Source organism: Thermus scotoductus DSM 8553, from assembly GCF_000381045.1.
Taxonomy (GTDB): Bacteria; Deinococcota; Deinococci; order Deinococcales; family Thermaceae; genus Thermus; species Thermus scotoductus.
In genome coordinates, this window is record NZ_KB905736.1 from 1 (window position 1) to 56,440 (window position 56,440).

Annotated in this window: 48 protein-coding genes, 4 tRNA genes and 1 pseudogene (1 of these 53 cut by a window edge); 24 read left to right on the top strand and 29 right to left on the bottom strand. The window is 64.9% G+C overall.

Annotated elements, in window-relative coordinates:
• From F604_RS12575 to F604_RS0104340, 4 genes are all read right to left on the bottom strand, one after another.
• Positions 1-241: DUF4277 domain-containing protein (locus tag F604_RS12575; protein ID WP_026328966.1), on the bottom strand; the 241-nt coding region annotated here is incomplete at its 3' end.
• A 138-nt stretch (positions 242-379) separates the two neighbouring features.
• Positions 380-1,186 (bottom strand): universal stress protein, encoded by an 807-nt coding sequence (locus F604_RS0104330; RefSeq protein WP_019550563.1) that lies wholly within the window; start codon positions 1,184-1,186, stop codon positions 380-382.
• A gap of 9 nt (positions 1,187-1,195) precedes the next feature.
• A complete protein-coding gene (locus tag F604_RS0104335; protein ID WP_019550564.1) occupies positions 1,196-2,338 on the bottom strand; it encodes an MFS transporter in 1,143 nt (380 codons plus the stop codon).
• An 89-nt stretch (positions 2,339-2,427) separates the two neighbouring features.
• Positions 2,428-2,504: transfer RNA gene (locus F604_RS0104340), tRNA-Arg, on the bottom strand.
• 44 nt (positions 2,505-2,548) lie between these two features.
• Here F604_RS0104340 and F604_RS0104345 point away from each other — a divergent pair.
• Both F604_RS0104345 and pgm read left to right on the top strand, forming a co-directional pair.
• On the top strand, positions 2,549-4,366 hold the full coding sequence (locus F604_RS0104345; RefSeq protein WP_019550565.1) for a peptidylprolyl isomerase: 1,818 nt from the start codon (positions 2,549-2,551) through the stop codon (positions 4,364-4,366).
• Between the two features lie 111 nt (positions 4,367-4,477).
• On the top strand, positions 4,478-6,055 hold the full coding sequence (gene pgm, locus F604_RS11900; RefSeq protein WP_019550566.1) for a phosphoglucomutase (alpha-D-glucose-1,6-bisphosphate-dependent): 1,578 nt from the start codon (positions 4,478-4,480) through the stop codon (positions 6,053-6,055).
• Here pgm and F604_RS0104355 read toward each other — a convergent pair.
• The 6 genes from F604_RS0104355 to F604_RS0104380 form a co-directional block, all read right to left on the bottom strand.
• Positions 6,052-6,894: a carbohydrate ABC transporter permease gene (locus F604_RS0104355; protein ID WP_019550567.1), complete on the bottom strand. Its 843-nt coding sequence runs from the start codon at positions 6,892-6,894 to the stop codon at positions 6,052-6,054. The genes pgm and F604_RS0104355 overlap by 4 nt on opposite strands.
• Positions 6,891-7,766, bottom strand: coding sequence for a carbohydrate ABC transporter permease (locus tag F604_RS0104360; RefSeq protein ID WP_019550568.1), 876 nt, complete (start codon positions 7,764-7,766; stop codon positions 6,891-6,893). The genes F604_RS0104355 and F604_RS0104360 overlap by 4 nt, the downstream gene beginning before the upstream one ends.
• Positions 7,767-7,801: 35 nt before the next feature.
• The gene (locus tag F604_RS0104365; protein ID WP_019550569.1) at positions 7,802-9,091 is read right to left on the bottom strand and encodes an ABC transporter substrate-binding protein; all 1,290 of its coding nucleotides are present in this window, start codon (positions 9,089-9,091) and stop codon (positions 7,802-7,804) included.
• A 132-nt stretch (positions 9,092-9,223) separates the two neighbouring features.
• Entirely contained in the window at positions 9,224-10,303 is a 1,080-nt protein-coding gene (locus F604_RS0104370) for a TRAP transporter substrate-binding protein (RefSeq protein ID WP_019550570.1), read from the bottom strand.
• 80 nt (positions 10,304-10,383) lie between these two features.
• Positions 10,384-10,854, bottom strand: a complete 471-nt coding sequence (locus F604_RS0104375; protein ID WP_019550571.1) for a DUF4384 domain-containing protein — start codon at positions 10,852-10,854, stop codon at positions 10,384-10,386.
• 38 nt (positions 10,855-10,892) lie between these two features.
• Complete coding sequence (locus F604_RS0104380) at positions 10,893-11,495, bottom strand: ribonuclease HII (protein ID WP_026328967.1); 603 nt, start codon at positions 11,493-11,495, stop codon at positions 10,893-10,895.
• 155 nt (positions 11,496-11,650) lie between these two features.
• Between F604_RS0104380 and F604_RS0104385 the strand changes: the two genes are divergently transcribed.
• From F604_RS0104385 to F604_RS0104405, 5 genes are read left to right on the top strand one after another with little or no spacing between them, the layout of a single operon-like run.
• On the top strand, positions 11,651-13,198 hold the full coding sequence (locus F604_RS0104385; protein WP_019550573.1) for a carboxylesterase/lipase family protein: 1,548 nt from the start codon (positions 11,651-11,653) through the stop codon (positions 13,196-13,198).
• A gap of 4 nt (positions 13,199-13,202) precedes the next feature.
• Positions 13,203-15,212 carry a molybdopterin oxidoreductase family protein gene (locus F604_RS0104390; RefSeq protein WP_019550574.1) on the top strand — a complete coding sequence of 670 codons (2,010 nt, stop codon included), beginning with the start codon at positions 13,203-13,205 and terminating at the stop codon, positions 15,210-15,212.
• Between the two features lie 36 nt (positions 15,213-15,248).
• Positions 15,249-15,677 carry an NUDIX hydrolase gene (locus tag F604_RS0104395; RefSeq protein WP_019550575.1) on the top strand — a complete coding sequence of 143 codons (429 nt, stop codon included), beginning with the start codon at positions 15,249-15,251 and terminating at the stop codon, positions 15,675-15,677.
• A 2-nt stretch (positions 15,678-15,679) separates the two neighbouring features.
• A complete protein-coding gene (gene thiI / locus F604_RS0104400) occupies positions 15,680-16,909 on the top strand; it encodes a tRNA uracil 4-sulfurtransferase ThiI (protein ID WP_026328975.1) in 1,230 nt (409 codons plus the stop codon).
• A complete protein-coding gene (locus F604_RS0104405) occupies positions 16,890-18,194 on the top strand; it encodes an amidase (protein ID WP_026328968.1) in 1,305 nt (434 codons plus the stop codon). The genes thiI and F604_RS0104405 overlap by 20 nt, the downstream gene beginning before the upstream one ends.
• On the opposite strand, the pseudogene F604_RS12870 reads toward F604_RS0104405, so the two are convergent.
• Positions 18,186-18,353 (bottom strand): annotated as a pseudogene (locus F604_RS12870) (anion transporter); the annotation flags it as partial. The gene F604_RS0104405 and the pseudogene F604_RS12870 sit on opposite strands and share 9 nt — an antisense overlap.
• A gap of 38 nt (positions 18,354-18,391) precedes the next feature.
• On the opposite strand from F604_RS12870, the gene F604_RS0104415 reads away from it, so the two are divergent.
• Together F604_RS0104415 and F604_RS0104420 are read left to right on the top strand one after the other, a co-directional pair.
• Positions 18,392-18,886, top strand: coding sequence for a MogA/MoaB family molybdenum cofactor biosynthesis protein (locus F604_RS0104415; RefSeq protein ID WP_019550579.1), 495 nt, complete (start codon positions 18,392-18,394; stop codon positions 18,884-18,886).
• Positions 18,879-20,009, top strand: a complete 1,131-nt coding sequence (locus F604_RS0104420) for an aminotransferase class I/II-fold pyridoxal phosphate-dependent enzyme (RefSeq protein WP_019550580.1) — start codon at positions 18,879-18,881, stop codon at positions 20,007-20,009. The genes F604_RS0104415 and F604_RS0104420 overlap by 8 nt, the downstream gene beginning before the upstream one ends.
• Before the next feature lie 27 nt (positions 20,010-20,036).
• Here the strand turns inward: F604_RS0104420 and F604_RS0104425 are convergent, their stop codons facing one another.
• From F604_RS0104425 to aceE, 5 genes are read right to left on the bottom strand one after another with little or no spacing between them, the layout of a single operon-like run.
• On the bottom strand, positions 20,037-21,278 hold the full coding sequence (locus F604_RS0104425; RefSeq protein ID WP_019550581.1) for a bifunctional folylpolyglutamate synthase/dihydrofolate synthase: 1,242 nt from the start codon (positions 21,276-21,278) through the stop codon (positions 20,037-20,039).
• Positions 21,279-21,674, bottom strand: coding sequence for a manganese-dependent transcriptional regulator PerR (gene perR / locus F604_RS0104430; RefSeq protein WP_019550582.1), 396 nt, complete (start codon positions 21,672-21,674; stop codon positions 21,279-21,281). It abuts the gene before it with no gap.
• Between the two features lie 42 nt (positions 21,675-21,716).
• A complete protein-coding gene (gene hemC / locus F604_RS0104435; RefSeq protein WP_019550583.1) occupies positions 21,717-22,622 on the bottom strand; it encodes a hydroxymethylbilane synthase in 906 nt (301 codons plus the stop codon).
• Between the two features lie 40 nt (positions 22,623-22,662).
• Positions 22,663-23,919, bottom strand: coding sequence for a 2-oxo acid dehydrogenase subunit E2 (locus F604_RS0104440; RefSeq protein ID WP_019550584.1), 1,257 nt, complete (start codon positions 23,917-23,919; stop codon positions 22,663-22,665).
• Positions 23,920-23,940: 21 nt separating this feature from the next.
• Positions 23,941-26,664, bottom strand: a complete 2,724-nt coding sequence (aceE, locus tag F604_RS0104445; RefSeq protein ID WP_026328969.1) for a pyruvate dehydrogenase (acetyl-transferring), homodimeric type — start codon at positions 26,662-26,664, stop codon at positions 23,941-23,943.
• A 114-nt stretch (positions 26,665-26,778) separates the two neighbouring features.
• On the opposite strand from aceE, the gene F604_RS0104450 reads away from it, so the two are divergent.
• Positions 26,779-27,636: a LysR family transcriptional regulator gene (locus tag F604_RS0104450; RefSeq protein ID WP_019550586.1), complete on the top strand. Its 858-nt coding sequence runs from the start codon at positions 26,779-26,781 to the stop codon at positions 27,634-27,636.
• Here F604_RS0104450 and F604_RS0104455 read toward each other — a convergent pair.
• The gene (locus F604_RS0104455) at positions 27,633-27,890 is read right to left on the bottom strand and encodes a hypothetical protein (RefSeq protein WP_019550587.1); all 258 of its coding nucleotides are present in this window, start codon (positions 27,888-27,890) and stop codon (positions 27,633-27,635) included. The genes F604_RS0104450 and F604_RS0104455 overlap by 4 nt on opposite strands.
• Entirely contained in the window at positions 27,887-28,201 is a 315-nt protein-coding gene (locus tag F604_RS0104460) for an FtsB family cell division protein (protein ID WP_015716055.1), read from the bottom strand. Before F604_RS0104460 ends, F604_RS0104455 begins: the two co-directional genes overlap by 4 nt.
• A 157-nt stretch (positions 28,202-28,358) precedes the next feature.
• Here F604_RS0104460 and F604_RS0104465 point away from each other — a divergent pair, with 157 nt between their 5' ends.
• Positions 28,359-28,802 (top strand): Fur family transcriptional regulator, encoded by a 444-nt coding sequence (locus F604_RS0104465; RefSeq protein WP_015716054.1) that lies wholly within the window; start codon positions 28,359-28,361, stop codon positions 28,800-28,802.
• A 143-nt stretch (positions 28,803-28,945) separates the two neighbouring features.
• On the opposite strand, the gene F604_RS0104470 is transcribed toward F604_RS0104465, so the two are convergent.
• A complete protein-coding gene (locus tag F604_RS0104470; protein ID WP_019550588.1) occupies positions 28,946-30,376 on the bottom strand; it encodes a leucyl aminopeptidase family protein in 1,431 nt (476 codons plus the stop codon).
• A gap of 6 nt (positions 30,377-30,382) precedes the next feature.
• On the opposite strand from F604_RS0104470, the gene F604_RS0104475 reads away from it, so the two are divergent.
• From F604_RS0104475 to F604_RS0104515, 9 genes are all read left to right on the top strand, one after another.
• On the top strand, positions 30,383-31,279 hold the full coding sequence (locus tag F604_RS0104475; RefSeq protein WP_155984152.1) for a DUF1385 domain-containing protein: 897 nt from the start codon (positions 30,383-30,385) through the stop codon (positions 31,277-31,279).
• Positions 31,276-32,397, top strand: a complete 1,122-nt coding sequence (mnmA, locus tag F604_RS0104480; protein ID WP_019550590.1) for a tRNA 2-thiouridine(34) synthase MnmA — start codon at positions 31,276-31,278, stop codon at positions 32,395-32,397. Before F604_RS0104475 ends, mnmA begins: the two co-directional genes overlap by 4 nt.
• Before the next feature lie 35 nt (positions 32,398-32,432).
• The gene (gene pstS / locus F604_RS0104485) at positions 32,433-33,512 is read left to right on the top strand and encodes a phosphate ABC transporter substrate-binding protein PstS (RefSeq protein ID WP_019550591.1); all 1,080 of its coding nucleotides are present in this window, start codon (positions 32,433-32,435) and stop codon (positions 33,510-33,512) included.
• Positions 33,513-33,576: 64 nt separating this feature from the next.
• A complete protein-coding gene (gene pstC / locus F604_RS0104490) occupies positions 33,577-34,524 on the top strand; it encodes a phosphate ABC transporter permease subunit PstC (protein ID WP_248644122.1) in 948 nt (315 codons plus the stop codon).
• On the top strand, positions 34,524-35,393 hold the full coding sequence (pstA, locus tag F604_RS0104495; RefSeq protein ID WP_015716046.1) for a phosphate ABC transporter permease PstA: 870 nt from the start codon (positions 34,524-34,526) through the stop codon (positions 35,391-35,393). Before pstC ends, pstA begins: the two co-directional genes overlap by 1 nt.
• A complete protein-coding gene (gene pstB, locus F604_RS0104500) occupies positions 35,394-36,185 on the top strand; it encodes a phosphate ABC transporter ATP-binding protein PstB (protein WP_015716045.1) in 792 nt (263 codons plus the stop codon). It abuts the gene before it with no gap.
• 10 nt (positions 36,186-36,195) lie between these two features.
• Complete coding sequence (locus tag F604_RS0104505) at positions 36,196-37,368, top strand: MFS transporter (RefSeq protein WP_019550593.1); 1,173 nt, start codon at positions 36,196-36,198, stop codon at positions 37,366-37,368.
• Complete coding sequence (gene recF / locus F604_RS0104510) at positions 37,369-38,391, top strand: DNA replication/repair protein RecF (RefSeq protein WP_019550594.1); 1,023 nt, start codon at positions 37,369-37,371, stop codon at positions 38,389-38,391.
• Between the two features lie 19 nt (positions 38,392-38,410).
• A complete protein-coding gene (locus F604_RS0104515; protein WP_019550595.1) occupies positions 38,411-39,172 on the top strand; it encodes a DciA family protein in 762 nt (253 codons plus the stop codon).
• 57 nt (positions 39,173-39,229) lie between these two features.
• On the opposite strand, the gene F604_RS0104520 is transcribed toward F604_RS0104515, so the two are convergent.
• The 9 genes from F604_RS0104520 to pgi form a co-directional block, all read right to left on the bottom strand.
• Positions 39,230-39,306, bottom strand: a tRNA-Val gene (locus F604_RS0104520).
• A 1-nt stretch (position 39,307) separates the two neighbouring features.
• Positions 39,308-39,382 (bottom strand) — tRNA-Glu (locus tag F604_RS0104525).
• A 6-nt stretch (positions 39,383-39,388) separates the two neighbouring features.
• Positions 39,389-39,464 (bottom strand) — tRNA-Lys (locus F604_RS0104530).
• Positions 39,465-39,515: 51 nt separating this feature from the next.
• The gene (locus F604_RS0104535; protein WP_019550596.1) at positions 39,516-40,217 is read right to left on the bottom strand and encodes a hypothetical protein; all 702 of its coding nucleotides are present in this window, start codon (positions 40,215-40,217) and stop codon (positions 39,516-39,518) included.
• A 58-nt stretch (positions 40,218-40,275) separates the two neighbouring features.
• The gene (gene ctaD, locus F604_RS0104540) at positions 40,276-42,651 is read right to left on the bottom strand and encodes a cytochrome c oxidase subunit I (RefSeq protein WP_019550597.1); all 2,376 of its coding nucleotides are present in this window, start codon (positions 42,649-42,651) and stop codon (positions 40,276-40,278) included.
• A 10-nt stretch (positions 42,652-42,661) separates the two neighbouring features.
• Positions 42,662-43,675, bottom strand: a complete 1,014-nt coding sequence (gene coxB / locus F604_RS0104545; protein WP_019550598.1) for a cytochrome c oxidase subunit II — start codon at positions 43,673-43,675, stop codon at positions 42,662-42,664.
• A gap of 12 nt (positions 43,676-43,687) precedes the next feature.
• A complete protein-coding gene (locus tag F604_RS0104550) occupies positions 43,688-45,511 on the bottom strand; it encodes a heme o synthase (protein ID WP_019550599.1) in 1,824 nt (607 codons plus the stop codon).
• 167 nt (positions 45,512-45,678) lie between these two features.
• A complete protein-coding gene (gene pckA, locus F604_RS0104555) occupies positions 45,679-47,268 on the bottom strand; it encodes a phosphoenolpyruvate carboxykinase (ATP) (RefSeq protein WP_019550600.1) in 1,590 nt (529 codons plus the stop codon).
• Positions 47,269-47,320: 52 nt separating this feature from the next.
• Positions 47,321-48,586, bottom strand: coding sequence for a glucose-6-phosphate isomerase (gene pgi / locus F604_RS0104560; protein WP_019550601.1), 1,266 nt, complete (start codon positions 48,584-48,586; stop codon positions 47,321-47,323).
• 32 nt (positions 48,587-48,618) lie between these two features.
• Here pgi and F604_RS0104565 point away from each other — a divergent pair, with 32 nt between their 5' ends.
• From F604_RS0104565 to groL, 4 genes are all read left to right on the top strand, one after another.
• Positions 48,619-50,916: a GNAT family N-acetyltransferase gene (locus tag F604_RS0104565; protein WP_019550602.1), complete on the top strand. Its 2,298-nt coding sequence runs from the start codon at positions 48,619-48,621 to the stop codon at positions 50,914-50,916.
• Entirely contained in the window at positions 50,894-51,685 is a 792-nt protein-coding gene (locus F604_RS0104570; RefSeq protein ID WP_019550603.1) for a TrmH family RNA methyltransferase, read from the top strand. The genes F604_RS0104565 and F604_RS0104570 overlap by 23 nt, the downstream gene beginning before the upstream one ends.
• Positions 51,686-51,761: 76 nt before the next feature.
• Positions 51,762-52,067, top strand: a complete 306-nt coding sequence (gene groES, locus F604_RS0104575) for a co-chaperone GroES (RefSeq protein ID WP_015716023.1) — start codon at positions 51,762-51,764, stop codon at positions 52,065-52,067.
• A 14-nt stretch (positions 52,068-52,081) separates the two neighbouring features.
• A complete protein-coding gene (gene groL / locus F604_RS0104580) occupies positions 52,082-53,710 on the top strand; it encodes a chaperonin GroEL (RefSeq protein WP_019550604.1) in 1,629 nt (542 codons plus the stop codon).
• Positions 53,711-53,791: 81 nt separating this feature from the next.
• Here the strand turns inward: groL and dnaE are convergent, their stop codons facing one another.
• Positions 53,792-56,440, bottom strand: the 3' portion of a protein-coding gene (gene dnaE, locus F604_RS0104585; RefSeq protein WP_019550605.1) for a DNA polymerase III subunit alpha. 2,292 nt of this gene lie beyond the right edge of the window; 2,649 of the gene's 4,941 nt are visible here — the last part of the coding sequence; the start codon falls outside the window, past its right edge; the stop codon is at positions 53,792-53,794.

Here is a 56,440-nt window from a genome sequence, read left to right on the forward strand (position 1 = left end):
CCAGGAGCCACTCCGTGGGCTTGCCCTCCCAGTAGTGGCCGAAGAGGTAGAGGGGGGAGGTCACGAAGCCCAGGGCGTTCAGAATGGCCGCTTTCAGGGCCACCCCCGTGCTCACCTTTTCCCCCGGGCGGGGGCCCACCCGTTCGTCCACCAGGGGGACCAGCCCGATACGGTCCACGATGCTGGCCACCAGGCCCAGGTGGCCGAGGTCGTACACCTGTAGGTCGGGTGTGGCTGCCATCCCAAAATCCTAACGCGGAGGGAGGAGGGGTGCGGAATGTGGGCTATAGACCCCTCCCCCCTTGCGCAACAGGACCTGCCGAACGGTCATAGAACCCCCTTTCCTTTAGGGGTTCATTATACCAGACCGGGCAAGCGCTTATCGCACGGTGAGGACCGGCCCCACCGCATGGCGCACCACGTATTCGGCGGTGCTCCCCAGGACCAGGCGGCGCACCGGCGCTCCCAGGGCCAGAAGATCCGAGGGGGTTTGCAAGGACAGAAGATGCTCTGCGGGATCGCCCGAGAAGGCCAGGGACTCCACCCGGATCCCCTGGTCCTGCAGGTAGGTCTGCGCCTCGAGGGCCCAGGTCCCTGCCTGCACTGGATCCTCGTGCACGCTCACCACCCGCACCAAAAGCCTCAGGGGTTTGGCCAAACTGGCTAAGGTGTGCAAGGCCCGCACCGCGCTTTCCGAAGCGTTGTAGCCCAGGATGGCCCCTTGTATCTCCACGTAGTCGGTGGGGGCCACCAGAACCGGGGTAGGCGAGGTTCTTAAAACCCTATCCACGGTGCTTCCCAACCCCACGAAACTACCCCCATGGGCTTCCCCGCTTCGGCCCATGACCAGGAGGTCTGCGGTGCGGGCATGGCGCAGGATCACCTCGTGGGGTAACCCGGTTTCCATGAAGACCTCCACCTGAAGCCCCGCCTCCTCGGCGCTCTTGCGAATGCGCTCCAATAAGGCCTCGCCATGGGCGGAAAGGGCCTTTTCCAGCTCTTCCCGGTAGGCGGGCACGGGCACGGTAAGGGCCCCGAAGTCCATGAGCTCCAGCACCCGGATGAGGCGGGAATCCCGGACGTAGAGGGCCACCAACTTGGCGGAAAGCTTGTAGCAAAGCCACTCCGCCAGCACCTCCGCCCCCCGGGCCTGGGGCGAGCCATCCGTGGCCAGAAGGATCCTCATGGAACCATCTTAACGCCCCTGGCCGTGCGCCAGGCCCGGCTCCCTTACCCCTTGGGCCAAGCTCCAGGCGGGAAGGATCAAAGCACCCAGGGCTAAAAGCACCGGCATCACGCCAAAGACCTCGATCCAGTGGCCTATGGGGGCGTAGAAGAGCCCGGCGAAACCCCAGGTGAAGCCCATGAGAAGCCCAGAAACCGTGGCCGTTTGGCCCGGTTCCAGCTCCTGGGCCAAGGCCACGGCCACCGGAATCCCTGCGTTCATCAGGGCCCCCGTAAGGGCCAAAAGGACCAGATAGGACGCCCCCCCCGGTGGCAGGAAAAGGAGGCCCAGATACAAGGGAAGACCGAAGGTCAACGTCCCCACCAGAACCCTCTTTCGCCCCAGGCGGTCGGAAAGGGTGCCCCCAAGGAAGGCGCCCAAGGTGGCGGAGAAACTATAGATGGAAAGGCTCAGGGCAATATAGGCATCGGAGAGACCCCTTTGGGTGAACCAGTAGGGCAGGGTGGTGGAAAAGCTCATAAACACCAGGCTCCTTAAGGTGGCCATCCCCCAAAGCCGGGCCACATCCCCGCGAAAAACCCGCACGAAGTCCCTAAAGCCCGCAGGCTTCCCTTGCCGCCGCACCGGGGGCATGCGGAGAAGCAGTAAGGCCGGCAGCCAGGCCAAAGGCGTAAGCCAGAAGAGGCCTTTAAGCCCAAAGGTGCTCACGGTGAACAAGGCCACCACCGGTCCCAGGGAAAGGCCCAGATACCCCGCCGACCCGAAAAAGGAAAGCCAAAAACCCCTTCGCTCCCTGGGGGCAAACTCCCCCACCAGACTGGCCCCGGAGGCGTGGAAGAGGGCCGAACCCAGGCCCGCAAGCCCCAACACCAAAAGCAAGACTTCGAAACGGGGCCATAGGCCCAAGGAACCCATGCCCAAGGCCACCAAGACCGGCCCAAAAGCCGCAAGAAGCCTGCGGTCCAGGCGGTCGGCAATGAGGCCCGCAAAGGGCTGGAGAAGGCTCCCCGTGAGGGAGTACACGGACACCAGAAGCCCCACCGTACCCAACCCCACCCCAAAGTGGGCCATCAGCTTGGGCAAAAGGGGGGTGAGGAAGTTGGAGAAGAGGTCGTTGACCGTGTGGAGCCAGGCCAGAAGGAGAGGCAGCACCCTCCCATGCTAAACCCGTTTCTCATGGGGAGTGTGTTACAATCCCTTCGTGCTTGTGGGCTTTCCGGTTGGCGGGGGGAAAAGAAAAATGGCGCGCCCGAGAGGACTCGAACCTCTGACCTTCGGCTCCGGAGGCCGACGCTCTATCCAGCTGAGCTACGGGCGCACTCAGCGAGAAGCATCCTAGCACGCTAAGGAGGAGGCGGTCAAGTGTTCGGTATCAGCAAGAAAGCCATCACCATCCTATTCGGTCTTCTGGCCTTGGCCTTCGCCGTGGGGGCCATCCTCCTCTTCACCCCGCAGGCAGGGCAGCAGGCACGGGGCAAACCCGTGCTGTGGGTGAACGGGAAGGCGGTTTACGAGTTGGATCTGCTCCGGCTTCAGGGGAATGACCCCCTCTACGCCGCAAACCCCCAAGGGTTACTAAAGACCCTGGTGGACACCCACTTCCTGGAGCAGGTGATCCTCACCGAGGCCCTCAAACAGGACGCCGCCCGGATACGGGTGGGTAGCGCCGAGGTGCGCAAGGAAGTGGACCGCATCCGGGAGCAGCTTGGCCTAAAGGACAAGAAGGCCTACGAGCAGTTCCTGAACCAGGTGGGGTACACGGATGCCCAGCTCAGGAGTGAGATAAAAACCCAGCTCCAGATCCAGAAGCGCCTCGAGCAGATCCGCTCCGCGGCCAAGCCCACCCCGGAAGAAGTGCGGTTCTACTTTGAGGTGCACCAGGAGAACTACAAGGGTGAGCCCCGGGTGAAGGCCCGCCAGATCGTGGTGGACGATGCCAAACTGGCGGCGGAGCTTCTGGCCAAGGCCAAGGCCGGGGAGGACTTTGCCGCCTTGGCCAAGCAGCACTCCAAGGTGGGTGCCGAGCAAGGTGGGGCCTTGGGGGCAGCTCCCGGAGAAAGCGAGCCCAAACCCGTGACCAAGGTGGTCTTCCCCGAGAAGGTGGCGGAGGCAGTCTTCGCCAAGAAGGGGCCTGGCCTGGTGGGGCCCATAGAGGCTGGGGGCCGGTACTACCTGGTGAAGGTGGAGGAGTACCTGCCCCCCAAGGTGCCCACCTTTGAGGAGGTGAAGGAGCAGGTGGAGAAGGATGCCCAGGAGGCCAAGGGGAACGGGGCCCTCGAGGCCTACCTGGAGAACCTCCGCCAGAAAGCCCAGGTCCGTTTCGCCGAGGACAGCCCCTTTAGCTACAAAAACCTTCCCGTGGCCAAGGTCAATGAGCAGGAGATCCTCCTGGCCCAGGTCCTCCAGCCGGTCTTCTCCAACCAGCAGACCGCAGCCCTCATCCAGCAGGGCCTGGGGGAGCTGGCGGTCCAGTTCTTCCTGCCCCAGACCCTGGAAAGCCTGATCGACCGCGAGCTCCTGGTGGAGGCCGCCAAGAAGAGCGGCAAGCCCTTCATCGGCTCCAAGGACCAGATCGCCCAGGCCTACCTCCTCTACGAAACCCGGGGCCTCACCGCCACCGAGGAGGAAGCCCGCAGGTTCTATGCGGAAAACCCCGCCCTCTTCACCATCCCCGCCAGCGCCGAGGTCACGGGGGTGGTCTTCAAGGCGGAGGCCAAGGCCAAGGCCTTCCGGGAGGCGGCCCTGAGGGGTGGGGACCTGCAGGCCCTGGCCAAAGCCCAAGAAGGCACCGTCACCGAGTACGGCACCGTGAGCCCCAACCAGCTCCCCGCCGTCTTGGACCGCCTGGTCTTCAAGGTGAAGGAAACCTTCCCCAAGGGTCCTTTGGGGGAGGTGAGCGAGGTGGTGAAGCTGGAAGACGGCACCTTCGCCGTGCTCCTCGTAAAAAACCGCAAGCCCGAGGTGCTCAAGCCCTTCAACGAGGTGGTGGAGGAAGCCAAGGAGCGGGTCATTCTGAGCAAGCGCCAGCAAAAGGGGCAGGCCCTGGTTCAGGAACTGCGTAAGGCCGCCAAGATAGAAAACCGCCTAAGCCAGGTGCTGGCGGAACTTACGCCTAAAACCCAGGAGCCCGCAAAACCCCCCACCCAGGAAGCCCCCAAGGAAGCTCCAGCCAAGCCCTAACGGGAAAGCAGATAGGGGTAAGGGGCTCTGAAGGGTATAAGGGGTGAAAGGAGGAGGGCTCTGGAGGAGGTCCCGGAAGCCGGGACCTCCTGGGCTTTTTAAAATGGGGACATGGACCTCCTCAGGCTCCTCACCCTTTACTACGAGGAACGCCCTGACCCCCAAAACCCTCTCCAACGGGTAGCCTTCGGCACCAGCGGCCACCGGGGCACCAGCCTCAAGGGCACCTTCACCGAGGCCCATGTGCTGGCCATCACCCAGGCCATCGCCGAGCTTCGGGCCTCCTTCGGAGCCACGGGGCCTCTCTTCCTAGCCAAGGACACCCACGCCCTTTCCGAGCCCGCCTGGGCCACGGCCCTTTCCGTCCTGGTGGCCAACGGTATAGAGGTGCGCCTCGAGGAGGGCTACACCCCCACCCCCCTGGTGTCCCTGGCCATCCTGGAGCACAACGCCCACCACCCCGCCAAGGCGGATGGCATCCTCCTCACCCCCAGCCACAACCCCCCCGAGGACGGGGGGCTCAAGTACAACCCCCCCACCGGAGGACCCGCCGACACCCGCATCACCAAGGCCATAGAGGAAAGGGCCGACACCCTGCTTGCGGAAGGGCTAAAAGGGGTAAAGCGCCTTCCTTTCCGGGAAGCTTTGCGGCAGGCAAAGCCCTTTGACTACGTGGGCCTTTACGTGGCAAAGGTCAAGGAGGCCGTGGACCTCGAGGCCATAAAGGTAGCTGGCTTGCGCCTCGGGGTGGATCCTTTGGGCGGCGCCAGCCTAAGGGTGTGGGAGCGGCTTGCCGAGGCCTACCATCTCAATTTGGAGGTGGTGAACCCCACCGTAGACCCCACCTTCCGCTTCATGCCCCCTGACCACGACGGCAAGATCCGCATGGACTGCTCAAGCCCCTACGCCATGGCGGGCCTTCTGGCGCTGAAGGACCGCTTTGACCTGGCCATCGGCAACGATCCCGACGCCGACCGCCACGGGATCGTCACCCCAAGGGGCCTCATGAACCCCAACCACTACCTGGCGGCCGCCGTCTTCCACCTCTACACCACCCGCACCTGGCCGGGGGCCAAGGTGGGCAAGACCGCGGTGACCAGCGCCCTTCTGGACCGGGTGGCCAGGGCCTTGGGGCGGGAGGTTTACGAGACCCCGGTGGGCTTCAAGTACTTCGTGGACGGGCTTCTTCAGGGCTGGTTGGGATTCGGCGGGGAGGAAAGCGCCGGGGCCAGCTTCTTGCGCTTTGACGGAAGACCCTTCTCCACCGATAAGGATGGCATCCTCCTGGGGCTTTTGGCGGCGGAGATCCTGGCCAAGCGGGAAAAGGGGCCCGACGAGCTCTACGAGGAGCTGGCCGAGCGCCTGGGCCGGCCCCATTACGCCCGCAAGGACCTTCCCGTCACCCCCGAGGCCAAGGCCAGGCTGGCCCGCCTTTCCCCCGAGGATGTTAAGGAGAAGGAGCTTGCCGGGGAGCCCATCCTGGCCATCCTCACCCGGGCCCCCGGCAACGGGGAGCCCCTGGGGGGCCTCAAGGTGGTGACGGAAAACGCCTGGTTCGCTGCCCGCCCCAGCGGCACCGAGGACGTGGCCAAGGTGTATGCGGAAAGCTTCAAGGGGGAGGAGCACCTAAAGGAGGTCCTCGAGGCCGCCCTGGCCCTGGTGGCAAAGACCTTGGGATTGAGTACCTAGCCCTTTACCGCCCCGGCGGTAAGCCCTGCCACGATCCGCTGCTGGAAGATGAGCACCAGCACCACCAGGGGCACGGTCACCACCACGCTGGCCGCCATGATGGAACCCCACGGGATCTCAAAGGGCGTGGCTCCCCCAAAGCTGGCGATGGCTGGGGGAACCGTCTTCACCTTATCCCCCACGGTAAAGGTGAGGGCGAAGAGGTACTCGTTCCAGGCGGCGATGAAAGCCAGCAGCCCCGTGGTCACCAGGCCAGGACCCGTAAGGGGAAGCATGATGCGCACCAGGGTCTGCAAGGGCGTGGCCCCGTCCACATAGGCTGCCTCCTCCAACTCCCTGGGTAGACCCTTGAAATAACCCACCAGCACCCAGACGGTAAAGGGCAGGGTGAAGAGAAGGTAGCTGAGGATGAGACCCAGGTGGGTGTTGAATAACCCCGCTTGGCGTAGCAGCATGAAAAGCCCCCCCAAGACCGCGATCTGGGGAAACATGGTCATGGCTAAGACCAAGTAGAGCACGGCATTCTTGGGAGGGAAAGGGAGCCTGCCCAAGGCGTAGGCCGCCAAAACCCCCAGGGTCAGGGAAAGCAGGGTCGCCCCCCCGGCCACCATCAGGGAGTTCAGGAGGTTTCGGCCAAAGTTGGCCTGGATGAAAACATTCCGGTAGTGGTCCAGGGTAAAGGGAAGAGGCAAGAGGCTGGGATTACTGGCGAAAAGGGCATCGGAAGGCTTAAAGCTGGAGATCACCGCCCAGTAAAACGGAAACACGCTATACACCACCACGAAGACCACCAGCAGGTAAAAGAGCAAGCGATTCCCCATGCGCAGAAAAGCCCTCATCGCAAGGCCTCCCTCCCCAGGGTGCGCATGTAGACCACCACGAAGAGGAAGATAAGGAGCAGAATGGCCACGCTTATGGCCGACCCATACCCCAGGTCCTGGAAGTCGATCAGGGTCTGGCGATTGTAAACGGCCAGGGTACGGGTGGCGGGGTTCACCCCGCTCATGACGAAGATGACGTCGAACACCCTCAAGGCATCCAGGGTGCGGAAGATGAGGGCCACCACCAAGGCAGGGGTAAGAAGGGGGAGGGTGATGGCCCAAAACTGCTGCCAACGGTTAGCCCCGTCGATGCTGGCCGCCTCGTAAAGCTCCTCGGGAATCAACTGCAGACCAGCCAGAAGCAGGAGGGCCATAAAAGGCGTGGTCTTCCACACATCCACGGCGATGATGGCGGGCAGGACCAGCTCGGGCCGGGCAAGGAAGGCCACCTTTTGCGAGAGGATACCCAGCTTTACCCCCAGGATGTTGATGATTCCATAGACGTCGTGGAGCATCCACTGCCACATCTTGGCGGAAACCACTGTGGGAATAGCCCAGGGAATGAGGATGGCGGTGCGTACCAGGCCCCGACCCTTGAAGTTGGAGTGAATAATCAAGGCGATGGCCAAACCCAAAAGGGTCTCTAGGCTAACGGAGACCACCGTAAACTTCACCGTGTTCCAAAGGGCCTGGCGAAAATCGGGGTCCTGAAGAAGGTACAGGTAGTTTTTGAAGCCCACAAACTCCGGGGGTTCCACAAAGGCGATGTCCGCCCGAAAGAAGGACCAGTAGAAAACCTGGGCCAGAGGATACCCCGCCACCAGCACCACCACCAAGAGGGTGGGGAGGACCAATAGCCAGGCCAGGCGTACCTGCCGTTGCGTCAACATGGTTTGCGGATAAGCCCCCGGGGACGGGAGGAAGGTTAGCGGAGGATGCGGCGGAGGCGCCCCTCGAGGTCCCGAACCGCCATCTCCCCGGTCTTCTTCCCGGTGAGGACGCTATGGACCTCGGTCCAGATGGCCTCGGACACCTGGTTGTACTTGGCCCCGGCCACATCGGAGGGCCGGGAAACCGCATTCTGGAAGACGGGAAGGAGGTCGCGGAACCAGGGGTTCCTGGCCAGGACACCCCGGTCGGTGTAGAGGGCCGGACGGGTGGGCAAACGGGAAAGCCGGATGGCGTTGTCCTTCTGCACCTCGTAGGAGGCCAGGTACCGCACCAGGTCGGCGGACTCCTTGGGATAACGGCTGTAGGCGGAAACCATGAGCTGCCAACCTCCCAAGGTGGCGGCGTTTGGGGCATCGGCTCCGCCCTTGGGAAGCACCGTGACCCCGAACTTGCCGCGGATGGCGCTTCCCTCCGCCTGGCCAAGGGCGTAGGCGTAGGGCCAGTTGCGCATGAAGAGGCTATTGCCCTGCTGCCAGACGTTCCTCGCCTCCTCCTCGGCATAGCTGGTGACCCCCGAGGGGGCAATGGTGCCCACAAAGCGGCGCACGGTGTTCAGGGCCAGGGCCGCACGACCGTTGTTGATGCTGATGGTGCCATCGGGCTCTATGATGCGCCCGCCCCTATGGGAGTAGATCCACTCCAAGGCGTCGCAGGTAAGGCCCTCATAAGCCTTGCCCTGGAACACGAAACCCCAAAAGTCACGGTTGCCTGCCTTGCGCTCGCCCTCCATCACCTTCTGGGCCATCTGCTCCAGCTCGGCCCAGGTGCGGGGTGGGTTCTTGAAGCCGTATTTGGCCAGAAGGTCTTTGCGGTAGTAGAGGATGCCCGCGTCGGTAAAGAAGGGGATGGAGGTGAGCTTTCCCCGGATGGTGTTGTTCTGGACAATGCGGGGGAAGAACTCCTTGAGCTCATTATCCGAGAAGTACTGCTTAAGGTCAGCGGCATGGGGGGTCACGATGCCCGGCCAGATGACGTCGATCATGTACACGTCCACATCCGGGCTCTTGGCCGCCCAGTACTGCTGGTAGAGGGCCAGGCGGTCGTTGGTGTCCGCAGGGGAGTCGATGTACTCCACCCGGGTGCCCGTCTTCTTGCCCCAGGCCTCCACCATCTCCTTCATCCAACGGCCGCCCTCCCCCACCGCGGTGGAGTCCCCGGCCACCCGGATGACCGGGCCCGCCTGGGCCCGCACCAGAGCTGATCCCCAGAGAGCGCTGGCCGCCAACCCGACCCCTGCCTTCTTGAGAAACTCCCTACGCCTCATACAAACCTCCTGTGGAAGCTTTTCCAGGAGGATTTTAAACCTGGTCCACCCGGCCCGTCAAGCCCTGGAGCAGGCCCTTCCCTCAAAACGAAACCCCGGGGGAATCCCCCGGGGCGGCTACCTTGAGGAACCTTAGACGGCAGGGAAGGCGAAGCTTTCGTAACCCAGCTCCGCCACCGCAAACCAGCGGTACTGCTCCTCCCGGAATTTCTTCCAGGCGGTGTAGACCTTCCGGTAGGTGGCGTCCTTGGCCGCCTCCTCCTCGTACCAGTCAAAGGCTGCCTTCTGGGCCGCCTTCATTACGTCAGCGGGCCACTTGCGCAACCGCACCCCCGCCTTGATGAGCCGCTGGAGGGCAGGGGGGTTCACCTGGTCGTACTTGGCCAGCATGGACAGGTTGGCCTCGGCGGCCGCCACCTCGAGGGCCTGCTGGTACTCCTTGGGTAGCTTCCTCCACTCGTTCAGGTTCACGTAGAAGGAGAGCTGGGGACCGGGCTCGTGCCAGCCAGGGTAGTAGTAGTACTTGGCCACCTTGTAAAAGCCCAGCTTCTCGTCGTCATAGGGGCCCACCCACTCGGCGGCGTCCACCACACCCCGCTCCAGGGCCGGGTAGATGTCCCCACCCGCCAGCACCTGGGGCACCACCCCAAGCCGGCTCATCACCTGGCCGCCCGGGCCGGGGATACGCATCTTGAGGCCCTTGAGATCGGCCACGCCCTTGATCTCCCTGCGGAACCAGCCCCCCATCTGGGCCCCGGTGTTGCCGCCGGGGAACTGGATGATGCCAAAGTCGGCAAAGATGGGGCGGAAAAGCTCAATACCGCCGCCATAGTACATCCAGGCGTTCTGCTGCCGGGCGGTGAGGCCGAAGGGCACTGCGGTGTCAAAGGCGAAAACCGCTGCCTTGCCCACGAAATAGTAGCTGGCGGTGTGCCCCACCTGGATCGTGCCCTGCTGCACGGCGTCCATCACCTGGAGCCCAGGCACGATCTCCCCTGCCTGGTAAGGGCGGATCTGGAAGCGGCCGCCGGTGAGGGTGGAAACCCGCTCCGCCAGCACCTCCGCTGCCCCATAGATGGTGTCCAGGCTCTTGGGGAAGCTACTGGCTAGCCGCCACCTCACGCTGGGCTGGGCCTGGGCAAAGACTGGGCCAAACGCCGCGCTGGCCGCTACGCCGATACCTGCCTTCTTCAAGAAGTCACGCCGCTTCATTGTTGACCTCCTTAGCGGTCCGGGGGGATTATACCCCACCTAGGAGTGGAAAGCGCAAGCCCCCTTGCAAGTTTTTGCGGTCAGCGTATGTAGAAGTAGGTCTCTGCCACCTGGTAACGGCGGGCTCCAGAGGTTTCCAAATAGACCCTTAGCCGGGCATCCCAGTCGGTGTATACTCCTTCCAAGCGCAGGCTCCCGGGATGGGTATCCGTGTAGATGGCCCGCACCCGCTGAAGCCCTCGAGGGGGCGTGACCGTATAGCGGTAGGCCCCCGGGGGAAGCACATGGGTGCCCCGGCCCAGGTAAAAACGGTCAAACTCGTAGGTACGCCCGTCGGGATCTATGGCCACCAGGCTTATCCAACCGGGATCCGCCAGGGTGAGGAAGAAGCGCACCTCCTCCCCCACGTAGTAGGTGGCCCCCGCTCCCCGATCCGGCTCGAAGCGCAGGATGGCCGGAGTGAAGTCCAGGCGGTAGCTTACCGTCACCCCCTCGAGGGTCACGGTGCAGGCGGAAAGTAGCCCCGCCAAAAGAATCCCCAAAAGCCGCATACCCACCTCCTTCTCCTCAAGCTTATCTCCAAGGGGACCTACTCCCCTTCAGGAAACCTTAAGGGAGCCTGGGCCACCGGGGAAAAGCGCCTACGGTGCACGGGGGATGGCCCCAGGGCCTGGAGGGCCCTTTGGTGCTCTGGGGTGCCATAGCCCTTGTGCCGAGCAAAACCGTAGCCCGGGTAAAGGCGGTCCAGCTCCTCCATGAGCCGGTCCCGGTGCACCTTGGCCAGGATGCTGGCAGCAGCCACGCTGGGGCTTTTTTGGTCCGCCTTGGGAGGGGCCAGGAGGGGCAAGAAAGTGGCCACCTGCAGGTAATCGGTGACCAGGGCCTCAGGGGGTGGATCCAGAAGGTCCAAAGCCCTTTGCGCCGCCAGAAGGGTGGCCTTCAAAACCCCAAGCCGGTCCACCTCCCCTACCTCCGCCACCCCCAGGGCATGGGCTAAGGCCACCCGCCGCACTTCCTCCGCCAGGCGCTCGCGTTCCTTTGGCCTTAAGAGCTTGGAATCCCGGAAAGGGTAGCGCCCAGGACGCAGGATCACCGCCCCCACCACGATGGGGCCGGCCCAGGCTCCCCGGCCCGCCTCATCCACCCCGGCCACCCTAAGCCCCAAGGACCAGAAGGGGGCCTCGAGGTCCATCCCTGCATCCTCCCTAGCCAACCTAGGCCCTTCGGGCCCCTTATCCTCCCTAGCCAACCTAGGCCCTTCGGGCCCCTTATCCTCCCCCATCCCCTGGCATTATGCCCCAAGCCCAGGGTTGGCACTCCCGTATATACTCTGGATAGAGTTTGTTTATGCGCCCCCTCGCCCTCCTTAAGGTATCCACACTAGCCCTAGGCCTCGCCCTGGCCCAGGAGGTTGTGGTCCAGACCCCCTTGGGCCTAGCTTTGGGCCAGGTGGAGAAGGGAGCCATTGCCTTCTACGGCCTGCCCTATGCGGAGGCGGGCCGCTTCCAAGCTCCAAAGCCCGTGGCCTCCTGGCCCAAAGGGGTGGGCAGGGAAAGGGTGGCCTGTCCCCAGACTCCAGGAACCACCGCCCGGCTAGGGGGGTACATCCCCCCGCAAAAGGAGGACTGCCTGGTCCTAAACCTTTTCCTGCCCCTAAGGCCCCCGCCCCCAGGGGGGTTTCCCGTCATGGTCTTTCTGCACGGGGGAGGCTTCACCTCAGGAAGTGCCGCCGAGCCCATCTACGGGGGGCACCTCTTGGCCCAGGAAGGGGTGGTGGTGGTCTCGGTGGACTACCGCCTAGGGCCCCTGGGATTTTTAGCCCTCCCCGCTTTGGCCCAGGAAGACCCCAAGGCCGTGGGCAACTACGGGCTTTTAGATGTGATTGAGGCCCTTCGCTTTGTCCAGCGCCATATCGCTTACTTCGGCGGCGACCCGCAAAACGTCACCCTCTTTGGGGAATCGGCAGGGGGCATGCTGGTCTGCACCCTCCTCGCCACACCGGAAGCCCAGGGGCTTTTCCACAGGGCCATCCTCCAGTCGGGTGGATGCCACCAGGTGCGCCCCTTGGAGAAAGACTTCCCTTCCGGGGAACGGTGGGCCAAAGATCTAGGCTGCCCCCCTGAAGACCTCGCCTGCCTTAGGCGTCTTCCCCTAGAACGCCTCTTCCCACCTGGGGAGGCTAAAGGTCTACCCGACATCACCGCTGCAACTCTAAGTTTTCCCCACGCCCCCTTCAAGCCTCACCTGGGAGTCCTCCTTCCAGAAATCCCCTCGGAAGCCCTGAGCCAAGGCAAGGCCCGAGGTATCCCCCTCCTGGTGGGGGCCAACCTCGAGGAGCTTGCCTTTCCCACCCTGGCCTGGCTCCTGGGGCCCAGGACCTGGGAGGAGTTCAGCGGAAGGCTTGCCGCCCAGGGTATTCCCCCAAAGGAGCGGGAGGCTTTAACGAAGGTCTACCAAAAGCGTTTTCCCGACCCCCGAAAGGCCTGGGGAGAGGTCCAGACGGACCTACAACTCCTCTGCCCCTCCCTGAAGGCCGCCAGGCTCCAGGCTCCCTTCGCCCCCACCTACGCCTACCTCTTCACCTTCCGTGTCCCCGGCTTTGAAGGTCTAGGCGCTTTCCACGGTCTGGAACTCGCCCCCCTATTCGGCCAGCTCCAGGAGATGCCCTTCTTCCCCCTTTTCCTTAGCGCTGAAGCCCGGGAAAAGGCCGAAGCCTTGGGCAAGCGGATGCGCCGCTATTGGACCTCCTTTGCCCGGGAGGGGGAACCCAAGGGCTGGCCCCGCTGGCCCACCTACGAGGAAGGCTACCTCCTCCGGCTGGACGAGCCCCCGGGCCTCCTTCCCGATCCCTACGGGGAACGATGCGGTGCCCTCGAGGCCCTGGGGCTACTATAGGGGCATGAAGGCCCGCGCCACCTGCCCCCTGGACTGCCCGGATGCCTGTAGCCTCCTGCTTACCCTTGAAGAGGGAAGGCTCTCCCGGGTGGAGGGCGACCCCCGCCACCCCGTCACCCGAGGCTATGCCTGCGCCAAAACCTACCGCTACCCGGAAAGGGTAAGGGAACGCCTCCTTTACCCCATGCGCCGGGTGGGCAGGAAGGGCGAAGGCCGATTTGAACGGGTTTCCTGGGAGGAGGCCCTGGGGGGGATCGCGGAAAGGCTAAGGACCATCCTGGACGCCTATGGCGGGGAAGCCGTCCTCCCCTACCACTACGCGGGCACCATGGGCCTTGTGGAAAACCAGCATCCCCTGGCCTTCTTCCGGGCCATCGGGGCCAGCGAGCTAGAGGAAACCATCTGCGCCACCGCGGGAAGCGCCGCCTGGGAGATGACCTATGGTCCCAGGCTCGGCCCCGACCCGGAGGAGGTGCCCGAGGCCCGCTACATCCTCCTTTGGGGCATCAACAGCCTCTCCACCAACAGCCACCTCACTCCCTTTCTCAAGGAGGCGAGAAGGCGGGGGGCCAAGGTGGTCCACATCGACCCCTACGAGAACCCCACCAGCCGATTCGCCGACCAGCACATCAAGCTCCGCCCGGGCACCGACGCCGCCTTGGCCTACGCCCTGGCCCACGTGCTCTTCCGGGAAAACCTGGTGGACTGGGAATACCTCAAGGAGGCCGCCACGGGGTTGGAAGCCTTCCAGGAGGAGGCCCGGAAGTGGCCCCCAGAAAGGGCCGAGGCCCTCACCGGGGTGCCCAAGGAAGCCATGGAGCGGCTGGCCCGGGAACTCGGGGAAGCCAAACGGGTCTTCCTCCGGGTGGGCTACGGGATGACCCGGCACCCCGGTGGGGGGAATGCCTTAAGGGCGGTGATCCTCCTCCCCGCCCTCCTGGGAGCCTGGCGCTACCCGGGGTGCGGGGCGCTTCTTTCCACCAGCGGCGCCTTTGCCCTAAACAAGCGTTTCCTTGGGGGAAGGCACCTCCTGGAAGGAAAACACCCCCATGAGGGCTACTTCCGGCCCAACCCCCAGGTGCGACGGGTGAACATGAACCAGCTGGCCAGCGCCCTTACCCGGCTCGACCCCCCCATCCGGGCCCTTTTCGTCTTCAACTCCAACCCCCTGGTGGTGGCCCCCAACACGGCTGGGGTTAAGGAGGGGCTCTTGCGGGAGGACCTCTTCACCGTGGTGCTGGAGCAGGTCTTCACGGAAACCGCCCTTTACGCCGACTACCTCCTTCCCGCCACCTTCTTTTACGAGCACCCCGACCTTTACACCAGCTACGGCCACTACTACCTCTCCTGGAACGAGCCCCTGGCCGAGCCCGAAGGGGAGGCCAGGCCCAACACCTGGGTCTTCCGGGAACTGGCCAGGAGGCTTGGCCTAAAGGAACCCACCCTCTACTGGACGGCGGAGGAGGTGGCAGAAAGCCTCCTGGATGTGGACCACCCCTACCTTGCGGGCATCAACCTGAAGAGGCTTAAGGAGGAGGGGTTTGTGAAGCTCAACCTCCCCAAGCCCTTCCTGCCCTTCAGAAACGGCCCCGTGCGCTTCAGCCCACCCCCTGAGGTCATTCCCACCGAACCCCTTCCCGATTACCCCCTAATCCTCCTCACCCCCCCGGCCCACCGCTTCCTGAACACCACCTACGGGAACGTCCAGGCCCTGGTGGAGGCGGAAGGAGGCGAGCCCAGGCTTCTCATCCACCCCAAGGACGCCGAGGAGCGGGGGATCGCCGAGGGCATGCTGGTCTACATCCGTTCCCCTCAAGGGAGGGTGGTGCGCAAGGCCAAGGTGACGGAGGCCCCCATGCCAGGGACGGTGGTCCTCGAGGGCACCTGGTGGGAAAAGTGGGCCCCCGATGGCAAGGGCATCAACCACCTCACCGCGGAAACCCTCACCGACTTAGGGGGCGGAAGCACCTTCCACAGCACCCCGGTGGAGGTGGAACCCCTCCGCCTGGCCTGATTTGCGCCTGGGCTAGGGTTTTGCTAGGCTGGTTGGGTGCAGACGGCCAAGCCCCTTAAGCGCGCGGTGGCCCTGGCCGCCTGGAGCGAGGAAGGGCTTCTCTTGGTGAAGCGGCCCGAGGAGGACCCCGAGTTCGCCGGGGCCTGGGGCCTGCCGGCGGTGAGCCTTGGGGATGGAGAAGGCCCGGAGGATGGGGCCCTAAGGGTAGGCCGGGAGAAGCTGGGAGCCGGGGTGGAGGTCCTCCGGCCCGTGGCCTTCGGGGTGGAGGAGCGGACCGCGTACACCCTGGAGCTTTGGGTGGTGGAGGCCAGGCTTCTCGCCAGGCCTGAGCTTCCCGAGCCCAAACCCGGCAAGACCTACTACCGGGCCTACCGCTTTGGCCGGCCCGAGGAGCTTAGGGAAGCCGCCCGGCAAGGCTCCTTATGCAGCCGCCTTTACCTGGCGGTGAAAGGTCTCTGCCCGTGACCATGGAAACCCTGGTTCTGGTCAACCTGTTCCACGAGCTGGCCCTGAAAGGGGAAAACCGCCCCTTTTTCCTGAGGAAGGCCAAGGCCCATGTAAGGGAGGCCCTTAAGGGCACGGCGGCCCGGTTGGAGGCGGAGTGGCCCATGGCCCTCCTCTTCCGCCTGCCCCAGGAAGCCTGGCCCGAGGCCAAGGAACGCCTGAAGGACACCCTGGGGGTGGAGGGCTTTGCCCGGGTCCTGCGCACTCCCCCGGATCTAAAGGCCCTCGAGGCCGCCCTGGAGGAAACCCTTGCGAGGGAACGCTTCGGAAGCTTCCGCATCACCGCCAAGCGCTCCGATAAGGCCTTTCCCCTCACCTCCCCGGAGATAGAGCGCCTCCTTGGGGCCTTTGTGAAGGAGAAGACGGGAGCCAGGGTGCAGCTCAAGGGGCCAGAACGGGAGTTCGTGGTGCGCATCCTGCCCAACGCCGCCCTCCTGGAGGTGGAGCGCCACCCGGGACCGGGAGGGCTTCCCCCCGGGGTTTCCGGAAAGGTGGTGGCCCTCCTTTCCGGGGGGATTGACTCCCCCGTGGCCGTCTACCGCCTCATGCGCCGGGGAGCGGAGGTGGTCTTAGTGCACTTCCACCCCTTCCCCCTTCTCTCGGGCCAGAGCCGGGAAAAGGCCAAGGCCATCGCCGAACGCCTGGCCCGCTTCCAGCACCGCATCACCCTCCACCTGGTTCCCTTCAGCGAGGTGCAGCGGCAGATCATCCTCGAGGCCCCCAAGGCCTACCGGGTGGTCCTCTACCGCCGCTACATGCTCCGCATCGCCGAGGCCATCGCCAAGGAGGAAGGGGCCCTGGCCTTGGCCACCGGGGATAGCCTGGGCCAGGTGGCCTCGCAGACCCTGGAGAACCTCCATGTGGTCAACCAGGCGGCCACCCTTCCCGTCTTCCGGCCCTTGATCGGCTTCGACAAATGGGAGATCAAGGCGGAGGCGGAGCGCATCGGCACCTACGCCATCTCCATCCTCCCCGACGAGGAGTGCTGCACCCTTTTCGCCCCCAAGCACCCCGTGACCCGGGCCCAGCTTTCCGTGGCCTTGGAAACGGAAAGCCGTTTGGATACGGAAAGGCTCATCGCCTTGGCCCTCGAGGGCCGGGAGGTGGTGCGCTACACCTGGCCGGGGCAAAAACCCCTACCAAGGCCCCAAGAAGAGGTCCCTATAATGGGGCATGGACCTCTTGACGGCTAAAGCCCTCCTGGAAAGGGGCGAAACCACCCCCCTGGCCCTTTTGGAGGAAGCCCTGGAAAGGGCCCGGGCCTTCCAGGACCGCAACGCCTTGGCTCACCTGGACGAGGAGGGAGCCAAGGAGGAAGCCCAGCGGCTTACGGAGGAGCTAAGGCAGGGGTACATCCGCGGACCCCTACACGGCATCCCCCTCACGGTAAAGGACCTCTTCCCGGTCAAGGGCATGCCCACCCGGGCAGGAACCCGGGCCCCCCTCCCTCCCCTTCCCGAGGAGGCCCAGGCGGTAAGGCGCCTGAGGGAAGCCGGAGCCCTCATCTTCGCCAAAACCAACATGCACGAGGTGGCCCTGGGCATCACCGGGGAAAACCCTTGGACGGGCCCGGTGCGCAACGCCTTAGACGCAAGCCGCCAAGCCGGGGGAAGCAGCAGCGGAAGCGCCGTGGCCGTGGCCCTGGGGATCGGCCTCGCCTCCCTGGGCTCGGACACGGGAGGGTCCATCCGCATCCCTGCCGCCTTCAACGGGGTGGTGGGCTTCAAGCCCTCCTACGGCCGGGTAAGCCTGGAAGGCGCCTTGCCCCTCTCCCGCTCCACCGATCATGCGGGGCCCATCGCCAAGACGGTGCGGGACGCCCACTTCCTCACGGAGATCCTGGCCGGGGAAAGCATCCCCCTCGAGGGCCCGCAAAACCCCACCTTCGGCGTACCCCTGGACTTCCTGGAGGGCCGTCTGGGGGTGGAGGTGCGCAGGGCTTTCCAGAGGCTTCTAGAGGAACTCCCCTCCTTGAGGGCTGAGGTAAGGGAGGTATCCTTACCCCTACCCGGGGTCTATGAGGTCTACACCCGGCTGGTGCGCTACGAGGCCGCCCGCATCCACGAAAAAGCCTTAAGGGAACATCCAGAAGGCTTCTCTCCCCAGGTGCAGGAGGCCCTTATGGCCGGGCTTGCCCTCACGGAGAAGGATTACCGGGATGCGGTGGCGGAAAGGGAGGCCCTGCGCCTCCAGTTGGTGAAGGCCTTAAGGGGGGTGGACGCCCTCCTCCTCCCCGCCCAGCCCCTTCCTGCCCCCCCCTTGGGCACGGAGGAGGTGGGGTTGGAATCGGGGAAGAAGAGCCACCGGGAGGCCTTCATCACCCTTACCTTGCCCTTTAGCCTCCTCGGGGTGCCCACCCTCACCCTCCCCTTCGCCCGGGTGGAGGGGATGCCCGTGGGGCTCCAGGTGGTGGGGCCCTACGCGGAGGATGGCCGGGTGCTGGCCATTGGAGGCTGGCTCGAGGCCCGGCTAAAGTAGCGCGTAGAGCAGGCCCAGGGTCAAGAGGGTAAGGGGTAGCCCCAGCCGAAGGTGCTCCATGAATCCTATCCTCACCCCCTCCCTTCCTGCTCCCTCGGCCACGATGAGGTTGGCCACGCTGGCCAAGAGGGTCAGGTTCCCCGCCAAGGTGCTTCCCCCTTTTGCAAAGGGTCTTCCACGGGGTAAGCTCTTGACAAATGTTCCGCGTGGGCATCCTGACGGTTTCCGACAAGGGCTATAGGGGGGAACGGGAGGACACCACCCACCTGGCCATCCGCGAGGCCCTAAAGGGAGGGCCCTTTGAGGTGGTGGCCTACGAGATCGTCCCCGACGAACCCCCCTTGATCAAGAAGGCCCTCCGGCTTTGGGCCGACCGGGAGGGCGTGGACCTCATCCTCACCAACGGGGGTACGGGCCTAGCCCCCAGGGACAAGACCCCCGAGGCCACCCGGGAGCTATTGGATAAGGAGGTTCCGGGCCTTGCCGAGCTCATGCGCCTTAGGGGCTTGGAGAAAACCCCCATGGCCGCCCTTTCCCGGGGCCTTGCGGGGGTAAGGGGGAAAAGCCTCATCCTAAACCTTCCCGGAAGCCCCAAGGGGGCCCGGGAGTCCCTCGAGGCGGTGCTTCCCGTATTGCCCCACGCCCTAAGCCTCATCACCGGCAAGGCCTGGCGGGAGGGGCACCATGAGTAGGGTTCCTGAAGCCTCGGTCTTCCTGGTGGTGGATGAGGCCAAGAGAAAGGCCCGGGAGAAGGGGATCCGCCTCATCGACCTCTCCATCGGCTCCAGCGACCTCCTGCCCCCGGCTGAACCCCTTCGGACCTTAAGGGAAGCCCTTTCCGACCCCAGCACCTACGGCTACTGCCTCAAAAGCTGCACCCTGCCCTTCCTGGAGGAAGCCTCCCGCTGGTACCAAGGCCGCTACGGGGTACGCCTGGACCCCAGGCGGGAAGCCCTGGCCTTGATCGGCAGCCAGGAAGGGTTGGCCCACCTCCTTCTGGCCCTCACCGAGCCCCAAGACCTCCTCCTCCTCCCCGAGGTGGCCTACCCCAGCTACTTCGGGGCCGCCCAGGTGGCCTCCCTGAAGACCCACCTCATCCCCTTGCGGGAGGATGGCCTGGCGGACCTCTCCCGGGTGCCGGAATATGTCTGGAAGGAAGCCAAGATTCTCCTCCTCAACTACCCCAACAACCCCACGGGAGCCCTGGCGGACTGGGCCTACTTTGAAGAGGCCCTGAGCCTCGCCAGGAAACACGGCCTGTGGCTCATCCACGACAACCCCTATGTGGACCAGGTCTACGAAGGCGAGGCCCCTTCCCCCTTGGCCCTCCCCGGGGCCAAGGAACGGGTGGTGGAGCTTTTCAGCCTCTCCAAGAGCTACAACCTGGCGGGCTTCCGCCTGGGCTTCGCCCTGGGGAACGAGGAGGCCATAGCCCGGCTGGAAAGGGTCAAGGGGGTCATAGACTTCAACCAGTATGCGGGCATCCTGCGCATGGGGATCGCGGCCCTAAGGACCCCAAGGGAGGTGACCCGGGGCTTCGCCCAGGTCTACCAAAAGCGGGCCCTGGGAATGGCGGAAGCTCTTAAAGGGGCCCTGGACCTCCTTTCCCCCAAGGCCACCATGTACCTCTGGGGGAAGCTTCCCCAGGGGATGGATGACCTGGAGTTCACCCTAAGCCTGGTGGAGCGGGGCGTGGCCGTGGCCCCGGGGAGGGGGTTCGGCCCTGGGGGAAGGGGACACGTGCGGATCGCCCTGGTGCAACCCATGGAAACGCTACAGGAAGCCGCCCGCATCCTGCGGGAGGCCCTGGACTGATACCACCCCGGCTTCGCCCGGTGGTGTTTACTGCCACCTTTCCTCCGGGGGAAGCCCCCTCAGGCCCCGCTTCACCTCCCCCACCAGGTAGAGGCTCCCCGCCACCACCGCACGGTCCGCAAACCCAAAGGCCCGCTCTAGGGCCTTGAGGGGGTCTTCCTCCACCAAAGCCCCGGGGAAGAGGGGGAGGAGGGCCCTGGGGTCCTGGCTCCGGGGGGAGGCGTAGCGGGTGAGGACCACGGGGCCCAAGCCTTCAAAGGCCTTAGCCATGGCCCGGTGGTCCTTCTCCCGGCTGAAGCCCAGGACCAGGGCGGCGGGCAGGAGCCCGTGGAAATGGAGGGCTTCCCGCAAGGCCCAGGCCCCTTCCGGATTGTGGGCCCCATCCAAAAGAAGCTCCTTTCCCCCAGGCCAAGGAAGGCGCTCCAGCCTTCCCGGGTTTTCCACCCGAAGGAGGGCCCTTGCCACCGCTTCCCAACCCGCCGAGAGGAGCCTCCCCGCCACCGCGGCCAAGGCCAGGTTCTCCGCCTGGTGGGGGCCGAGGAGGCGGGTTTGCAACACCCTTTCCACACCCTCAAACTCCAGGCGAAAGGCCAGGCCCATAGGAAGGGCCTCCACCCCCAAGAGGGAAAAGGCCTCCCCCAAAACCTTAAGGGGGGTGCCGCGTTTTTCCGCCTGGAGGCGGAGTTCCTCAAGCCCCTCCCCCCTGGCGGCGGTGAGGGCCGGCACCCCCTGGCGGAAGATTCCCGCCTTCTCCCGGGCCACGTCCCTCAGGGTGGGGCCTAGAATCTCCAAATGGTCGTGGCCGATATTGGTGACCACGGAAAGAAGGGGCTCGGCCACGTTGGTGGCGTCAAAGCGGCCTCCCAGGCCCACCTCGAGGACCGCAAACTCCACTCCCTCCCGGGCAAAGTGGAGAAGGGCGAGGGCGGTAGCCACCTCAAAGAAGCTGGCCTCTAAGGCCTCCGCCAAAGGGCGGACCTCCTCCAAGAGGACAAGAAGCCTGTCCTTGGGGATGGCCTGGCCCTGGACGGATATGCGCTCTTGGAAGTCCACCAGGTGGGGGCTGGTGTAAAGCCCCACCCTCAAGCCCGCCTCCTCCAGGATGGCCGCCAGGGCCCGGGCGGTGGTGCCCTTGCCGTTAGTCCCCCCGATGAGGGCCACGGGGTAGGCCTCCTGGGGATTGCCCAAACGGGCCAGAAGGGCCTGGATGCGCTCCAGCCCAGGCTTTACCTCGCCCTGCCGGGCGTAAAGCCAGGCCAAGGGATCCATCTACCCCTTGAGGGCTGCCTTGCAGGTGGGGCAGAGGCCCCTGTAGGTGACCTCCACCGAACGCACCTCCAGGTGGGGATGCGCCTCCTGGACAGGGGTGAGAAGGTCGGGAAGGGGCACCTCCAGGTCCACGATGGCCCCGCACCCCTGGCAGACCAGGTGCAGGTGGGGGTGCAGGTTGGCGTCGTAACGGGTGGCCTCCCCCGCCTTGGTGATGGGGATGAGGTAGCCCTCCTCCACCAGGGCCTCGAGGGTGCGGTAGATGGTCCCCAGGCTCACCTTGGGCACCACCTTGCGCACCTCCTGGTAGATCCAGGCGGCGTCGGGGTGGTTATGGGCCTTCCGCACCACCTCCAAGACAGCCTTGCGTTGGCGGGTCAAGCGCTTAAGCGCCATCTACCCCACTATACCCTAGGCCGGGGGAAAACTCCAGCAAACCTATCGGCTTTGGGCAAGAATCTCCCGCCCTCCCTGCTCCAACACGTCCTGGGCCAGCTCCAACCCCAGCTCCTCGGCCTCGGAGGCGTCGCCTTCGATCTCCGCCCGGATGAAGCTCTTGCCGTCGGGGGTAAGGACCATCCCCTCGAGGAGGAGGGTGCCATCCTCCGCCACCTGGGCCAAGGCCCCCACCGGAGCCAGGCACCCAGCCCCAAGGCCCTTCAAAAAGGCCCGCTCCGCCCGCACCCGGTCGTGGGAAGGGTGGTGGTGAAGGGCGTAGCAGAGCTCCTCCGCCAGGTCGTCCCCCTGGCGCACCTCCAGGGCCAAGGCCCCCTGGCCAGGGGCAGGGAGCATCACCTCGGGTTCCAGGAACTGGTCGATGCGGTTGCGCAGATCCAGCCGGATGAGCCCCGCCGCCGCCAGGATGATCCCGTCATACTCCCCATTCCCCAAGGCAGCCAGCCGGGTGTCCACGTTGCCCCTCAGGTCCTTCACCACCAGGTCCGGGCGGTGGGCCAGAAGCTGGGCCTTGCGCCTTATGGAGCTCGTTCCCACCACAGCGCCTTCAGGGAGGTCCTCGAGGCGCTTATACACCTTGCCCAAGAAGGCGTCCCGGGGGTCCTGCCTGCGGGGGATGGCAGCGATCCTAAGCCCCGGGGGTTCCTCCGTGGGGAGGTCCTTCAGGGAGTGCACGGCGATGTCGATCTCCCGGGAAAGAAGCGCCTCCTGAAGCTCCTTGACAAAGATGGCCTGCTCCATGGGGTTCGCCCCCTGGTCCCCCCGGGTCTTGATGGTCTTCACCTTGAACTCCGCCTCGGGCCAGCTTTCCTTAAGACGCTCCACCACAAAGCGGGTCTGGGCCAGGGCCAAGGCGCTGCCCCGGGTTCCCACCACGATGACGCGCATACTTTCCCATACTACACGAGAACCCGGGGCCGGGCACCCCCTATTCCAAGGCCAGACCTAAAGGATCCTCCAGAAGCTGGGCCAGATGGCGGCAGAAGCGGGCTGCCTCAGCCCCGTCTATAAGCCGGTGGTCGTAGGTGAGGCTGTAAGGCATGATGAGCCGGGGCTGGAAGGCTTCCTTCTCCGGATCCCACACCGGCTTCATCTGGGAACGGGAAACCCCTAAAATGGCCACCTCCGGCCAGTTCACGATGGGGGTGAATCCCGTGCCGCCAATCCCCCCCAGGTTGGAGAGGCTGAAGGTGCCTCCCTGCATCTCCTCCGGGGTGAGCTTCCGCTCCCGGGCCCGTTCGGAAACTTCCTGAAGCTCCTTGGCCAGGCGCAGAACCCCTTTTTGGTCCACATTCCGGATCACCGGCACCAGGAGGCCATGGGGGGTGTCCACCGCCACCCCGATGTGCACGTAATCCTTGTAGATGGTCTCTCCCTTTTCCGCATCGATGGAGGCGTTGAACTTGGGGAAGGCCTTCAGGGTTAGGGCCAGGGCCTTGAGGAGGAAGGCGGTGAGGGTAAGCCGAAAACCCCTTTCCTCCGCCCGCTTAGCGTAGCGCTTTCTTAAACCCTCCAGCTCGGTGATGTCCGCCTCGTCAAAGTGGGTGACCATGGGCACCTGGGCCCAGGCCTGGGCCATGGCCCTCAAGGTGGCCTTGCGCACCCCGCTCATGGGCTCGGTGCGCACCGGGCCCCAGCGGCTGAAATCGGGGAGCTTGGGGGTCGGGAGAGGGCTTATGGCCTCCGCCGGCAGGGAAGGGGGAACCTGGCCCGCAGCCCGCCTCACGTCCTCGGCGGTGATGCGCCCCGCAAGGCCTGTACCCCTCACCTGGCGGATGTCTACCCCGAGCTCCCGGGCCAGGCGCCGCACCGAGGGAGCGGCGGGGATGAGCCGGCCTTCCTCCTGCCCTGCTAAGGCTGGTGAAGGGCTAGAGGCTTTTGAAGGAGGTGCTGCCTGGACCTTCTCCTCCCTGGGTGGGGGGGGCACCTCCTGGGGCGAAGGAACCTCCGCCCCCCCAGCCTCCAGCTCCAGGAAGGGTTGCCCGGGACGCACCTCATCCCCCACCTTCACCAGAACCCGCTTCACCACCCCGCCCGCCTCGGCGGGGACCTCCATCACCGCCTTGTCGGTTTCCAGCTCCAAGAGGGGGTCCCCCGGGGCCACCCGGTCCCCCTCCTTCACCAGCACCCCCACCACCGTGGCGGCGCTCACGTTATCGCCCAGTTCGGGAAGCTTCAGCTCCATCTTGCCCTCCAGAATACCCCCTTACCTCCTGTGGGGCGGGGTTTCCAAAAGCTCGAGCCCAAGCTCCTTCCGTGCCTTGGCCAGAAGCTTGGCCGGCACCTGGCCTTCCTCGGCCAAAAGGGAAAGGGCGGCGTAGGCGATGTGCCGGGCATCCACTTCAAAGAAATCCCTCAAGGCCTCCCGGGTGTCCGAGCGGCCAAAACCATCGGTGCCCAGGGCGCAGAAGGGCCGGTCCAAGTACCCCCTTATGAGGTTGGGCAGGGCTTTGAGGTAGTCGCTGGCGGCCACCACCGGGCCCTCGTGCCCCTCCAAAGCCTCGGCCACATAGGGCTTGCGGGCCTTCCCCAGAAGCCTCCTTTCCCTTTCCGCCTCTATGGCATCGTAGTAGAGGGCCTTATAGCTGGTGGCACTCCAGACATCCGCCACCACCCCGTAGCCCTTAAGAAGCTCCTGGGCCTTCACCGCCTGGGGCAGGATGGGCCCAGAACCCAGAAGCTGGACCCGGGGGCCTTCCCCCTCGCCGAGGCGGAAGAGGTAGAGGCCCTTCAGGATCCCTTCCTTTACCTTCTCACGGGGCTCAGGCATGGGGGGGTGGGGATAGTTTTCGTTCTCTATGGTGATGTAGTAGAAGACATCCTCCCCCTTCTGGTACATGCGCCTTAGGCCGTCTTCCAGGATGACGGCGAACTCGTAGGCAAAGGCGGGGTCGTAGGCCAAGAGGTTGGGGGCCGCCAAGGCGTAGATGTGGCTCTGCCCGTCCTGGTGCTGCAAACCCTCCCCCTCCAGGGTGGTCCGCCCGGCGGTGGCCCCAAGGAGGAAGCCCCGGGTACGCTGGTCGGCCGCCGCCCAGACCAGGTCCCCGATGCGCTGGAGGCCGAACATGGAGTAGGTAATGAGGAAGGGAATGGTGGGGATGCCCCAGTGGGCGTAGGCGGTACCGGCGGCTATAAAGTCGGCCATGGCCCCCGCCTCGGTGATGCCCTCTTCCAGGATCTGGCCCTCCTTGCTCTCCTTGTAGGCGGTGAGGGTGCCGGCGTCCACAGGGATGTAAAGCTGCCCCTGGGGGGAGTAGATGCCCACCTGGGCGATCAGAGCCTCCATGCCGAAGGTGCGGGCCTCGTCGGGCACGATGGGGACGATGAGCTTGCCGATCCTGGGATGCCGGAGGAGCTTGGCCAGGATCCGCACGAAGGCCATGGTGGTGGAGATCTCCCGCCCCCCCGTGCCCTCGTAGAACTCCTGGAAGAACTCCTCCCCCGGCACCTCGAGGCCCCCCTTAAAGCGCACCTGCCTTTCCGGCACAAATCCCCCCAGGGCCCTTCTCCGCTCCAGGAGGTACCTCACCTCGGGAGAGTCCGGCCCCGGGTGGTAGTAGGGAAGCTCAGAAAGCTTTTCCTCGGGGATGGGAATGCCCAAAAAGGTCCGGGCCTCCTTAAGGTCCTCCTCGGTAAGCTTCTTCACCTGATGGGCCACGTTCTTGGCCATGGCCGTGGGCCCCATGCCGTAGCCCTTGATGGTCCGGGCCAGGATGACCACGGGGCTTCCCTTGTGCTCCACCGCCGCCTTGTAGGCGGCATAGATCTTCACCAGGTCGTGCCCACCCCGGCTCCGGGTTAGCTCATCCAGCTCCTCGTCGCTCATGCCCTCGATGAGCTGCTTGAGCTCGGGGGTGTTGAAGAAGCGCTCCTTGAGCTCCTTGGCCCCGAAGGCGGCGTACCGCTGGGACTCCCCGTCCACCAGGGCCTCAAACCGCCTTAAGAGATGGCCTTCCTTATCCTTGGCCAAGAGCCGATCCCAGGCCGAGCCCCAGACGATCTTGATCACCCGCCAACCCGCACCCCTATAAAGCCTTTCCAGCTCCTGGATGACCTTGGAGTTCCCCCGCACGGGCCCGTCCAGGCGCTGCAGGTTGGCGTTCACCACAAAGATGAGGTTATCCAGGTTCTCCCTAGCCGCCAGGTGCAAGGCCCCCACGGTTTCCGGCTCGTCGTGCTCCCCGTCCCCCAGGAAGGCCCAGACCTTGGCGGTGCTTTTGGGCTTCAGGCCCCGGTCCTCGAGGTAGCGCATGAAGCGGGCCTGGTAGATGGCCTGGATGGGGCCAAGGCCCATGCTGACCGTGGGAAACTCCCAAAAATCCGGCATCAGCCAGGGATGGGGGTAACTGGAAAGCCCCCGGCCACCCGGCACAGGGGGATGCACCTCCCGGCGGAAGTTCTCCAGGTCAGCCTCGCTTAACCTTCCCTCCAAAAAAGCCCGGGCGTAGATGCCAGGGGAGGAGTGCCCCTGGAAGAAGACCAGGTCCCGGTCCAGCCCCGCCTCGGGCCCGCGGAAGAAGTGGTTGAACCCCACCTCGTAAAGCTCCGCGATGGAGGCGTAGGTGGAGATATGCCCCCCGATGCCGTCCGCCTTCTTGTTGGCCCGGGTAACCATCATGGCCACATTCCAGCGCAGGATGTTGGCGATGCGCCTTTCCAACCCCAGATCCCCTGGGTAAGGAGGCTCCTTATGCTGGGGAATGGTGTTCAGGTAGGGGGTGGAAAGGCGGTTTTGCGGGAAGAAGCCCTCTAGGTAAAGGTACTCGTCCAGAAGGCGCAAAAGCTCCTCCACCCTGGCAAAGCCCTCCACCCGGAGCACGTACTCCAAGGACTCCCGCCACTCCCGGTTTTCCTCCTCCCTGAACCGGGCCATTTCCTCTGGGGAAAGGGCCTCTAGGGCCTGCTTGAGCACTTCCTCCACTGCGGTCATCCTCCCCCCTTGCATGCAAAACTACACTACACCGACTCCTCATTTCAGTCTGGGTCAAGGGGAGCCTTTTGTCCAATAGAAAAGCCTGGAGCGGTGTGATAAGTTTATTTTATCATGGATCTGCGCCGCCTGCGGCTTTTCCTCCTCCTGGCCGAGGAACGGAACTTCCACCGGGCAGCGGAGAAGGCCTATCTTTCCCAGCCTGCCCTCTCCCAGCAGATCAAGGCCCTGGAGAAGGCGCTGGGAATAAGGCTTCTCGAGCGCAGACCTTTCCGCCTGACCCCTGCGGGGGAGGTGCTGAAGCAGGAGGGCAAGCGGCTTTTAGAGGAGGCGGAAGCGCTTAAAGAACGGGTGCGCCGGGCTGGGCGGCAGGAGCTTCGCTTCGGGGTGCCGGAGAACCTCCTTCCCGACCTCATGCCCCTCCTGGACCATCTGCGCCGGGGCCTAGGCCAGCCGGTGGAGATCCTGGAAATGCACACCCCCGAGCAGGTGAAGGCCCTAAGGGAGGGGAAGCTGGACTATGGGCTTGCGGGGCTAAGGGTAGAGGACCCCGCCATCGGCCAGGAACCCCTTTTGCAGGTGCCCATCGTGGTGGCCCTGCCCGAAGGGCACCCCTTGGCCCACCGGGAACGGGTGCCCCTCAAAGCCCTTAAGGAAGCTCCCTTCCTCCTTCTCCCCAAGGAAACCCTGCCCCCCCTTTACGAGGCCTTCATGGAGGTGTTCCGCCGGGCGGGTTTCACGCCCCGGGTGGCCCGGGAGGTGGCCCGGTTTTCCCAAGCGGTGAGCCTGGTGGCCGCCGGGGTTGGGGTTTACCTTACCCTGGCCCCCTACCGGGTCTTCCCCCACCCCGGGGTGGTGCTCAAGCCCCTCGAGGAGGAGGCCGCCTTACAGGTCTCCCTCATCTACCGCCTCACTCCCCCTCCCCCCAGGCTTTCCGAGGTGCGGGAGCTCTTAAAGGCCCTGGTCCTTTAGGCCTCTAGACCCGGGGCCTCGGCCCCGCCCCAGGCCAGTTCCACCAGGCCGATGAGCTCCTCCACCGGCAGGCCATAGTCGCGGGAAAGGCGGGTGATCTCGTGCCCCAGCCTTCTCAGATGGGCCAGCTCTTGAGGGGTGGCCTCCCGCGCCAGGTCCAAAAGCCAGGAAAGAAGGGTTTCCGCTTCCTCATCGGTGAGGCCGTCGGTCAGGGCTTCATCCTCCAGAAAGAGTGCCGCCGGGTCTTCCCTCATCGCCTCCTTAGTATCTCCTCTTGCCGCACAAAACCCAACCTGCGGACCAGGGCTTCCAGGTAAGCGGGATCCTTGACCGCCTTCACCTCGGCCTCGAGGCGGGCCACCCGGGCCTCCGCCTGGCGCAGGGCTTCCTCCAGCCTGGCCCGCTCCCGAGCGAGCTCATACGCCCTGACCCCCTCCTGCCCCAAAAGGAAAAGGGCATGGGCCAAACCCAGGGCGAAGACCAGGTGGAGGATGCGGTAGACGGGCCGCTCCAAGATGGGTCCATTATACCGCGGACAACCCGTGGCCTTGGAAGGGTATGGCATAATGGAAGAACCTGGAACTTTACCTAAACTTGGGGAACACTCCCTGAGAAAAACCCTTCCCAAAAAGAGAGGGAAAGTCTATACCACCTTTTACCCAATTTGGGTGTTGCATTTGTACACAGCCTGTGTATACTGGAATGGAAAGGAAGGAGGAGCTATGCCAAGGATGAGGGAAAAGGAAAACTACCGGGCGCGGCTAAAGGCGGTTGGGCTCAGGCACACCCTGCCTCGCGAGCGGATCCTCAGCTACCTGGATCGCAAGAACGTCCACCCCACCCCGGAGGAGCTTTACAACGGCCTTAAGAAGCGGGGTTACGACATCGGCCTCTCCACGGTATACCTGAACCTCCACGTCCTCAGGGAACACGGCCTCATCTACGAGTTCCGCGACCCCAAGGGCCTGACCCGCTACGACGGCTACAACGAGCCCCACGTGCACCTGGTCTGCACCTCCTGCGGGAAGGTGGAGGACCTGCTCTTGAAGAACCTGCCGGAGTTGGACCTTTCCCAGGCACAAAAGGCCGCCGCCGAGAAGTCCGGCTGGGCTCTGGAGAACTTCCGCTTGGAGTTCAGGGGGCTCTGCCCCAACTGCCAGGAGTAATACCTTCTCACCGGGGCCCATCCCGGGAAAGTTTCCCCACCCCGCTTTTCTCGCAGGGTGGGGAAACCTTATGGCGCACAACCGGGGCCAGCCTGCCGCAAGGCAGGCTGGGGTGGTTTACCGGGGCTTCCAGCCTGACCAAGTCAGGCTGGGGTGGTATCGGTGAGCCCCCGGGCCACCTCGAGGACCGTCCTCACCCCAAACCCCGTGCCTCCTTCCGGGCCCAGGGCATGGGCCTTTTTGGCGAAGGCGGGCCCGGCGATATCCAGGTGCACCAAGGGCACCGTCACGAACTCCGCCAGGAAGAGGGCGGCCGTGATGGCGCCGCCATTCCGGTCCCCCACGTTCTTAAGGTCGGCCACGGGGCTTTTCAGCTTCTTCCGGTAGGCCCTTTCCAAGGGAAGGGGCCAGACCTTCTCCCCAGCCCGCCTTGCGGCATCTTCCACCCGCCTTCCCCAAGCCTCCTCGGTGGCGAACAGGGCAGCCACCTCCTCCCCTAAGGCCACCACCGCCGAACCGGTAAGGGTGGAAAGTTCCAGAATGCGCCTGGCCCCTTGCCTTTCCGCATAGGCCAGAGCATCGGCCAAGGTAAGCCTTCCCTCGGCGTCGGTGTTCATCACCTCCACCGTTTTGCCGGTCAAGGTCTTGAGGACATCCCCAAGCCGGTAGGCCCGGCCCGAGACCATGTTCTCGCAGGCGGCGATGTAGCCCCGGATCTCCACGGGCAGGCCCAGGAGGGCGGCGCTCTTCATGGCCCCGAGGACCGCCGCTCCCCCGGCCATATCCCCCTTCATGGTGGCCATGCCCTCCGTGGGCTTGAGGGAGTAGCCCCCGGAGTCAAAGGTGAGCCCCTTGCCCACCAAATCCAGCCTTTCCCCGGCGCCTTCCGGGGCATAGCGCAAAGCGATGAAACGGGGTGGGTTTTCCGAGCCCTGGGCCACCGCTAGGAAAGCCCCCATGCCCAAAGCCTGGATGGCCCCTTCGTCCAGAACCTCCACCTCTACCCCGAAGGCCTTAAGGGAAAGGGCCGCCTCCGCCAGGGCCTCCGGGGTGAGGACGTTGGGAGGCTCGTTCACCAGGTCGCGGGCCCAGTAAACGCCTTCCGCCACCTTCTTCGCCCTTTCCACCTCCTCCGGGTTAGCTCCGGAAAGCTGGATGGCCACGGGCTTTTCCTCCCTGGAGCCCTTGTAGCGGTCAAAGCGGTACGCCCCCAAGAGAATCCCTTCCGCCAGGGGGTAGGCCTCGAGGGCCTCCACCAGAACCTCGGGGAAGGATAGCTTGGCGAGCGCCTGGGCCAGCCTTCCCCCCGTGGCCCGGGGATCCTCGTCCAGGCCGAAGAGGAGGAAATGCCCCTCGGGGGTGGAAAGCAAGAGGTTCTCCCCCGCCTCCCCCTTGAACCCTGCCCCGGCCATGGCCCGCCTTAGAACTCCTCCCAGACGGACATCCAGGGCCTCTCCCTGGGGGGTAAGCTCCCCCTTCTTCACCCACACCACCTTCAAAGGAGCCTTCCCCTCCGCCAACGTGGCCTCTAAAGCATGCAAGGTGATCACGCCTGGAAGATACCACGCCCCCATGGCAGAATGGGAGGGATGCGGCTTCTTTTGCTTCTCGCCAAGCAGGTGGCCCTAGGGGGTTCGGCGGCCCTCGAGGGGGTGATGATGAAGGCTCCCTGGGCCTGGGCCCTGGCGGTACGCCTTCCCGACGGCCAAATCCACGTGGAGCGCCACGAGGAGCCCGCCCTAAGCCAGCGCTACCCCCGGGCCAAGCTCCCCCTGATCCGGGGGGTGGTGGCCCTTTGGGATGCCCTTTCCGTGAGCTACCGGGCCCTGGCCCGCAGCGCCGAGCTGGTGGGGGGCGAAGAGGAAATGCCCAAGGGGGCCCTGTGGGGCACGGTGGCGGTGAGCCTCCTTCTGGGCATCGCCCTCTTCATCGTGCTGCCGGGGTTCCTGGCCGGCCTCCTCCTGGATGCCGCCCGCTTCCCCCTTCTCTACAACCTCCTGGCCGGCCTCCTCAAGGTGGGCATCCTGGTGGGCTACCTCCGCTTCATCGGACGCCTGCCGGAGATCAAGCGCTTCTTCATGTACCACGGGGCGGAGCACAAGGCCATCCACGCCTTTGAAAAGGGGCTTCCCCTCACCGTGGAAAACGTCATGGCCCAGCCCCGCTTCCACCCCCGGTGCGGCACCACCTTCATCGCTTTTGTCATCGTGGTTTCCATCTTGGTCTACAGCTTTATTCCCGCCCCGGAGGTACTCTGGTGGCGGCTCCTGGCCCGGGTCCTCTTCCTGCCGGTGGTGGCGGCCTTGGCCTTTGAGCTCCTCTACTTCTCCGCCCGGCACAACGACCCCGTTTCCCTGTTCTTGAGGGAGCTTGGCTTCCGCTTCCAGGCCCTCACCGTGGCCGAGCCCACCCCGGAGATGGCGGAGGTGGCCATAAGGAGCACGGAGGCCGCCTTGGGCGAACGGGTGGTGGCATGAGCAAGAAGGTTCTGGTGGCCATGTCTGGGGGCGTGGACTCCTCCGTCTCCGCTTACCTCCTGAAGGAGGCGGGGTACGAGGTGGTGGGGGCCATGATGCGCTTCTGGCCCGAGGAGCCCCCAAGGCCCACCCTGGATATCCCCCCCAAGGGGCGGGCCTGGGAAAGCTGCTGCACCCCCGAGGCCGCCTACGAGGCCCGCAGGGTGGCGGAAACCCTGGGCATCCCCTTCTACCTCTTGGACTACCGGGAGACCTTTGAGGAGGAGATCATAAAGCCCTTCCTAGAGGACTACGCCCAAGGCCGCACCCCCAACCCCTGTGCCCGCTGCAACACCTTCGTCAAGTTCGGGGCCCTCCTCAAGCAGGCCCAGCGCCTGGGCCTGGACTATGTGGCCACGGGGCACTACGTGCGCCGGGAGGGGGAAAGCCTTCTCCGGGGAATAGACCCCCTGAAGGACCAGAGCTACTTCCTCTGGGGAACCCCCAAGGAAGCCCTGCCCCACCTCCTCTTCCCCGTGGGGGGGATGACCAAGGCTGAGGTGCGGGCCCTGGCGGAAAGGGCCGGGCTTCCCACCGCCAGGAAGCCGGAAAGCCAGAACCTCTGCTTCGTGGCCGGGGACCTGAAGGAGTTCCTGAGGGAAAGGCTCAAGGTCCGCCCCGGTCCCCTGGTGGACGCCCTCACCGGGGAGGTGGTGGGAGAGCACCAAGGGGCAAGCCTCTACACCATCGGCCAGCGAAAGGGCCTCGGCCTGTTCAAGCCCCACCTGGAGCAGTACGTGGTGGGTGTGGACCCCCTGGCCAACGTGGTCTACGTGGGGCCCAGGGAGGCTACCCTTTGGCTAGGGCTTGAGGGGGAGGAAGCCAACCTCCTGGCCGAGCTTCCCGAGGAAGTGGAGGTCCAGGTGCGCTACCGCACCCCTCCCGTAAGGGCCAAGGTGGAGTCCTTAAACCCCTTGCGCCTTCGCTTCGCCACCCCGGTCTTCGCCGTGACCCCGGGGCAAAGCGCCGTGTTCTACCAGGGGGAGAGGCTTTTGGGAGGCACGGTGATCCGCCAGGGGCTTTACAACCTGGCAGGCCTCGAGGGGAAGCCCCAGGCAAACGCCTTGACCTTCTCCTGACAAAGGGCTGCCAGAGTACAGGTGGGAGGTTTCGGATGCGACGGCTAACGGCAACGGTTTTGGGAGCATTGGCACTTGCAGCGTCAGCGTGGGCGCAAAGCACCATTACCCTGGTGGGGGCAGGGGCCACCTTCCCTTACCCCCTGATGGCCAAGTACGCGGACGAGTACACCCGGCTCACCGGGGGTAAGGTGCGCATCAACTACCAGTCTATCGGCTCCGGCGGGGGTATCCGGCAGTTCCTGGAGCAGACGGTGCACTTCGGTGCCAGCGACGCTCCCTTAAGCGACCAGGTGATGAAGGATGTGAAGACCCGCTTCAAGACCAACGCCCTCAACATCGCTTATGCCCTGGGGGCGGTGGTCCCGGTCTATAACCTTCCTGGGGTGCGGGAACCCCTGCGCTTCACCGGACCCGTGCTGGCGGACATCTACCTGGGCAAGATCAAGACGTGGAATGACCCTGCTCTGCAAGCGCTCAACCCCAATGTGAAGCTTCCTCCCCTGCCCATCACTGTGGTGCACCGCTCCGACGGCTCCGGCACCACTTATGTCTGGGTAGACTACCTTTCCAAGGTTTCCCCCGAGTGGGCCAGCAAGGTGGGGCGGGGCACCAGCGTCCAGTGGCCCGTGGGCGTGGGAGGCAAGGGCAACGAGGGCGTGGCCGGGGTGGTCAAACAGACCCCTGGGGCCATCGGCTACGTGGAGGTCACCTACGCCAAGCAAAATAACTTGAGCTACGGAGCGGTGCAGAACAAATCAGGCCGGTTCATTCTGGCGGATCTGGCCAGTATAAAGGCCGCCGCTAACGTGCCCCTCCCCGGGGACATGCGGGTCTCCATCACCGACACCGCAGCTCCCGACGGCTACCCCATCGCCAGCTTCACCTACCTCCTCCTTTACGAGGACCTCTCCGTCAATAAGGCGGTGAAGAGCGAGGCTGAGGCCCGGGCCCTGGTGGAGTTCGTGAAGTGGATCCTCACCGACGGGCAGAAGTACAACGAGCCCCTCACCTACGGGGCCCTGGACTCCGTGCCCCAACAGCGGGCCCTGGCCCTCCTTTCCCGGGTCACCTACCAGGGCAAGCCCATCGGCAAAGAGATCACGGGGCGCTAGAAACACCCTTGCCCCAGGGGTGGCCTTTTCCCAGGCCACCCCTTATCTTGAAAAGGGGTTGTCCATGAAGCGGCTGTACACCCATTCTGGCGACCGGATCTTTGCCTGGGCCCTCCTTCTCCTGGCTCTGGGCGTGGTGGTCTTGGCCCTGCTCATGGCCTACGAGCTCTACCAAGGGGGAAGCCTGGCCCTGAAGCGCTTTGGGCTTTTGGGGTTTGCCCTGGGTAGGGAGTGGGACCCCGTGATCCAGAAGTCCTTCGGGGCCTGGCCGTACATCTTGGGCACGGTGATCGTGAGCCTTTCGGCTCTTTTGCTCTCCTTTTTCCCCGCCCTGGCCGCAGCCATCTTCGCCGCCGAGTATGCCCCCAGGTGGCTCGCCCAGGTGATCAACTTTCTCCTGGACCTCATGGCCGCGGTGCCCAGCGTGGTCTACGGCCTTTGGGGTATCTTCGTCTTAGCCCCGTGGATCCGGGACCAGGTACAGCTTCCCCTCTACATGTGGGCGGCGGAGCATGCGCCCTGGTTGGTGCCCATTCTGGGGGTACCCACGGGATATGGGCTGATGACCGCCGTTTTGATCCTGGCCTCCATGATCGTTCCCTACACCGCCGCCTTAGCCCGGGATGCCATCGCCCTGGTGCCCAAGGAGCATCGGGAAGCCGCCTACGCCTTGGGGGCTACCCGCTGGGAAGTGATGCGCATGGCCATCCTTCCTTTGGCCCGGGGCGGGATCATCGCCGGGGCCTTTTTGGCCCTGGCCCGGGCGGTGGGGGAAACCATGGCGGTCACTATGGTCATCGGCAACTCCCACAAGCTCCCCTACACCCTCTTCGGCGGGGCGGCCACCATGCCCAGCGTGATCGCCAACGAGTTCACCGAGGCCGTGGAGGACCTGCACCTTTCCGCCTTGATCGCCGTGGGCTTCCTTCTCTTCTGGGTTTCCATGGCGGTGAACTTCGCGGCGGCCTACGTCCTCCGGCGCCAGGAGCGCCTGGTCAAGGGGGTGCTGTGATGCTTCCTGCCGGCAACCTGAGGAGCCTGGAAAAAAACCTGGCCCTTCGAGCCCGCTACCGCAAGGAGCGCTTCATGATGGCCCTGGTGGGCCTGGGTACGGGGCTTGCCTTCCTCATCCTGCTTTTGGTGCTGGCCTACGCCTTAAGCCAAGGGGCAGGCGCCCTTAACCTGGATTTCTTCCTTAAGGATATGCGCCCCCCCGGGGAAACCGGAGGGGGGCTCAGGCAAGCCATCGTGGGTACCTTGATCGTGGACGGGCTGGGACTTCTCATTGCCCTGCCCTTTGGCTTGGCCGCCGGGATCCTCCTGGCCGAGTATCCCGACCATCCGGTAAACCCGTACCTCCGCCTCCTCTCCGACACCTTAAACGGCATGCCCGCCATCCTCTTTGGGCTTTTGGCCTTCATCCTCATCGTAAAGCCCATGGGGGGGTTTTCGGGCCTCTCGGGGGCCTTCGCCTTGGGCTTCCTCATGATCCCCATCCTGGCCCGGAGTACCGAGGGCGTCCTCGCCCTGGTACCCAAGGAGATCCGTGAAGCCGGCCTGGCCCTGGGGCTTCCCCGCTGGCGGGTGATCCTTTCCCTGGTCCTGCCCACGGCCCGGGCCGGGCTCATCACGGGGGTTCTTCTGGCCTTCGCCCGGGCGGCGGGGGAAGCAGCACCTCTCCTCTTCACCGCCTTTGGCAGTCCCCTCTTGGAGCTAAACCCCCTTAAGCCCATGGACACCCTTCCCCTGCGGCTTTTCGCCTTTGCCATCAGCCCCTACGAGGACTGGCACCGCCAGGCCTGGGCTGCGGGGCTGGTGCTCTTCGGGCTCATCACCCTGACGAGCCTGCTGGCCCGCTGGGCCTCGAGGAGGAGGTTCTAAATGTTACCGGAAACCAAGGAAACCGTGGGCACCCACATGGAATCCAAAGGGCTAGTGGTCCGCTACGGAAACCGGGTGGGCGTGGGGGTCGGGGGCGGGGTAAACCTCCCCATCTACCGCCACCGGATCACCGCCCTCATCGGGCCCTCCGGGTGCGGCAAGACCACATTCCTAAGGGCCCTAAACCGCATGCATGACCTCACCCCCATCGCCCGAGTGGAAGGGGAGGTCCTCCTGGACGGGGAAAACATCTACGCCCCCGGAGTGGACCCGGTTCTGGTGCGGAGGCGGGTGGGGATGGTCTTCCAAAAACCCACGGCCTTCCCCACCATGTCCATCTACGACAACGTGGCGGCGGGTCTTAAGCTGGTGGGTATAAGGGATAAGCGGCGCCTGGACGAGGCGGTGGAAAGGGCCCTGCGGGGCGCTGCCCTGTGGGACGAGGTCAAGGATCGCCTGCGCACCCCGGCGAGCGGCCTTTCCGGAGGACAGCAACAACGCCTCACCATCGCCCGGGCCCTGGCGGTGGAGCCGGAGGTCCTGCTTATGGACGAGCCCACCGCCAGCCTGGATCCCATCTCCACCCAGGCCATAGAGGACCTCCTCCTCTCCCTGAAGGAGCAGGTGACCATCGTCATCGTGACCCACAACATGCAACAGGCCGCCCGGGTTTCCGACTACACTGCCTTCTTCCTCAACGGGGAGATGGTGGAGTTCGGTGCCACCGAGTCCCTCTTCACCAAGCCCAAGGACCCTCGCACCGAGGCCTACATCACCGGCCGCTTCGGATAAGCTCTAGGGCATGTCCCCTGTAGGCCTCCTCTTCCTGACCCTTTTCAACAGCATCCTGGGGCTTTCCATCCTCTTCCCCATCCTGGGGCCTTTGGGCCGGGAGCTCGGGCTCACCGAGGTCCAGGTGGGTCTTTTCTCCACTGGCTACGCCCTCATGCAGTTCCTCCTTTCGCCTCTCTGGGGAAGGCTGAGCGAGAAGGGCAGGAAGCCCATCCTCCTCCTGGGCATCCTGGGCTTTGCCGTGAGTTTCCTCCTCTTTGGCCTCTTTGCCCTTTTGGGCCAAAGGGGGCTGGTTTCCGCGGAACTCCTCTTCCCTCTCCTCCTCCTGGCCCGGCTTCTTGGCGGGGCCTTCAGCTCCGCCACCCTACCCACCGCCCAGGCCTACGTGGCCGATATCACCGGGCGGGAACACCGCACCGCAGGCATGGCCCTCTTGGGGGCTGCCTTCGGCCTGGCGGTCATCCTGGGGCCCGCCTTGGGGGCGGGGCTTGCCGCATGGTTTGGCCTCCTGGCCCCGGTGTTCTTCTCCTCCGGCATCGCCTTCCTCAACGCCCTTTTCGTGGCCCTGGTCCTGCCGGAATCCAGGCCCCAGGGATCGCAGGAGGCGGGGCACCTTTCCCCCTGGGATGGAAGGGTCTTCCCCCTTCTCCTCCTGGGGTTTTCCCTGAACCTTTCCGGGGTGGCCCTCGAGCAGACCATCGCCTTCTACTTCCAAGACCGCCTCGGGCTTTCGGGGGTGGAAACCGCCAGGAGCGTGGGGCTTGCCCTGGTGCTTTACGGCTTTGTGGCGGTCTTCATCCAGGGTTTCCTGGTGCGGCGCTTCTCCTGGCCGCCTAGGACCCTCCTCCTCCTGGGGCTACCCGTGGGCATCCTGGGCTTCCTCCTTTTGGTGGTGGCCCATGGCTTTCCCCTTTTGGCCCTGGGCCTGGCCCTGCAGGGGGCGGGGACGGCCCTGGCGGGGCCGGGGGTCACCGCCGCCCTCTCCCTGGCCGTGGGGGAAGGGGAACAAGGTCTGGTGGCAGGCTTGAACGCCTCCGCCCAGGCCCTAGGCCGGATGCTCGGGCCTGTTCTGGGTACAGGCCTCTACCGCCTTTCCCCTGAGGCCCCCTACCTCCTGGGGGCTATCCTCCTCCTCGTGGCCCTCCTGGCCCTTCCCTTTCTCTTTCGTCGGGCAAGGATCTAGATGCGTCTCCTCGTCTTCCGCCAGAGAAACTTCCGCAACCTGGCCCTCTCGGCCTTCCAGCCCCCTCAGGGCCTTTTCGCCCTGGTGGGAGGGAACGCCCAGGGGAAGACCAGCCTCCTCCTCGGCATCCACCTGGCCCTTGGAGGCGAGGTCCGGGCTTCCTTGGCCGACCTGATCCGTTTCGGAGAGGAGGAAGCCTGGCTGCAGGCGGAGGTGGAAACCGAGCTGGGTCTATACCGGATCGAGCAACGGCTGAGGCCGGAGGGAAGGGAGATCGTGCTGAACGAGAAGGCGGTGAGCCTACGGGCACTCCAGGAACTTCCGGGTTCGGTTTTGGTGCTTCCTGAGGACGTGGAGGTGGTCCTGGGGAGCCGGGAGGAGAGGCGGGCCTTTCTGGATCGCCTGATCGGGCGCTTCTCCCGCCGGTACGCCGCCCTTCTTTCCGCCTACGAAAAGGCCCTGCGCCAGCGAAACGTCCTTTTGAAGGCTGGGGGGAACGGGCTTTCCGTATGGGATCAGGAGCTGGCCCGCTACGGCACGGAGATCATGGCCTTTAGAAGGCGCTTCTTAAAGCGATTCTTGCCCATATTCCAATCCGTCCACCGGAGCCTGGCCCCGGGGGAGGTGGGGCTTCTTCTGGAGGAAACCGCCCCGGGGGATCTCCTCGAGGCCCTAAGGACCCGGAGGGAGGAGGAGCTGGCCCGGGGGCAGACCCTGGTGGGCCCCCACCGCGACGACCTGGTCTTCCTGCTCTCAGGACGGCCGGTCCACCGCTTTGGTAGCCGGGGGGAGGCCAAGGCGGTGGCCCTCTCCCTCCGCCTGGCCGAGCACCGCCTGCTTTCCGAGCACCATGGGGAAGCCCCCCTTCTCCTGGTGGACGAGTGGAGCGAGGAGCTGGACGAGGGCAAACGGCAGGCGGTTCTGGCCTATACCCGCACCCTACCCCAGGCCATCCTGGCGGGGCTTTGGGCCCCCGAGGGGGTGCCGGTATGCTGGGTGGAAGGAGGGGTGGTCCTATGCTGACCCTCCCGGGAGGGTGGGCATGCCCTGGCGGCTTAAGGAGGTGATCCCCGAGGCCCTGAAGAAGGCAGGGGGCAGGGAAAAGCTAAAGCGGGGCCTGGTCCTGGCTGCCTGGCGGGAGGTGGTGGGCAAGGAACTGGCTCGCCTAAGCGAACCCCTGGCCCTCGAGGGGGGTGCCCTCACCGTGCGCGTGGCGGACCCCGTCACCGCCCACCAGCTCACCTATAGCCGCCTGGCCCTTTTGCGACGCTACGAGGAGCAGTTTCCAGGGGTGGTGAAGGAGATCCGCTTTGTGGTGGGGCCCCTGGAAAAGGAGCCAGAGACCCCCAAAACCCCGGAAAACCCCGAGCGCCTCCTATGGGCAAGTCGCCGGGCGTTGGAGCTTTCGGAAAAAGCCCCCCTGGAGCTACGGGAAAAGGTAGCCCGGGCCGCCCTGGCCCTTTTGCAAAAGGATCGAGGCGAGCCCTGCCCCATCTGCGGAAGCCCCAGCCCCAAGCATCCCTGCCCCACCTGCCGCCGCCTTCTGGAAAGCCCCTGGGTGCGCAAGGAGGCGGAGCGCCTCAAGCGGGGCCGGCCCACGGGCCTCGAGGGGGAAGCCCTCCTGGTGGCTCGGCACCTGGCCAGACAATCCCTTCTCAGCGAGATGGAAGCCCTTTACCCCCAGGCCTTACGGGACGAAACCCTACGTCCTCTGCTCCGGGACCTGGCCCAGCGCTTCCGGACCCTCTTTCCTGGGGAAACCCTCCCCGAGGCGGTGCGGAGCCTCCTCGCCAAGGAGGCCTAAAGCCCTCAAAACATCTTCCCCCTCGCTACCGAGGGGGGAAGTTTTGTGTTCCCATCGTGGTGGGCGGCAGAGGATTTGAACCTCTGACCTCTCGCTTGTAAGGCGAGCGCTCTGACCAGCTGAGCTAGCCGCCCGTGGTGACCCCAGGGGGAATCGAACCCCCGTTTCGGCCTTGAGAGGGCCGCGTCCTGACCGCTAGACGATGGGGCCCTGGCTTGGTGGGCCGTGCAGGATTCGAACCTGCGACCTACCGATTAAAAGTCGGTTGCTCTGCCAGCTGAGCTAACGGCCCAACAGCCTTAGTGATTATAGGGGAAGGGCAAGGGCTTGTCCAGGGCAAAGGCTAAAAGAGCCCCCTTAGGCGCTCCATGATCCTAAGGCCAAGGGCTTCCTCCTCTGACCGCCTTAGGAGGCCCACGAGGTCGAATGGCCTCCTCGCCACCGCCTCGAGGGTCACCTTAGGCAAGGGCGCTTTCCCTAAGAAGGCGAAGAAGTCCCCGTCGGCCCAGGGAGGGACCCAAGCCCCACTCCGGCAGAGGAAAACCCGGTGAAAGACCCCTTCCACCCGCCCCCCGGGGTCCAGCGCCCGCGCCACCGGGACCTGGGGCTCGGGCTCCAAGGAGGGGTCCCGCCAGGGAGGGTAATAGACCCGAAGCCTCGCCCCCAGGCGGTGGTAGAAGACCATCCAGTCGTCGCAGGCGGGCTCCTCCCCCAAGGGGCGGTAGCCCGCATCGTGGTGGGCGTCAAAGAGGACCACCTCCCTCACACCTTCCCGTACCTCGGGGTGGAAGGCCAGGGCGTTGCTTTCGGCGTAGTAGAGCACCGCCCCAGGGGCGAAGGCGAAGCGCCCCCAGAAGCCCTCCCACCCCCGGGCCCCGGGCAGGGGAAGCCCCCGGAGGAGGAAGGCCAAGGCCCGCTCCTCCCAGGCCTCCTCCAGGTAATAGGGGGTTTCAAAGTGGGCCCAGGCGAAGAGGGGGGCCAGGGGGTCCTTGGCGTCTTGGGGCACGGGGAAGAAGTAGTCAAAGTCCACCACCAAAAGCCGCATCCCCTTCTATCCATAGCAAAGGCCCCCGCCCCAGGGCGGGGGCCCAGCACCCGATGCCTCACCAGATGTAGAAGAGGACCACGATGACCAGCCAGACGGCGTCCACCAGGTGCCAGTACATGCTGGCGGCCTCGAGGGTGCCGTGGTGGTGCTGGGTAACCTTGCCCCTAAGGGCCTGGAGGTAGGCCAGGATGAGGCCAAAGCCCCCGATGACCACGTGCAGGCCGTGGAGGCCCACGATGGTGAAGAAGGTGGCGGTCCACAGATTCTCCTGCCAGCTGGAGTGGCGGTGGAATTCGTAGAACTCATAGGACTGCACCAGGAAGAAGAGAACCCCCAGGATGATGGTGACCAAAAGGCCAAAGCGGAAGGGGCTGAACCGGCCACGCCTCAGGTCGTGGTGGGCAAAGTGCACGGTGAAGGAGGAGCTCACCAGGAAGAAGGTGTTGAGGAGGGCAAGCCAAAGGGCAGGCCGTTCCTCCGGGGGTACCGCCGCCCCGGTGAGGCGCAGGTAGAGGTAGCCGGCGATGAGGATGGCGAAGAGGCCCACTTCCGAAACCATGAACCAGGCCATCCCCATCCAGGCGTTGGACTTGCCCGTGAGGGTGTGGTGCTCCACCGGGTGGCTGTACTCGTCCTCGAGGGCCCACCTGATCAGGCCGTAAGCAAAAAGGGCCAGGAAGACCCACATCCACACGTTGGGCACAGGCAGGGCCGCCACGGAAACAAAGAAGGCGAAGAGGGTAGCGGCGGAGTAAAAGGGCCAGAAGGAGCTATTGGGCAGGTGGATGTGGCTGGGGTCTTCGGGCTTCAGCTCCACCCCCTTCTTGGCCCAGTCGTAGAGAGGCCGCTCAGAGGGGAAGTCCTTGGGCAGGACCACGTCAAAGTTATGGGCCTTGGGCGGGGAGCTGGTGAGCCACTCCAGGGTGTAGCCACCCCAGGGGTTATCCGGAGCCTTCTCCCCGGAGCGCAGGCTCTTCCACATAACGTAGATCCAGACCAGACCCCCGAGGCCCAGGATGAAGGCCCCGACGGTGGAAATGAAGTTGAGCTCGGGCCAGCCGGCGATGTCGGCGTTGTAGGTGTAGTAGCGCCGGGGCATGCCCAGGTAGCCCAGGGCGTACTGGGGAAGGAAGGTGACCAGGTAGCCCACGAGGAAGAGCCAGAAGTGGAGCTTGCCGAGCCGCTCGTCGTACATGCGGCCCGTCATCTTAGGCCACCAGTAGTAAAGCCCGGCAAAGGCCCCGAAGGCGCTCCCCGCCATGAGGACGTTGTGGAAGTGGGCCACCACGAAGTAGGAGTCGTGGAACTGGTAGTCCAATGGGGTCATGGAGAGCATGACCCCGGTAATCCCCCCAAGGAGGAAGTTGAAGATGAAGCCCAGGACCCAATAGAGGGGGGTGTGCATCTGGAGCTTGCCGCCCCAAAGGGTGCCGATGAGGTTAAAGAGCTTCACCCCCGTGGGCACGGCGATGAGGGCGGTGAAGAAGGCGAAGGCGATCTGGAAGAGGGTGGACTCGCCCACGGCGAACATGTGGTGGGCCCAGACCATGGTGCCCAGGACCACGATCCCCATCTGGGCCCAGACCATCTGCTTGTAGCCGAAAAGGGGCTTGCGGGCGAAGGTGGAGGCCACCTCGGCGAGGATGCCCAGGTAGGGCAGGAGCATCACGTAGACCGTGGGGTGGGAGTAGAACCAGAAGAACTGCTGGAAGAGGACGGGGTCGCCCCCGATGTCGGGGTTGAACCAGGTGAGGCCGATCTTGCGGTCCAGGAGGACCAGCAGGGTGGCCGCAGTAAGCCCCGCCAGGCTGAAAAGGTTGAGCACGCTGGCGGCGAAGACGCTCCACACGTACATGGGCATCTTCCACATGCTCATCCCTTGGGCCCTGAGGTTGTAGATGGTGGCGATGAAGTTGGCGTTGCCCAAGAGGCTGGAAAAGCCCAGGAGCAGGATGGCGGCCATGTAGAAGTCCACCCCGCTACCCGACTGCACGGAGAAGGGGTAGTAGAAGGTCCAGCCCACGCTGGGAGCTCCACCGGGGAAGAGGTAGCTCATCAGGGCCAGGATGATGGCTCCCAGAAAAGCCCAGTAGCTGAAGGCGTTCACCCGGGGCAGGGCCACATCCCTGGCCCCTAGCATCAGGGGCACCACGAAGTTCCCAAAGCCGGTGAGCCCGGCCTGGATGATGAAGAAGAAGAGCATGGTGGCCCCGTGGAGGGTGAGAATCTGGTTGTACTGCTCTCCGGTGAGGAGGGTGTTGTTGGGCACCGCCAGCTGCGCCCGGATGAGGAGGGAGAAAACCCCCGCCAGGGCGAAGGCGAAGAAGGCGGTGGCCGTGTACATGAGGCCGATCTTCTTGTGGTCCACGGTGGTGAGCAGGTCCCAAAGGACCGCCCACAGTCCGGCTTTGGGTTTTGCAGTGATGGCCATCCCTAACCTCCTAGAACTTGGGCAAGGCCTTGAAGTCAAACCCTTCCACCTTTAGGCCCTCCAGGTAGCGGACCAAGGCCTCCAGGTCCTCCTCGGAAAGCTGAGGGAAGCCAGGCATCTGCACCCCGGGCTTCATCCCCGCGGGGTCCCGGATCCAGGCCTTGAGGTTTTCCGGGGTGTTCTCCACGATGCCCGCCCCCAGGCTCGTGCGGTTGCCCAAAAGCCCAAGATCGGGCCCGATGACCCCAGGGGGCATGCTCCGGGCCACGCCGTGGCAGGCAGCGCAGTTCTGCTGGAAGACCTGCTGGCCTCTTTCGTCGGCCACGGGGGCCGGGGAGGCCTTGGCCTGCTCCACGAAGCGGTCAAACTCCTCTTTGGGAAGGACCACCACGCGGAAGAGCATCCGGGCGTGGCTTGCCCCGCAGAGCTCGGCGCAGAAGCCGTAGTAGAGGCCAGGCTCCTTGGCTTCAAAGGAGATCCGGGTCGTTTGTCCCGGTATGGCGTCCCGCTTGCCGGCGAGCCCCGGCACCCAGAAGGAGTGGATCACGTCCTTGGAGGTGATCTCCAGCTCCACGGGGACCCCGGCGGGAAGGACGAGCTCGTTGGAGTTCCTTAGGCCAAGCTCAGGGTAGTGGAAGTCCCACCAGAACTGGTAGCCCGTGACCTCCACCTTCAGGGCCCCGGGGATGGGGCGGTTCACCTGGATGAGGGCCTTGGCCGTGAGGCCGAAGAGGACGAAGACGATGGCCAAGGGGATGAGGGTCCAGACCACCTCGAGGCGGTCGTTCCCGTGGATCTGAGGGGGTTCCCCCGTATCGCCGGGCCTCGCCCTAAACTTCCAGGTGACGTAGGCCAAGGCCCCCGCCACCACGGCGAAGATGACCACGGAGAAGAAGTAGACCCAGGGCCAGAGGAAGGCCACCTCCTGGTTGTAGGAGCCTCCTGGGTGGGTGATGGCCACCCGGTGGGCCTCCTGGGCCAGGGCCAAACCTAGAAGACTGAAAGCCGCCACAACTCTTTTCATCCGCTTCCCTCCCTAAAGTACCCGGTCCACCGCCATGGCCACGAACAAGAGGGCCAGGTAAAGCATGGAGTATTTATACAGCGAAACCGCCGTCCTCCGCTCGGGCTGGCGGTAGAGGGCAAGGCTCTTAAGGATAAGCAAAGCATTAAGGGCGAGGCTCAAGAAGAAGTAAACCAGGCCGAGTTCCCCCAAAAGGAGGGGCATGAGGGAAATCAAGGCAGTGAGCACGGCATAAAGGGCGATCTGCATCACCGTCACCCTTTCCCCCAACACCACGGGCAGCATGGGCACCCCCACGGCCCGGTAGTCGTCCTGGATCATGAGGGCTAAGGCCCAGAAGTGCACCGGGGTCCAGAAGAAGATGAGGGCAAAGAGGTACCAGGCAAAGAGGCTCAAGTCTCCGGTCACCGCCGCCCAGCCCACCAGGGGGGGAAAGGCTCCCGCCGCCCCACCGATGACGATGTTCTGCCAGGTGCGCCGCTTCAGGTAGAGGGTGTAGACCAGCACGTACCAGATAAGGCCCATGAGGGCCAGGGTGGCGGAAAGGAGGTTCGCCCCCCACCAGAGGAGAAGGAAGGCAGAAAGGGCAAGGCCAAAGGCGAAGAGAAGGGCATCCCGGCTGGAAATGCGCTGGGTCACGGTGGGACGCTTGGCGGTGCGGCGCATGCGGGCGTCGATGTCCCGGTCCACCACCATGTTGATGGCGTTGGCCGCTCCCGCCATCATGTAGCCTCCCAGGGCCACCACCAGGAAGAGGCCCGTGCCAGGCCAGCCCTTGGCGGCGATGAGCATGGCCAAAAGGGTGGTGAAGAGAAGGAGGCTGATCACCCGGGGTTTGGTGAGGGCCAGGTAGTCCTTCCAGGTGGCTCCCCCAGTGCCCCGGTGCACCTGCCCCGCCTCCGTACCCTCCCCCAGCTCCACCCGCCTAGCCCCCTGGACCAACGCCGCCGCCGAAAGCAGGATGAAAAGAAGCCACACGGCGTAGGCCAAAAGAAGGTGCAGGATCTGCATCCAGACCGGGGCCTTGAGCCACACGTTCACCAGGCCCACGAGAAGCTGCACTCCATAGAGGTATGCGAGGGCATGGGCGAAGCGGCGGGTATGGGAGGAAGGCCGCAGATGGGCCACCAGGTAGCCAGCAAAAACCACATAAAGCCCCACGCTCACGGCGATGAGGGGGTGAAGCACCCTGAGGCGCACCAGGAAGTGCTCGCCTGGGGTCAGGGAGCGCTCCAGGGCCTCGAGGGTGTTCCGCACGGGGAAGAGAAGGTCCCCCAAGGCGGTCACCGCCCCGCTCATCCCCAGGAAGAGCAAGGCGATAAGCCCCAGGAGCAAGGCCGCCCCCACCGCACCCTGCCCCCTAAGGCGCAAGGGAGCACCCCCAGAGGCCCACCAGGCGGTGAGGACCAGGAAGGCCAGGAGGAAATAGGTGTTGGCCAGGTGCACCATCTGCACCACGGCCCGGGCTGCGCTGGCGTTTTGGGCCGTCCAGCCAAAGAGGACCAGGGAGGCCCCCACCAGGCTCTCCGTGACCATGAAAAGGAGGGAAAGCCCAGCCCCAAAGCGCACAGGATGCCCCTTGGGAAAAGCGCGAAGGGCAAAGAGGAAGAAGAGAAGGACCAAGAGGAAGGCCAGGCCCGAGGTAGCCCGGTGGGTGAACTCGATGAAGGTCTCCACCTGTGGGCTTCTGGGGATGATCTCCCCGTTGCAGGTGGGCCAGTGGGCACCGCACCCCGCCCCCGACCCCGTGGCCCGCACGTAGGCACCCCAAAGGGCCACCAGGATGTTCCACACCAGGACGCCCCAGGCGTAACGGCTAAACCAGGCTTGGCTCATAACAGACCCGTCCCCCAGACGGCAGTAGCCATCATTTTGCCAGAAGTACCTAGGCGGGGGTGAAGTACATTTGTCCCTTCCATTACCTGCCACCTGGGAGACTAATACCCCCGGGCCCTACTTGGCAAGGGGCTGGGCAGAAGGCCCATCTCCACAAAGGATAAGGGCTACCCCACCTTTGGCCCTGCCCGGCGTATGGCTTCCTCCACCCCGTCCGCGTACTTCTGGAAGTTTTCCTGGAACAAGGTAGCTAGCTTCCTGGCCTGGCGATCGTAGGCCTCCTTGTCCTCCCAGGTTTCTCGCGGGTCCAAAAGCTCCTTGGGCACCCCGGGAACCTCCAGGGGGACCTCAAAGCCGAAGACGGGATCCTGGCGATAGGGAACCCCCTCGAGGGCCCCGCTTAGCGCCGCCTGCAAAAGGGCCCGGGTCACGGGCAGGGGAAAACGCCGGCCCACCCCGTAAGGCCCCCCGGTCCAGCCGGTGTTCACCAGGTACACCCTGGGACCATGCTTCTTGATCTTCTCCCCCAGCATGCGGGCATAGACCCCGGGATGGAGGGGAAGAAAGGGCGCCCCGAAGCAGGCGGAGAAGGTGGCCTTGGGCTCGGTGACACCCCGCTCGGTGCCCGCCACCCGGGCGGTGTAGCCGGAGAGGAAGTAGTACATGGCCTGCTCCGGAGAAAGGCGGGCGATGGGGGGCAGAACCCCGTAGGCGTCGGCGGAGAGAAAAAAAATGGCCCTGGGGTGTCCGGCCACGCCAGACTCCACCACGTTTTCCAGGTGGCCCAAGGGGTAGGAGGCGCGGGTATTTTCCGTCTTGGTGTCGTCATCCCACTCCACCCGACGGCTTTCCGGGTTCACCACCACGTTCTCCAGGATGGCCTCAAACTGGTTGGAGGCTTTATAGATAAGGGGCTCATACTCCGGAGAAAGGCGGATGACCTTGGCGTAGCATCCCCCTTCAAAGTTGAAGACTCCCTCCTCGCTCCAACCGTGCTCGTCGTCGCCGATCAAGGGCCTCTCCGGATCGGTGGAAAGGGTGGTCTTGCCCGTCCCGGAAAGACCAAAGAAGATGGCCACATCCCCCTCCTTCCCCACGTTGGCCGAGGCGTGCATGGGGAAAACCCCCCGCTTGGGCATGAGGTAGTTCATCACGGTGAAGATGCTCTTCTTGATCTCCCCCGCATACCTGGTACCCACGATGAGGACCATCCTCCTCTGGAAGCTGATGCCCACGAAGACCTCGCTCCGGGTGCCGTCCCGCTCCGGGTCGGCCAGGAAGTAGGGAGCGTGGACCACGGTAAAGCCTGGGGAAAAGGGCTCCACCTCGTCGTCCTCGGGGAACCGGCGCGGGAGGATGAACATGTTGCGGGCAAAGAGGGCGTGCCAGGGGCTTTCCGTCACCACCCGCACCGCCAGCCGGTAACGCTTATCCGCTCCCGCATACAGGTCCTGCACGTAGAGGTCGCGGTCAGAAAGGTAGGCGGCCACCCTTTCCCAAAGGGCCTGGAAGGCCTCCGGGGCGAAGGGCTGGTTCACCTCCCCCCACCAGACCTCCTCCTCTACGCCCAGCTCCCGCACCACGAACTTATCTCTGGGGCTTCTCCCCGTGTAAGGGGTGGTGTCCACCACCAAGGCCCCCTTGTGGGCCAGAAAACCCTCCCCCCGGGCCAGGGTGTGCTCCACCAGGATGGGGGAAACCGTGTTCCAGAAAACCTGTTTCCTCGGTTTGATGCCCAAAGGCTCCAGTCGGTCCATAGAGACCCCCTTATGCCTAGGGCATCATACACTTATTTCCACGCTTCCAGGTTTAGAACTCGTACCCCGGCCGCTCCAAAAAGGTAAGCGTAAGGCGCTTGCCCAGCTCCACCCCGGGCTGGTCAAAGGCGTTCACCCCCCAAAGCTCCCCCAGGAAGGCGGTTTGCCACATGAGGTGCTGCAGGAGCCAGCCCACCGTGTAGGGGGAGATCTCGGAAAGGTACAGGGTGTAGACCTTTTGCCCCGCTTCCGCCAGGGCCTGGTAGGTGGCCTCGGCCTCGGCCTTCAAGAGTTGGAACAAGCCCTTGCCGAAGAGGTAACCTGCCTCCCCCTCGAGGCCTTCCACCTGGGGCAGGAGGAGGTCCTCCGTGGCCCTTTCCGGCACCACCAGAACGATGAGCTTGTCCAAGGGGCCTTCCCGGAAGAGCTGCACCTGGGCGTGCTGGTCCTGGGGACCCAGGGCGGGCACGGCGGTGGTGCCCACCCGGTTGCCCTCCCCATCCCGCTTGCCCAAGGACTCGTCGTGGAGCTGGACAAACCAGGCGGGAAGGTATTTCAGCCTTTCCGAGTACACCATAAAGACCGTGATGGGCAGGTGGCGGTGGAGGTGCTGGAGCAAGGCGGTTTTCAGGGGGAGGTTTTCCTCCAGCGGGGCCAGGGCCAGCTCGTTCGCCTTCCTCGCCCCCATGAGGAGGGCCTCCAGGTCCATCCCGGCAAAGGCCAAGGGAAGGAGCCCCACCGGGGAGAGCACGGAGAAGCGCCCTCCCACGTTGTCGGGAATGGAAAAGGCCTCGAGGCCCTCCTTTTCCGCCAAGGCCCTTAGCGCCCCCCGCCGGGGATCCGTGGTGAGAACCAGGTGCCGCCGCCAGTCCTCCCCCAGGTTCTCCCGAAGCCAGTTCAGAAAAACCAGAAGAGCGGCCAGGGTTTCCGCGGTGGCCCCCGACTTGGAAACCGCATTCACCAGGGTCTTCCGGGGGTCTAGGCCCCGAAGGAGCCGAAGCACGGGCTCCGGCTCCACGTGGTCCACGTAGTGGAAGCGCACGCCGCTTTCGTTGAAGGCACTCTCCAGGGCCTTAGGCCCCAAGGCGCTTCCCCCGATGCCCAGGAGGACGAAGTCCTCCACCCAGGGGTTAGCCTCCCGATAGCGGCGGATCCGCCTCAGGGTTTCCGTGTCCTCGGGGAGGTCCATCCAGCCCAGCATGCTTTGGGGATCCTTCCGCTTGGCCAAAAGGGCCTCCCGGGCCTGAAGAAGGAGGGGCCCGTGCTCCTTAAAAGCCTGGGGGAAATCCGGGAGGAAGCGGGTATCCAGGCGCAGCATACCCCCATGCTACCCGGATGTAAGCTAAAGGCATGGGCTACGTGCCCCCACCCACGCCCCAGCATGGCCTCGAGGAGGGTCCCATCCTCCTCAAGGACGGGCGCACCGCCTTCCTGAGGCGGGCAGGCCCCAAGGACCTTCCCCTTTTCGTGGAGTTCCTGAGGCGGCTATCCCCGGAGTCCTTGCGCATGCGCTTCTTCTCCCCCATCTCCCCGGAAAAGGCGGCGGAGCTTCTCCTTTCCGCCAAACCGGAAGAGGAAAAGGTGATCCTCATGGTCCTGGCGGGAGACCCCCCCAGGATGGTGGCCACGGGGGAGTACGTGCGCCTGAAGGGGGAGGGCACCGCCGAGGTGGCCTTTCTGGTGGACGATGCCTTCCAGGGCAAGGGCCTGGGCACCCTCCTTCTGGAGCGCCTGGCCTTGATCGCCGCCAAGCGGGGGGTAAGGCGGTTTCAGGCCTTCGTCCTGGCGGAGAACCAGAAAATGCTCAACGTCTTCATGGAAAGCGGCTTCCAGGTACGGGCCCGCAGGGATAGCGGGGAGGTGGAGGTGGAGTTTGAGATCCTCCTGGAGGAGAAGGCGGCGGAGCGGTTTGAGTGGCGGGAAAAGGTTTCCACCCTTGCGAGCCTTCACCCCTTCTTCTTTCCCCGGGGCGTGGCGGTGGTGGGAGCAAGCCGCGACCCGGAAAGCATCGGCTACCGGGCCCTGGAAAACCTCATCTTTGGCCGCTTCCAAGGCCCCGTCTACCCGGTGAACGAGGCCATCGGCAAGGAAGGAGGTACGGTGGGGCCCCTTCTCGCCTACCCCAGGGTGGAGAGCATTCCCGGCCCCGTGGACCTGGCGGTGATCGCCGTGCCCAAGGAGCGGGTTTGGGAGGCCCTCGAGGCCTCGGGAAGACGAGGGGTGCGGGCGGCCATCGTCCTCACCACCGGCTTCCAGGACCAAGAGGCCAGGGAGCTGGCCGACAAGGCCAGGCGTTTGGGGATGCGCCTTCTGGGGCCGGGTTCCTTGGGCCTGGTCCACACCCACCCCGAGGTGCGCCTGGCGGCGGGCCTGGCCCCCCTCCCCAAACCCGGACCCCTGGCCATCTCCAGCCAATCCGGCACCCTGGGCCGGGCGGTGATGGCCTATGCGGAGGGCATGGGACTCGGCATCTCCTCCTTTGTCTCCTTGGGGGCCAAGGCGGACATCTCCTCCAACGACCTTTTGCAGTTCTGGGAAGAGGACGAGCGAACCCGGGTGATCCTCCTTTACCTGGAGAGCTTCGGCAACCCCCGGCGCTTCTCCCGCCTAGCCCGCAGGATCGGCAAGAAAAAGCCCATCCTGGCGGTGCATCCCTCCCGGGATCCCTTGGTGCGCACCCTCTTCGCCCAGGCCGGGGTGATCCGGGCCAACAGCCTGGAGGAAGCCTTTGACGTGGCCGCCCTTCTGGCCCTGGGGCGCCTTCCGGAAAACAACCGGGTGCGACTCATCTCCAACGCCTCCGGTCCCTCCAACCTGGCCCTCGAGGCCCTCAGGGAAGGAGGGCTTTTCGTGGAGCACGTGGACCTGGGCTCCACCGCCAAGGCGGAGGAGTTCGCCCGCGCCCTGGAAGAAGCCCTGGAAGGCGAGGCGGGAAGCGTGTTTCTCCTCTTCGTGCCCATGGGCTTTACCAGCGAGGAGGAGTTCCTGGCTCTTTTGGAGAAGGCAGAAGGGAACAAGCTCCTTTTGGCCTGCGTGATGGGCTCCTCGGGAGTGCGGGCCCGGGTTATGGGCCAGGTGGCCCTCTACCGCTTCCCCGAATCCGCGGCCATCGCCCTGAGCCGGGCCTGGGCCTACAGGGTTTGGCGGGAAGAACCCCTTTACTTCCCCGACTTCCCGGACCTGCGCCTGGAGGAGGCGAGGAAGCTCCTAGAAGGGAAAGAGACCCTGAGCCAGGCGGAGGGGGCCGCCCTCTTGGAGTGCTTCGGCCTGCCCTTGGGGAAGGGGGAAGGGCTTTCCCTCAAGCTCACCGCCAAGCCCCACCCCCTCTTCGGCCCCGTCCTCACCCTGGTCCTGCCCACCCCCCTGGGGGACCAGGTGCTGGGCCAGCGGCTTTCCCCCCTCACCCAGAAGGACGCCCAGGAGCTGGTAAGACCCCTAAGCCACGGGCAAAGCCCGGATCTTTCGGGTCCTCTCGACCCCGCCCCCTACCAGGAAATCGTCCTCAGGCTTTCCCGGCTTCTGGAGGAACTGCCTCAGGTGGAAGAAGTTTCCCTGGAGCTTTCCGGACCCCGGATCGCCAGCTTTGAAGTGCGCCTCGGGGGAAACCCCGAACCGAGGAACCGCCATGCGCATTCAAAGCCCCGCTAACCCCAAGGTGAAGGCCTTGGCCGCCCTGAAGGAACGAAGGGAGCGGGAAAGGACTGGCCTTTTCCTGGTGGAAGGCCGGCGGGAGGTGGAAAGGGCCCTAAGGGCTGGCCTCCAGTTAGAAACCCTCCTTCTCGGCCCCAAGGCCACCCCGGAGGACCAAACCCTGGCGGGATCGGCCCCCACCCTGGAGCTTTCCCAGGAGGCGATGGAGCGGGTTTCCGTAAGGGAGAACCCGCCTCCCGTCATCGGGGTCTTCCGCCTGCCCCACAAAACCCTAAAGGAGGTCCGGCTCCCGCAAAACCCCCTGGTCCTGGTCCTTCTGGGCCTGGAAAAACCCGGCAACCTGGGGGCCATTCTGCGCTCGGCGGATGGGGCGGGGGTGGATCTGATCCTGGTGGCGGAAGGGGTGGACCTCTATAGCCCCCAGGTGATCCGGAACTCCACGGGGGTGGTCTTCTCCCTGCCCGTCTTCCCCGTGGCCGAGGAGGAAGCCGCCCGCTTCCTGGAGGAAAAAGGGCTTTTTTTGGTGGCCGCCACCCCCAGAGGGGAAAAGGTTTACTGGGAAGAAAACTACCAAAGGGGAGTGGCCTTCCTCCTGGGCACCGAGGACGAAGGCCTTTCCGAGGCCTGGCTGGCCCGGGCGGGGGTGAGGGTGCGCATCCCCATGCGGGGGGTGGCGGATAGCCTCAACGTCTCCGTGAGCGCTGCCCTCCTCCTCTACGAGGCCCTGCGCCAGCGCTCCTTACACGACCCCCCTCAACCCCCTTGACAGGAACACGCGGGGGCAAAATAATAACCCTTGGTTTGACACTCTCGCCCTTTGAGCGTCAAAGGAGGGAGTGAATATGGCTGCGGAGGTGAAGACGGTGATCAAGCCCCTAGGCGACAGGGTTGTGGTGAAACGGATTGAGGAGGAGCCCAAGACCAAGGGCGGCATCGTGCTCCCCGACACCGCCAAGGAGAAGCCCCAGAAGGGCAAGGTGATCGCGGTGGGCTCGGGCCGCATCCTGGACAACGGGCAGAAGGTGCCCCTCGAGGTCAAGGAGGGGGACATCGTGGTCTTCGCCAAGTACGGCGGCACCGAGATCGAGATCGACGGCGAGGAGTACGTGATCCTCTCCGAGCGCGACCTTTTGGCGGTTCTGCAGTAAAAGGGAGGTGAGGTATGGCGAAGATCCTGGTGTTTGACGAAGCAGCCCGCCGGGCCTTGGAGCGCGGCGTGAACGCGGTAGCCGATGCGGTGAAGGTAACCCTGGGCCCCCGGGGCCGGAACGTGGTCCTGGAAAAGAAGTTCGGCTCCCCCACCATCACCAAGGACGGGGTGACGGTGGCCAAGGAGATCGAGCTGGAGAACCACCTGGAGAACATCGGGGCCCAGCTCCTCAAGGAGGTGGCCTCCAAGACCAACGACGTGGCCGGTGACGGTACCACCACCGCCACCGTCTTGGCCCAGGCCATCGTGCGGGAGGGCTTGAAGAACGTGGCCGCCGGCGCCAACCCCCTGGCCCTCAAGCGGGGCATTGAGAAGGCGGTGGAGGCGGCGGTGGAGAAGATCCGCTCCCTGGCCATCCCCGTGGAGGACCGCAAGGCCATCGAGGAGGTGGCCACCATCTCCGCCAACGACCCTGACGTGGGCAAGCTGATCGCCGACGCCATGGAGAAGGTGGGGAAGGAGGGGATCATCACCGTCGAGGAGTCCAAGAGCCTGGAGACCGAGCTGAAGTTCGTGGAGGGGTACCAGTTTGATAAGGGGTACATCTCCCCCTACTTCGTCACCAACCCCGAGGCCATGGAGGCGGTCCTCGAGGACGCCTTCATCCTCATCGTGGAGAAGAAGGTCTCCAACGTGCGGGAACTCCTCCCCATCCTGGAGCAGGTGGCCCAGACCGGTAAGCCCCTTCTCCTGATCGCCGAGGACGTGGAGGGCGAGGCCCTGGCCACCCTGGTGGTCAACAAGCTCCGGGGCACCCTGAACGTGGCTGCGGTGAAGGCTCCCGGCTTCGGTGATCGCCGCAAGGAGATGCTCAAGGATATCGCCGCCGTCACCGGTGGTACCGTCATCTCCGAGGAGCTTGGCTTCAAGCTGGAGAACGCCACCCTCTCCATGCTGGGCCGGGCCGAAAGGGTGCGGATCACCAAGGACGAGACCACCATCGTGGGCGGCAAGGGCAAGAAGGAGGACATCGAGGCCCGCATCAACGCCATTAAGAAGGAGCTGGAGACCACCGACAGCGAGTACGCCAAGGAGAAGCTCCAGGAGCGCCTGGCCAAGCTGGCGGGGGGCGTGGCGGTAATCCGGGTGGGGGCTGCCACCGAAACCGAGCTCAAGGAGAAGAAGCACCGCTTTGAGGACGCCCTGAACGCCACCCGGGCCGCGGTGGAGGAGGGCATCGTCCCGGGCGGTGGCGTGGCGCTCCTCAGGGCCATCAGCGCCGTGGACGAGCTCCTTAAGAAGCTGGACGGGGACGAGGCCACCGGGGCCAAGATCGTGCGTCGGGCCCTGGAGGAGCCTGCCCGTCAGATCGCCGAGAACGCTGGCTACGAGGGCTCCGTGGTGGTCCAGAGGATCCTCTCCGAGACCAAGAACCTCCGCCTGGGCTTCAACGCCGCCACCGGGGAGTACGTGGACATGGTGGAGGCAGGCATCGTGGACCCCGCCAAGGTGACCCGCTCCGCCCTGCAGAACGCCGCCTCCATCGGCTCCCTCATCCTCACCACCGAGGCGGTGGTGGCCGAGAAACCCGAGAAGAAGGAGTCCACCCCCGCTCCCACGGGCGGCGACATGGACTTCTAAAGCCACCCCAACCTGGCTTTGCCAGGTTGGGGCCCCGGCAAAGGGGCAAAGGAGGCTGGGCCTACGCCCAGCCTCTTTTCTCTAAAAGGGCACCACTTCCTCCTTGGGCCCTCCTCCACCGTTCCCCTGGAGGAAGGCCTCCCGATCCGGGATCAAGTAGGCACGGAAGCCCTCGGCCTCGAGGGCCTCGAAAACACCTTCCCCCACCCGGGTTTCCCGCAAGGAGAAGATGGCCTCACCGAAAGGCCCCTGCACCCTGAGGTAAAGGGGGAGGGTTCCAGGGTATTCGTCCAAGAGGCTCTTCAGAAGGGCAACACCCCCTTCGTCCAAAAGGGCATGGTCTACCTCCACCTCCAGGGCCTTGGGGGCCTCGGCCACCTCCTCGTGGGTCCAGGCGGCCTGGGCCATGACCCTAAGCCCCCCTTCCTCCCGCTCCACCTCCGCCAGGACCAGGAGAGGGGTGTCCTCCTTGAGCTTGGGAGAAACCCCCTCGTAAGCCCGGCCGAAAACCACCACCTCGAGGGCCCCTGTCTCATCGGAGAGGGTAAAACGGGCCATCATGCCCCCGCTTTTGGTGGGCTTGCGCGCCACCTCCTCCACCATGCCCGCGAGGAGCACCCTGGGCCTTGGGGGAAGGCCCCGGATGAAGTCGGAAAGCTCCTCCAGGGTGCAGCTCGCCACCTCCCTCAGGCCCGGGTAGCGCAGCACCGGGTGGCCGGAAACATAGATGCCCAAGGCCTCCTTCTCGTAGCGGAGCCGGGTGATCTCGTCCAGGGGCAAGGCTTCCGCCAGGGGAGGTTCTTCCACCTCGGCGAACAGGCCCATCATGCCGGATCGCTCCCGCTCCCGGCTTTCCGCCGCCCACCGGAGGAGGGGGTCCAAGGAAGCCAGCAACCGGGCCCTGTCCCCAAAGGCGTCAAAGGCCCCCGCCTTGATAAGGGACTCCAGGGTGCGCTTGTTCACCACCCTCTCGTCCAGGCGCTTGAGGAAGTCCCCGAGGCTCTTAAAGGGACCACGGCGCTCCCTTTCCGCCAGGATGGCCTGGGCTGCCCCTTCCCCCACGTTCTTCACCGCGGAGAGGCCAAAAAGGATCTCCTCCCCCACCACCTTGAAGTCAAAGCCTGAGCGGTTGATGTCGGGGGGAAGGACCTCTATGCCCATGGCCCGGGCGTCGCGGATGTACTCCGCCACCTTGTCGGAATCGTGCCGCTCCACGGTGAGGAGGGCGGCCATGAACTCCACCGGGTAGTGGGCCTTCACGTAGGCGGTCTGGTAGGAAAGAAGGCTGTAGGCGGCGGCGTGGGAGTTGTGGACGATCACATCCTCGGCCAGGAAGGTATGGGTTCCCTCCACGGTGAGGTCGTAGACCTCTTCCTCTCCCAGAGGCTCTATGGCCTCCACCCGGTCCCAGTAGATCTCCGCCGTGGCCAGGCGCAACAGGGCCAGGCTTCCCGTGAGGGCCGAAAGGCGCGCCAGGGTGGCGCGGGAAAGCCCCAGGCGGCCCTTGCTGGGCCGCAAAAGACCCTGGGCTAAGCCATGGGCCTCCAGAAAATCCCCCACCCTACCCCCGGAAGCCTGGGCCAAAGCATCCCTTACCAGGGGGAGAAAGCCCAGAGGCAGGATGTCCTTGGTGCTCCGGCCCACCTCCTTCCAGGAGGAAAGAAGGGCCTCCAGGTCCCGCTTCCTCTTGCCGAGAAGGTAAGGCCCCACCCGCTCCCCAAAGCGCCGGGCCGCCTCGAGGCCCCCCAGGAGGTAGACCACATATCCTTTCCGGCCCCCTCCATAGGGAAAGCGCTTCTCCACCAGACGGCTTTGCAAGCCCAGGCGGAGGAGGAGGTGCTGGACCCCGCGGGCAAGGGCCTCGGAGGCCGTGGCGTAATGGATGAGCCTACCCTTGGCGTCCACTCCCCCATCCCCCACCCACAGGCGCCCAAGAAGCCGGGCCACCCCTTCCTGGGAAAGGCCAAAGACCCTTTCGGGAAGATGCTTGTCCTTGGCGGCAAGCCCCAAAAGCCCCATCTCCCTCAAGAAGGTTTCCGCCTCCGAGGGAAGCTTGCGGTCCCGCCGGCCCACGTAGATATGGGCTACCCCCCGGCGCCAGACCACCCGGGTGCGGGTGTTGGCAAAGCCCGCCAGGGCCTCCTCCATAGCGGCCAGCTCTTCCTCCGAGGAGGTGTAGAGGTAAAAGCCGGAGGGATGTCGGAGGTTTCCCTCGCTAAGGGCGAAGCCCAGAAGGTCCAGCTCATGGGGCTTCAGGTCCTCTGAAGGCTGGTAGGGAAGGTGCCTGGGCAGGGCCACGAAGTCCCCTGGGCGAAGGGTGCCCAACTCCCGCCAACCCTCTGGGGTGTAGAGGGGGTGGTTGGCCGTGGCCTCGAGGACCCGTCCCGTGGCGGTGCGCAAACGGTAGACCATGGCCCGGCCGCTTTGGAAGGCGGCCACCACCGGCCTCGGCACCAGACGCAGGGTGCTCTCGTCCAGGGAAACCACCCAGACCCCTTTGGCTTCCCCCCGGACGATGGCCTCTATGGGCACAAGCTTTCCCGTACGGTAGTCCAGCACCCGGGCCCTTCCCGGCAGGCACTTGTTGAAGCCGTAGTTGGCGAAGGCCTCCAGCATGTCAAAAAGCCGGTTGGCCTCCTCCTCGGGCACGCCCCGTTCCCTGGCCCCCCGCACGAAGCGCTCTCGGTGCTTTTGCATCTCCTCCACCTTCTTCTTGCCCATGGCCCGCCT

Bases quoted from the DNA above. Each gene is read 5' to 3' on its own strand.
- F604_RS0104330 (WP_019550563.1), bottom strand. From the start codon at position 1,186: ATGAGGATCCTTCTGGCCACGGATGGCTCGCCCCAGGCCCGGGGGGCG.
- pgm (WP_019550566.1), top strand. From the start codon at position 4,478: ATGGACCTCCTCAGGCTCCTCACCCTTTACTACGAGGAACGCCCTGAC.
- F604_RS0104355 (WP_019550567.1), bottom strand. From the start codon at position 6,894: ATGAGGGCTTTTCTGCGCATGGGGAATCGCTTGCTCTTTTACCTGCTG.
- F604_RS0104360 (WP_019550568.1), bottom strand. From the start codon at position 7,766: ATGTTGACGCAACGGCAGGTACGCCTGGCCTGGCTATTGGTCCTCCCC.
- F604_RS0104365 (WP_019550569.1), bottom strand. From the start codon at position 9,091: ATGAGGCGTAGGGAGTTTCTCAAGAAGGCAGGGGTCGGGTTGGCGGCC.
- F604_RS0104370 (WP_019550570.1), bottom strand. From the start codon at position 10,303: ATGAAGCGGCGTGACTTCTTGAAGAAGGCAGGTATCGGCGTAGCGGCC.
- F604_RS0104375 (WP_019550571.1), bottom strand. From the start codon at position 10,854: ATGCGGCTTTTGGGGATTCTTTTGGCGGGGCTACTTTCCGCCTGCACC.
- F604_RS0104380 (WP_026328967.1), bottom strand. From the start codon at position 11,495: ATGGACCTCGAGGCCCCCTTCTGGTCCTTGGGGCTTAGGGTGGCCGGG.
- F604_RS0104385 (WP_019550573.1), top strand. From the start codon at position 11,651: ATGCGCCCCCTCGCCCTCCTTAAGGTATCCACACTAGCCCTAGGCCTC.
- F604_RS0104390 (WP_019550574.1), top strand. From the start codon at position 13,203: ATGAAGGCCCGCGCCACCTGCCCCCTGGACTGCCCGGATGCCTGTAGC.
- thiI (WP_026328975.1), top strand. From the start codon at position 15,680: ATGGAAACCCTGGTTCTGGTCAACCTGTTCCACGAGCTGGCCCTGAAA.
- F604_RS0104405 (WP_026328968.1), top strand. From the start codon at position 16,890: ATGGACCTCTTGACGGCTAAAGCCCTCCTGGAAAGGGGCGAAACCACC.
- F604_RS0104415 (WP_019550579.1), top strand. From the start codon at position 18,392: ATGTTCCGCGTGGGCATCCTGACGGTTTCCGACAAGGGCTATAGGGGG.
- F604_RS0104420 (WP_019550580.1), top strand. From the start codon at position 18,879: ATGAGTAGGGTTCCTGAAGCCTCGGTCTTCCTGGTGGTGGATGAGGCC.
- F604_RS0104425 (WP_019550581.1), bottom strand. From the start codon at position 21,278: ATGGATCCCTTGGCCTGGCTTTACGCCCGGCAGGGCGAGGTAAAGCCT.
- perR (WP_019550582.1), bottom strand. From the start codon at position 21,674: ATGGCGCTTAAGCGCTTGACCCGCCAACGCAAGGCTGTCTTGGAGGTG.
- hemC (WP_019550583.1), bottom strand. From the start codon at position 22,622: ATGCGCGTCATCGTGGTGGGAACCCGGGGCAGCGCCTTGGCCCTGGCC.
- F604_RS0104440 (WP_019550584.1), bottom strand. From the start codon at position 23,919: ATGGAGCTGAAGCTTCCCGAACTGGGCGATAACGTGAGCGCCGCCACG.
- aceE (WP_026328969.1), bottom strand. From the start codon at position 26,664: ATGACCGCAGTGGAGGAAGTGCTCAAGCAGGCCCTAGAGGCCCTTTCC.
- F604_RS0104450 (WP_019550586.1), top strand. From the start codon at position 26,779: ATGGATCTGCGCCGCCTGCGGCTTTTCCTCCTCCTGGCCGAGGAACGG.
- F604_RS0104455 (WP_019550587.1), bottom strand. From the start codon at position 27,890: ATGAGGGAAGACCCGGCGGCACTCTTTCTGGAGGATGAAGCCCTGACC.
- F604_RS0104460 (WP_015716055.1), bottom strand. From the start codon at position 28,201: ATGCCATACCCTTCCAAGGCCACGGGTTGTCCGCGGTATAATGGACCC.
- F604_RS0104465 (WP_015716054.1), top strand. From the start codon at position 28,359: ATGCCAAGGATGAGGGAAAAGGAAAACTACCGGGCGCGGCTAAAGGCG.
- F604_RS0104470 (WP_019550588.1), bottom strand. From the start codon at position 30,376: ATGGGGGCGTGGTATCTTCCAGGCGTGATCACCTTGCATGCTTTAGAG.
- F604_RS0104475 (WP_155984152.1), top strand. From the start codon at position 30,383: ATGGGAGGGATGCGGCTTCTTTTGCTTCTCGCCAAGCAGGTGGCCCTA.
- mnmA (WP_019550590.1), top strand. From the start codon at position 31,276: ATGAGCAAGAAGGTTCTGGTGGCCATGTCTGGGGGCGTGGACTCCTCC.
- pstS (WP_019550591.1), top strand. From the start codon at position 32,433: ATGCGACGGCTAACGGCAACGGTTTTGGGAGCATTGGCACTTGCAGCG.
- pstC (WP_248644122.1), top strand. From the start codon at position 33,577: ATGAAGCGGCTGTACACCCATTCTGGCGACCGGATCTTTGCCTGGGCC.
- pstA (WP_015716046.1), top strand. From the start codon at position 34,524: ATGCTTCCTGCCGGCAACCTGAGGAGCCTGGAAAAAAACCTGGCCCTT.
- pstB (WP_015716045.1), top strand. From the start codon at position 35,394: ATGTTACCGGAAACCAAGGAAACCGTGGGCACCCACATGGAATCCAAA.
- F604_RS0104505 (WP_019550593.1), top strand. From the start codon at position 36,196: ATGTCCCCTGTAGGCCTCCTCTTCCTGACCCTTTTCAACAGCATCCTG.
- recF (WP_019550594.1), top strand. From the start codon at position 37,369: ATGCGTCTCCTCGTCTTCCGCCAGAGAAACTTCCGCAACCTGGCCCTC.
- F604_RS0104515 (WP_019550595.1), top strand. From the start codon at position 38,411: ATGCCCTGGCGGCTTAAGGAGGTGATCCCCGAGGCCCTGAAGAAGGCA.
- F604_RS0104535 (WP_019550596.1), bottom strand. From the start codon at position 40,217: ATGCGGCTTTTGGTGGTGGACTTTGACTACTTCTTCCCCGTGCCCCAA.
- ctaD (WP_019550597.1), bottom strand. From the start codon at position 42,651: ATGGCCATCACTGCAAAACCCAAAGCCGGACTGTGGGCGGTCCTTTGG.
- coxB (WP_019550598.1), bottom strand. From the start codon at position 43,675: ATGAAAAGAGTTGTGGCGGCTTTCAGTCTTCTAGGTTTGGCCCTGGCC.
- F604_RS0104550 (WP_019550599.1), bottom strand. From the start codon at position 45,511: ATGAGCCAAGCCTGGTTTAGCCGTTACGCCTGGGGCGTCCTGGTGTGG.
- pckA (WP_019550600.1), bottom strand. From the start codon at position 47,268: ATGGACCGACTGGAGCCTTTGGGCATCAAACCGAGGAAACAGGTTTTC.
- pgi (WP_019550601.1), bottom strand. From the start codon at position 48,586: ATGCTGCGCCTGGATACCCGCTTCCTCCCGGATTTCCCCCAGGCTTTT.
- F604_RS0104565 (WP_019550602.1), top strand. From the start codon at position 48,619: ATGGGCTACGTGCCCCCACCCACGCCCCAGCATGGCCTCGAGGAGGGT.
- F604_RS0104570 (WP_019550603.1), top strand. From the start codon at position 50,894: ATGCGCATTCAAAGCCCCGCTAACCCCAAGGTGAAGGCCTTGGCCGCC.
- groES (WP_015716023.1), top strand. From the start codon at position 51,762: ATGGCTGCGGAGGTGAAGACGGTGATCAAGCCCCTAGGCGACAGGGTT.
- groL (WP_019550604.1), top strand. From the start codon at position 52,082: ATGGCGAAGATCCTGGTGTTTGACGAAGCAGCCCGCCGGGCCTTGGAG.